Origin of the sequence: Actinomadura sediminis (assembly GCF_042675525.1) — a bacterium.
In the GTDB taxonomy this organism is placed as follows: domain Bacteria; phylum Actinomycetota; class Actinomycetes; order Streptosporangiales; family Streptosporangiaceae; genus Spirillospora; species Spirillospora sediminis.
On record NZ_JBHTJA010000019.1, the window covers coordinates 1 to 55,535 of the forward strand.

Annotated in this window: 51 protein-coding genes, 1 tRNA gene and 2 pseudogenes (1 of these 54 running past the window's edge); 28 read left to right on the forward strand and 26 right to left on the reverse strand. The window is 73.6% G+C overall.

All coding sequences use genetic code 11. The features are described from left to right. The 5 genes and pseudogenes from ACFQ11_RS12750 to ACFQ11_RS12770 all read left to right on the forward strand — a co-directional run. Positions 1-182 (forward strand): annotated as a pseudogene (locus tag ACFQ11_RS12750) (hypothetical protein); the annotation flags it as partial. A 49-nt stretch (positions 183-231) separates the two neighbouring features. Then, positions 232-308: transfer RNA gene (locus ACFQ11_RS12755), tRNA-Ala, on the forward strand. A gap of 186 nt (positions 309-494) precedes the next feature. Continuing rightward, positions 495-2,642: an acyl-CoA dehydrogenase gene (locus ACFQ11_RS12760; RefSeq protein WP_378298487.1), complete on the forward strand. Its 2,148-nt coding sequence runs from the start codon at positions 495-497 to the stop codon at positions 2,640-2,642. 107 nt (positions 2,643-2,749) lie between these two features. Beyond that, complete coding sequence (locus ACFQ11_RS12765) at positions 2,750-3,244, forward strand: DUF892 family protein (RefSeq protein ID WP_378298488.1); 495 nt, start codon at positions 2,750-2,752, stop codon at positions 3,242-3,244. 198 nt (positions 3,245-3,442) lie between these two features. After that, entirely contained in the window at positions 3,443-4,288 is an 846-nt protein-coding gene (locus ACFQ11_RS12770) for a hypothetical protein (RefSeq protein WP_378298489.1), read from the forward strand. Positions 4,289-4,315: 27 nt separating this feature from the next. Here the strand turns inward: ACFQ11_RS12770 and ACFQ11_RS12775 are convergent, their stop codons facing one another. Then, a complete protein-coding gene (locus ACFQ11_RS12775; protein WP_378298490.1) occupies positions 4,316-5,536 on the reverse strand; it encodes a serpin family protein in 1,221 nt (406 codons plus the stop codon). A gap of 67 nt (positions 5,537-5,603) precedes the next feature. Then, positions 5,604-5,957: a DoxX family protein gene (locus ACFQ11_RS12780; RefSeq protein WP_378298491.1), complete on the reverse strand. Its 354-nt coding sequence runs from the start codon at positions 5,955-5,957 to the stop codon at positions 5,604-5,606. 61 nt (positions 5,958-6,018) lie between these two features. Here ACFQ11_RS12780 and ACFQ11_RS12785 point away from each other — a divergent pair, with 61 nt between their 5' ends. Next, positions 6,019-6,924 (forward strand): LysR family transcriptional regulator, encoded by a 906-nt coding sequence (locus tag ACFQ11_RS12785; RefSeq protein ID WP_378298492.1) that lies wholly within the window; start codon positions 6,019-6,021, stop codon positions 6,922-6,924. Between the two features lie 57 nt (positions 6,925-6,981). On the opposite strand, the gene ACFQ11_RS12790 is transcribed toward ACFQ11_RS12785, so the two are convergent. Further along, positions 6,982-8,745 (reverse strand): GMC family oxidoreductase N-terminal domain-containing protein, encoded by a 1,764-nt coding sequence (locus tag ACFQ11_RS12790; protein ID WP_378298493.1) that lies wholly within the window; start codon positions 8,743-8,745, stop codon positions 6,982-6,984. Then, positions 8,745-9,608 (reverse strand): hypothetical protein, encoded by an 864-nt coding sequence (locus ACFQ11_RS12795; protein WP_378298494.1) that lies wholly within the window; start codon positions 9,606-9,608, stop codon positions 8,745-8,747. Before ACFQ11_RS12795 ends, ACFQ11_RS12790 begins: the two co-directional genes overlap by 1 nt. Before the next feature lie 252 nt (positions 9,609-9,860). Between ACFQ11_RS12795 and ACFQ11_RS12800 the strand changes: the two genes are divergently transcribed. From ACFQ11_RS12800 to ACFQ11_RS12810, 3 genes are all read left to right on the forward strand, one after another. Further along, positions 9,861-10,523, forward strand: a complete 663-nt coding sequence (locus ACFQ11_RS12800) for a GNAT family N-acetyltransferase (protein ID WP_378298495.1) — start codon at positions 9,861-9,863, stop codon at positions 10,521-10,523. Positions 10,524-10,596: 73 nt separating this feature from the next. After that, on the forward strand, positions 10,597-10,965 hold the full coding sequence (locus ACFQ11_RS12805; protein ID WP_378298496.1) for an ArsR/SmtB family transcription factor: 369 nt from the start codon (positions 10,597-10,599) through the stop codon (positions 10,963-10,965). Continuing rightward, entirely contained in the window at positions 10,962-11,459 is a 498-nt protein-coding gene (locus ACFQ11_RS12810) for an SRPBCC family protein (RefSeq protein ID WP_378298497.1), read from the forward strand. Before ACFQ11_RS12805 ends, ACFQ11_RS12810 begins: the two co-directional genes overlap by 4 nt. 118 nt (positions 11,460-11,577) lie before the next feature. Here ACFQ11_RS12810 and ACFQ11_RS12815 read toward each other — a convergent pair whose 3' ends face one another. After that, a complete protein-coding gene (locus ACFQ11_RS12815; RefSeq protein ID WP_378298498.1) occupies positions 11,578-12,519 on the reverse strand; it encodes an alpha/beta hydrolase in 942 nt (313 codons plus the stop codon). 74 nt (positions 12,520-12,593) lie between these two features. Between ACFQ11_RS12815 and ACFQ11_RS12820 the strand changes: the two genes are divergently transcribed. Continuing rightward, complete coding sequence (locus ACFQ11_RS12820) at positions 12,594-13,163, forward strand: TetR/AcrR family transcriptional regulator (protein ID WP_378298499.1); 570 nt, start codon at positions 12,594-12,596, stop codon at positions 13,161-13,163. A 14-nt stretch (positions 13,164-13,177) separates the two neighbouring features. Here ACFQ11_RS12820 and ACFQ11_RS12825 read toward each other — a convergent pair whose 3' ends face one another. The 4 genes from ACFQ11_RS12825 to ACFQ11_RS12840 form a co-directional block, all read right to left on the reverse strand. Then, positions 13,178-13,960 carry an SDR family NAD(P)-dependent oxidoreductase gene (locus ACFQ11_RS12825; protein ID WP_378298500.1) on the reverse strand — a complete coding sequence of 261 codons (783 nt, stop codon included), beginning with the start codon at positions 13,958-13,960 and terminating at the stop codon, positions 13,178-13,180. A gap of 89 nt (positions 13,961-14,049) precedes the next feature. Next, entirely contained in the window at positions 14,050-14,325 is a 276-nt protein-coding gene (locus ACFQ11_RS12830; protein ID WP_378298501.1) for a DUF397 domain-containing protein, read from the reverse strand. Positions 14,326-14,327: 2 nt separating this feature from the next. Beyond that, entirely contained in the window at positions 14,328-14,621 is a 294-nt protein-coding gene (locus ACFQ11_RS12835) for a DUF397 domain-containing protein (RefSeq protein ID WP_378298502.1), read from the reverse strand. Beyond that, the gene (locus tag ACFQ11_RS12840) at positions 14,618-15,415 is read right to left on the reverse strand and encodes a helix-turn-helix domain-containing protein (RefSeq protein ID WP_378298503.1); all 798 of its coding nucleotides are present in this window, start codon (positions 15,413-15,415) and stop codon (positions 14,618-14,620) included. Before ACFQ11_RS12840 ends, ACFQ11_RS12835 begins: the two co-directional genes overlap by 4 nt. A 242-nt stretch (positions 15,416-15,657) precedes the next feature. On the opposite strand from ACFQ11_RS12840, the gene ACFQ11_RS12845 reads away from it, so the two are divergent. Both ACFQ11_RS12845 and ACFQ11_RS12850 read left to right on the forward strand, forming a co-directional pair. Next, positions 15,658-16,050 (forward strand): ATP-binding protein, encoded by a 393-nt coding sequence (locus tag ACFQ11_RS12845; protein ID WP_378298504.1) that lies wholly within the window; start codon positions 15,658-15,660, stop codon positions 16,048-16,050. Beyond that, positions 16,047-16,385 carry a hypothetical protein gene (locus ACFQ11_RS12850; protein ID WP_378298505.1) on the forward strand — a complete coding sequence of 113 codons (339 nt, stop codon included), beginning with the start codon at positions 16,047-16,049 and terminating at the stop codon, positions 16,383-16,385. Before ACFQ11_RS12845 ends, ACFQ11_RS12850 begins: the two co-directional genes overlap by 4 nt. Before the next feature lie 17 nt (positions 16,386-16,402). On the opposite strand, the gene ACFQ11_RS12855 is transcribed toward ACFQ11_RS12850, so the two are convergent. From ACFQ11_RS12855 to ACFQ11_RS12865, 3 genes are read right to left on the reverse strand one after another with little or no spacing between them, the layout of a single operon-like run. Next, positions 16,403-16,795, reverse strand: a complete 393-nt coding sequence (locus tag ACFQ11_RS12855) for a VOC family protein (protein ID WP_378298506.1) — start codon at positions 16,793-16,795, stop codon at positions 16,403-16,405. Beyond that, on the reverse strand, positions 16,792-17,151 hold the full coding sequence (locus tag ACFQ11_RS12860; protein WP_378298507.1) for an ArsR/SmtB family transcription factor: 360 nt from the start codon (positions 17,149-17,151) through the stop codon (positions 16,792-16,794). Before ACFQ11_RS12860 ends, ACFQ11_RS12855 begins: the two co-directional genes overlap by 4 nt. Beyond that, a complete protein-coding gene (locus ACFQ11_RS12865; protein ID WP_378298508.1) occupies positions 17,138-17,569 on the reverse strand; it encodes an SRPBCC domain-containing protein in 432 nt (143 codons plus the stop codon). Before ACFQ11_RS12865 ends, ACFQ11_RS12860 begins: the two co-directional genes overlap by 14 nt. Positions 17,570-17,702: 133 nt before the next feature. On the opposite strand from ACFQ11_RS12865, the gene ACFQ11_RS12870 reads away from it, so the two are divergent. Further along, on the forward strand, positions 17,703-18,164 hold the full coding sequence (locus ACFQ11_RS12870) for a VOC family protein (protein ID WP_378298509.1): 462 nt from the start codon (positions 17,703-17,705) through the stop codon (positions 18,162-18,164). A 105-nt stretch (positions 18,165-18,269) separates the two neighbouring features. Here ACFQ11_RS12870 and ACFQ11_RS12875 read toward each other — a convergent pair whose 3' ends face one another. Continuing rightward, the gene (locus ACFQ11_RS12875) at positions 18,270-18,716 is read right to left on the reverse strand and encodes a DoxX family protein (RefSeq protein WP_378298510.1); all 447 of its coding nucleotides are present in this window, start codon (positions 18,714-18,716) and stop codon (positions 18,270-18,272) included. A gap of 98 nt (positions 18,717-18,814) precedes the next feature. On the opposite strand from ACFQ11_RS12875, the gene ACFQ11_RS12880 reads away from it, so the two are divergent. After that, positions 18,815-19,303, forward strand: coding sequence for a MarR family winged helix-turn-helix transcriptional regulator (locus tag ACFQ11_RS12880; RefSeq protein ID WP_378298511.1), 489 nt, complete (start codon positions 18,815-18,817; stop codon positions 19,301-19,303). A 193-nt stretch (positions 19,304-19,496) separates the two neighbouring features. Here ACFQ11_RS12880 and ACFQ11_RS12885 read toward each other — a convergent pair whose 3' ends face one another. Then, positions 19,497-20,216: a MerR family transcriptional regulator gene (locus ACFQ11_RS12885; RefSeq protein WP_378298512.1), complete on the reverse strand. Its 720-nt coding sequence runs from the start codon at positions 20,214-20,216 to the stop codon at positions 19,497-19,499. Positions 20,217-20,278: 62 nt separating this feature from the next. On the opposite strand from ACFQ11_RS12885, the gene ACFQ11_RS12890 reads away from it, so the two are divergent. The 3 genes and pseudogenes from ACFQ11_RS12890 to ACFQ11_RS12900 form a co-directional block, all read left to right on the forward strand. After that, positions 20,279-20,746 (forward strand): DUF6194 family protein, encoded by a 468-nt coding sequence (locus ACFQ11_RS12890; RefSeq protein ID WP_378298513.1) that lies wholly within the window; start codon positions 20,279-20,281, stop codon positions 20,744-20,746. A 12-nt stretch (positions 20,747-20,758) separates the two neighbouring features. Then, positions 20,759-21,517: a MerR family transcriptional regulator gene (locus ACFQ11_RS12895; protein ID WP_378298514.1), complete on the forward strand. Its 759-nt coding sequence runs from the start codon at positions 20,759-20,761 to the stop codon at positions 21,515-21,517. A 29-nt stretch (positions 21,518-21,546) separates the two neighbouring features. After that, positions 21,547-22,275: pseudogene (locus ACFQ11_RS12900) on the forward strand (SAM-dependent methyltransferase); the annotation flags it as partial. Here the strand turns inward: ACFQ11_RS12900 and ACFQ11_RS12905 are convergent. From ACFQ11_RS12905 to ACFQ11_RS12915, 3 genes are all read right to left on the reverse strand, one after another. Further along, the gene (locus ACFQ11_RS12905; protein WP_378298515.1) at positions 22,212-27,143 is read right to left on the reverse strand and encodes a DNA repair ATPase; all 4,932 of its coding nucleotides are present in this window, start codon (positions 27,141-27,143) and stop codon (positions 22,212-22,214) included. The pseudogene ACFQ11_RS12900 and the gene ACFQ11_RS12905 overlap by 64 nt on opposite strands. Before the next feature lie 85 nt (positions 27,144-27,228). Continuing rightward, positions 27,229-29,256, reverse strand: a complete 2,028-nt coding sequence (locus tag ACFQ11_RS12910; protein WP_378298516.1) for a flotillin family protein — start codon at positions 29,254-29,256, stop codon at positions 27,229-27,231. A gap of 43 nt (positions 29,257-29,299) precedes the next feature. Then, entirely contained in the window at positions 29,300-29,938 is a 639-nt protein-coding gene (locus ACFQ11_RS12915) for a hypothetical protein (RefSeq protein WP_378298517.1), read from the reverse strand. A 402-nt stretch (positions 29,939-30,340) separates the two neighbouring features. Between ACFQ11_RS12915 and ACFQ11_RS12920 the strand changes: the two genes are divergently transcribed. The 6 genes from ACFQ11_RS12920 (at position 30,341) to ACFQ11_RS12945 (ending at position 35,394) form a co-directional block, all read left to right on the forward strand. Continuing rightward, complete coding sequence (locus ACFQ11_RS12920) at positions 30,341-31,354, forward strand: sulfotransferase family protein (protein WP_378298518.1); 1,014 nt, start codon at positions 30,341-30,343, stop codon at positions 31,352-31,354. Positions 31,355-31,424: 70 nt separating this feature from the next. Beyond that, on the forward strand, positions 31,425-32,102 hold the full coding sequence (locus tag ACFQ11_RS12925; RefSeq protein WP_378298519.1) for a TetR/AcrR family transcriptional regulator: 678 nt from the start codon (positions 31,425-31,427) through the stop codon (positions 32,100-32,102). 333 nt (positions 32,103-32,435) lie between these two features. Further along, positions 32,436-33,125, forward strand: coding sequence for a hypothetical protein (locus tag ACFQ11_RS12930; protein ID WP_378298520.1), 690 nt, complete (start codon positions 32,436-32,438; stop codon positions 33,123-33,125). A gap of 184 nt (positions 33,126-33,309) precedes the next feature. Then, positions 33,310-34,047, forward strand: a complete 738-nt coding sequence (locus tag ACFQ11_RS12935) for a hypothetical protein (protein ID WP_378298521.1) — start codon at positions 33,310-33,312, stop codon at positions 34,045-34,047. A 34-nt stretch (positions 34,048-34,081) separates the two neighbouring features. Continuing rightward, positions 34,082-34,882 (forward strand): hypothetical protein, encoded by an 801-nt coding sequence (locus tag ACFQ11_RS12940; RefSeq protein WP_378298522.1) that lies wholly within the window; start codon positions 34,082-34,084, stop codon positions 34,880-34,882. 68 nt (positions 34,883-34,950) lie between these two features. After that, positions 34,951-35,394 carry an HIT family protein gene (locus ACFQ11_RS12945; protein WP_378298523.1) on the forward strand — a complete coding sequence of 148 codons (444 nt, stop codon included), beginning with the start codon at positions 34,951-34,953 and terminating at the stop codon, positions 35,392-35,394. Here ACFQ11_RS12945 and ACFQ11_RS12950 read toward each other — a convergent pair. The 5 genes from ACFQ11_RS12950 to ACFQ11_RS12970 form a co-directional block, all read right to left on the reverse strand. Continuing rightward, positions 35,391-36,464: an acetate/propionate family kinase gene (locus ACFQ11_RS12950; RefSeq protein WP_378298568.1), complete on the reverse strand. Its 1,074-nt coding sequence runs from the start codon at positions 36,462-36,464 to the stop codon at positions 35,391-35,393. The two genes, ACFQ11_RS12945 and ACFQ11_RS12950, sit on opposite strands and share 4 nt — an antisense overlap. After that, positions 36,464-38,809 (reverse strand): phosphoketolase family protein, encoded by a 2,346-nt coding sequence (locus ACFQ11_RS12955; protein WP_378298524.1) that lies wholly within the window; start codon positions 38,807-38,809, stop codon positions 36,464-36,466. Before ACFQ11_RS12955 ends, ACFQ11_RS12950 begins: the two co-directional genes overlap by 1 nt. Before the next feature lie 78 nt (positions 38,810-38,887). Then, positions 38,888-41,563, reverse strand: a complete 2,676-nt coding sequence (locus ACFQ11_RS12960) for an AAA family ATPase (RefSeq protein ID WP_378298525.1) — start codon at positions 41,561-41,563, stop codon at positions 38,888-38,890. A 154-nt stretch (positions 41,564-41,717) separates the two neighbouring features. Continuing rightward, positions 41,718-42,614: a serine hydrolase gene (locus tag ACFQ11_RS12965; RefSeq protein WP_378298526.1), complete on the reverse strand. Its 897-nt coding sequence runs from the start codon at positions 42,612-42,614 to the stop codon at positions 41,718-41,720. Continuing rightward, the gene (locus ACFQ11_RS12970) at positions 42,611-43,591 is read right to left on the reverse strand and encodes a LysR family transcriptional regulator (RefSeq protein WP_378298527.1); all 981 of its coding nucleotides are present in this window, start codon (positions 43,589-43,591) and stop codon (positions 42,611-42,613) included. The genes ACFQ11_RS12965 and ACFQ11_RS12970 overlap by 4 nt, the downstream gene beginning before the upstream one ends. 135 nt (positions 43,592-43,726) lie before the next feature. Here ACFQ11_RS12970 and ACFQ11_RS12975 point away from each other — a divergent pair, with 135 nt between their 5' ends. Continuing rightward, on the forward strand, positions 43,727-45,394 hold the full coding sequence (locus ACFQ11_RS12975) for a penicillin-binding transpeptidase domain-containing protein (RefSeq protein ID WP_378298528.1): 1,668 nt from the start codon (positions 43,727-43,729) through the stop codon (positions 45,392-45,394). A gap of 5 nt (positions 45,395-45,399) precedes the next feature. On the opposite strand, the gene bla is transcribed toward ACFQ11_RS12975, so the two are convergent. Then, positions 45,400-46,377 carry a class A beta-lactamase gene (bla, locus tag ACFQ11_RS12980; RefSeq protein ID WP_378298529.1) on the reverse strand — a complete coding sequence of 326 codons (978 nt, stop codon included), beginning with the start codon at positions 46,375-46,377 and terminating at the stop codon, positions 45,400-45,402. 74 nt (positions 46,378-46,451) lie between these two features. Continuing rightward, positions 46,452-47,465, reverse strand: coding sequence for a LacI family DNA-binding transcriptional regulator (locus ACFQ11_RS12985; protein WP_378298530.1), 1,014 nt, complete (start codon positions 47,463-47,465; stop codon positions 46,452-46,454). A 179-nt stretch (positions 47,466-47,644) separates the two neighbouring features. Here ACFQ11_RS12985 and ACFQ11_RS12990 point away from each other — a divergent pair, with 179 nt between their 5' ends. Further along, on the forward strand, positions 47,645-48,847 hold the full coding sequence (locus ACFQ11_RS12990) for an MFS transporter (RefSeq protein WP_378298531.1): 1,203 nt from the start codon (positions 47,645-47,647) through the stop codon (positions 48,845-48,847). Here ACFQ11_RS12990 and ACFQ11_RS12995 read toward each other — a convergent pair. Then, positions 48,844-50,703 (reverse strand): dolichyl-phosphate-mannose--protein mannosyltransferase, encoded by a 1,860-nt coding sequence (locus ACFQ11_RS12995; RefSeq protein WP_378298532.1) that lies wholly within the window; start codon positions 50,701-50,703, stop codon positions 48,844-48,846. The two genes, ACFQ11_RS12990 and ACFQ11_RS12995, sit on opposite strands and share 4 nt — an antisense overlap. Positions 50,704-50,830: 127 nt before the next feature. On the opposite strand from ACFQ11_RS12995, the gene rsmI reads away from it, so the two are divergent. Both rsmI and ACFQ11_RS13005 read left to right on the forward strand, forming a co-directional pair. Further along, entirely contained in the window at positions 50,831-51,676 is an 846-nt protein-coding gene (gene rsmI / locus ACFQ11_RS13000; RefSeq protein WP_378298533.1) for a 16S rRNA (cytidine(1402)-2'-O)-methyltransferase, read from the forward strand. A gap of 94 nt (positions 51,677-51,770) precedes the next feature. Continuing rightward, complete coding sequence (locus ACFQ11_RS13005; RefSeq protein ID WP_378298534.1) at positions 51,771-52,118, forward strand: hypothetical protein; 348 nt, start codon at positions 51,771-51,773, stop codon at positions 52,116-52,118. A gap of 152 nt (positions 52,119-52,270) precedes the next feature. On the opposite strand, the gene ACFQ11_RS13010 is transcribed toward ACFQ11_RS13005, so the two are convergent. Then, positions 52,271-54,043, reverse strand: a complete 1,773-nt coding sequence (locus tag ACFQ11_RS13010; RefSeq protein WP_378298535.1) for a hypothetical protein — start codon at positions 54,041-54,043, stop codon at positions 52,271-52,273. A 312-nt stretch (positions 54,044-54,355) separates the two neighbouring features. Here ACFQ11_RS13010 and ACFQ11_RS13015 point away from each other — a divergent pair, with 312 nt between their 5' ends. Next, positions 54,356-55,535, forward strand: the 5' portion of a protein-coding gene (locus ACFQ11_RS13015) for a glycosyltransferase family 2 protein (protein ID WP_378298536.1). Its footprint extends 149 nt past the window's final position; the window shows 1,180 of its 1,329 coding nt (coding positions 1-1,180); it begins with the start codon at positions 54,356-54,358; the stop codon falls past the right edge of the window.

The following is a 55,535-nucleotide window of genomic DNA, read 5'->3' on the forward strand; positions in this document are numbered from 1 at the left end:
CCCCCCGCCGCGAAGCCGCGGCCCGCGCCCGCGCCGCCGCCCGCCGCGCCGCCGAGGCCGCCGCCGAGACCGTCCCCGAGCCGGAGCCGGCCCCCGCCGAACCCGCGGAGATCATCGAGCTCCCGACCCACGAAGAGGTCTTCGACCAGTACGCCGACGACCGCCGCGCCGTCGGCGAGTGACGGGATGGCGCGAACACCCTCCAGAGTTTGCTAATCTAACGGAGTCCTTGGGGCTGTGGCGCAGTCCGGTAGCGCACCTCGTTCGCATCGAGGGGGTCAGGGGTTCAAATCCCCTCAGCTCCACCAAGGAACACCAGGTCGAGGCCGGTCAGGGAGAAATCCCGGACCGGCCTCTTCTCGTTCGCCCGGAAAACGTCGCGGGCGGCTTGCGGTTCGTGCTCGGGGGCCTCACCGAATCTGATTCGGGAAAGGTCTTCACTCTCCGGGACGGCGGCGCGATCATGGGGTGACCGTCGAGCGTTGGGAGGGGCCATGGCGATCGCCATCGGCGAGGAGCACCGCGAACTGGCCGGGACGGCACGGGCGTTCCTGAACGATCAGGGCGCGCGTGCCGCGAACCGCGCGCTGCTGGAGGCCGAGGAGGAGACGCCGCCCGCGTTCTGGGACGGCTTCGCCGGGCTCGGCCTGCTCGGGGTGCATCTGCCGGAGGAGCACGGCGGCGGCGGGGCGGGGTTCCCGGAGCTGGTCGTGGTCGTGGAGGAACTCGGCCGGGCCCTGGCGCCGGGGCCGATGGTGCCCACGATGGCGGCGTCCGCCGTGATCGCCGCGCGCGGTACCGGCGAGGTTCGCGCCCGCCTGCTCCCCGGCCTGGCGTCCGGACGGACGGTCGCGGCGCTCGGCATCGGCGGCGCGGTCACGACGGCCGGCGGGACGGCGACCGGCGACGCCGGGGTCGTCCTCGGCGGGGGGCTCGCGGGGCTGCTGGTGCTCCCCGCGGGCGACGACATGATCGTCGTCCGGGCGGACGCGCCGGGCGTCGAGGTGGAGGTGCCGCCGAACCTCGACCCGTCCCGCCGCTCGGCCCGCGTCAGGCTCGACGGCGCGGAGGTGGTGGACGTCCTGCCGGCGGCGCGCGCGCACGCCGTGGCCGTCCTGCGGACGCTCGCGGGCGCGGAGGCCGTCGGCGGGGCCCTGGAGTGCGTCGAGCGGGCGGTCGAGTACGCGAAGGTCCGGGAGCAGTTCGGGCGGACGATCGGGACGTTCCAGGCGGTCAAGCACCACTGCGCGGACATGCTCGTCGCGGCGGAGCTCGGCACGGCGGCGGTGTGGGACGCGGCGCGCGCGGCGTCCGGCCCCGCGGACGAGTTCGCGTACGCGGCGGCCGTCGCCGGCGCCCTCGCGCCGCCCGCGTTCACGAAGAACGCGGGACTGAACACGCAGGTGCACGGCGGGATCGGGTTCACCTGGGAGCACGACGCGCACCTGCTGCTGCGGCGCGCGGCGACGGTCGAGGCGATCGTCGACCCGCGGGACGCGGCGCGCGACGTCGCCCGGCTGAGCGTCGCGGGCGTCGTCCGGACCACGGTCCTCGACCTGCCGCCGGAGGCGGAGGCCCGGCGGGCGGAGGTGCGCGCCCTCGCGCGGGAGATCGCGGCGCTGCCGGAGGACGAGCAGCGCGTGCGGCTGATCGACACCGGGTACGTGCAGCCGCACTGGCCGCGCCCGTGGGGCCTGGAGGCGTCCGCCGGGCTGCAACTGGTGATCGACGAGGAGTTCCGCGCGGCGAAGGTGAAGCGCCCCTCGTACGGGATCACGAGCTGGAACATCCTGACGCTGATCCAGCACGGCACCCAGGACCAGATCGACCGGTGGGTGCGCGCCGCGCTGCTGGGCGACGAGGTGTGGTGCCAGCTCTTCAGCGAACCGGACGCGGGGTCGGACGCGGCGGCCGTCAAGACCCGGGCGGTGAAGGTCGAGGGCGGCTGGAAGGTCAACGGGCAGAAGGTGTGGACGAGCGGCGCGCACTACAGCCGCCGCGGCCTCGCGACCGTCCGCACCGACCCGGACGCGGCCAAGCACGCGGGCGTCACGATGATGGTGATCGACATGAAGGCGCCCGGTGTGGAGGTGCGGCCGCTGCGGCAGGCGACGGGCGGCTCGGAGTTCAACGAGGTGTTCTTCTCGGACGTGTTCGTCCCGGACGAGGACGTGGTCGGCGCGCCGAACGAGGGGTGGAAGGTCGCGCGGGCGACGCTCGGCAACGAGCGGGTCAGCATCGGCGGCGGCGTCGGCGCGCCGTTCGGCTCGGACGTCGTGCGGCTGCACGCCGAGCATCCGGACGCCGTCCCGGCGGACCGGGTCGGCGCGCACGCGGCGGAGGAGCGGGCGCTGAAGCTGCTTAACCTGCGCAGCGCCGAGCGGGCCGTCGCGGGCGGCGAGCCGGGCCCGGAGGGCAACATCACGAAGCTGGTCCTGGCCGAGCACGGGCACGCCGCGGCGGCGCTGCTCGCCGAGTTCGCCGGGCCGCAGACGGCGTTCGGCGACGGCCTCGGCGCGATGGCGGGGCTGCTGCGGCTGGGGTCGCGGGCGATGTCGATCGCGGGCGGCACGTCGGAGATCACCCGCAACCAGATCGCCGAGCGCATCCTCGGCCTGCCCCGCGACCCGCTGATCAAGTAGCCGCGCCCGGCCCGCCGTGCACCGGCGGGCCGGGGCGCCGGGCCCGGTTTCGCCGGGTTTCCGCAGGGCAGGGGGCCTGTGAGAGCCGAACGAGTGGACGGCGCCCCATGACGACGATCGAGAAGAAACTGATCGACTACCTCAAGGACGCGCACGCGCTGCAGCAGCACGTGCAGGGCGTGCTGAGCGAGCTGCTCACCACGGCGGCCGACGAACCGGACCTGTGCCGCCGCCTGGGCGGATACGCGCGCCGCAACCGGGAGAACACCCGCGCGATCGAGGACCGGCTCCGCGCGCACGACGCCTCGCCCTCGATCGTCCGGGACGCCGAGATGCTGTGGGGCGCGATCGCCGACGTGCTGAAGTCGCGCCGCAACCACGTGGGCCGGCACGTCCGGGACGGTTACGTGGCGGCCCACCTGCAGATCGCCGAGGCGGAGATGCTCCGCCGCATCGCGGACCGCGCCGGTGACGCGGAGACGGCGGAGGTGGCGGCGGCGGTGTGCGACGACGCCCGGGAGATCTCCGCCGCGATCTCCGACAACTGGGACGCGGCCGTCGAGCTCTCCCTCCGCCGCCACGGCGTCCACCCGCACCGCTGACGCGTCCGGCGGGACGGTCCCGCGGGACGGGCGCCCGCGTCGCGGGCGCGGTCGCCTCCGTGGCCCGGGCGGGTTCGCGCCCCGGTCGTCCCGGCCGGGCGGGGAGCGCGTGCCCGCTTCGCCGTTCGTGGGTGGCCGCTGTCGGCCGGGGCGGCTGCGGAGGCGCTTTCGGTGGTTCCGTGTGTGATACTCCGGCGGATGAGTGATCGTTCCTACGCGAGTACGCCGAAGGGCATCACGTTCCCCGGAGCCGTTCCGGTCACGCGCGGCCGCGTCCTCGGAAGCGTCCTGCTGCTGGGCGCCCTCTTCTTCGCGGTGCGGGCGGCCGGCGGGGTGCCGGGCGGCGACCCGCGCGCGGTCGCGGCGGCGGGCGGGACGGCGCTGTCGCTGCTGCTGACCGGGCTGGCCGTGCACGGGTGGCGGGCGGACCTCTGCATCCGGGCGGCGTGGGTGTTCCCCGCGACGCTGCTGCTCTCCGGCGTCGCGATGGTCGTGGACACCGGCCGCCGGGGCGCGGGTTACGGCGGAGCGTACGCCGAGCTCCTCGGCCCCCTCCTGGTCGCCGGAGGTCTCGCCGGTGCCGTCCTCTACCGGTGCACGCTCGCGCGCATGCACGCGCCGTCCGGCGGGGACGCGCGGACGGGCGGCGGGTTCCCCGAGCCGTGGATGCGGGCCCTCGGGGTCGTGCTGCTGCTGGGCGCGTGCCACTTCGCCGTGCAGCTCGCCGCCGCGGTGCCGGACGGCGACTGGCGCCGGCTCGTGGCGGCCGTCGGCTACGGCGCGGCACTGCTCCTCGGCGGCCTCGGCCTGAACGGATGGTGGGTCGGCCTGAGCATCCGGCTGGTCTGGCTGTTCCCGGCGACGATGGCGGTCCTGGGCCTGTCGATGATCATGGAGCCGGACTACGGGGACCCCACCTGGAGCGGTGCCGCCGCGATCGGCACGGCCGTCGTGCAGTTCGGCATCGGGATGGTGCTCGCGGGCGTCGTCGGGGGCGTCCTGTACACGTCCGCGGTGACCCGGAGGGTGCCCGGCCACCGCTAGGCGGCACCCCGCGGGGCGTGCCCGCGGTCACCAGAAGCCGGGGCCGGACGAGGCGTCCTCGGGCCATTCCTCCGGTTCGGCGACCCAGCCCGCGACCAGGACGAGCCCGGTGGGGCGGTGCCGGGCGAGGAAGCCGAACGGGCGGTCGAACACGGCGGAGAGCACGGGGGCCTCGTCCTGCGGCGGCGCGGAACCGGCCGCGACGCCGAAGGCGGTGACGGCCGCGGCCTTGAACCCCTCCGCGGTGAAGGCCGCGTTGACGTCCTGCGCGCCCTGCCCGATCTTGAGCGGCGTCCGGCTGATCCGGGGGAAGTGCCCGCGCGGGTCGTCGGTGGAGACCGTCGCCAGCCCGAACAGGGCGGGGTCGGCCAGCAGGTCGTGCTCGGCGGTGACGTCGAACCGGACGGTCGTGGTGCGCAGCGTCGGCGCGGGGGTGAAGGACGGGACGGTCGTCAGCGTCACGCCCGGCGCCGTGCGGGCGACCGGTTCCGCGAGCAGTTCGGCGCCCCGCCGCAGCGGGTGCCCGCCGTCGAGGGCGTCCACCCCGGCCGCGAGGACGTCGCCCGCCGGGCGGTCGGGCGCGCCGAGGAGCAGGTGCACGTCGACGTCGTCGAGGCCCGCGACGGTGAGGACGGTGAGCGGCCCGCCGGGCGTCTCGGCGAGGGCGAGCGGGTCGAGGTCGGCGCCGCTGGAGTTCAGGCCCGCGAGGCCCCGCGGCCGTCCGGTCCAGGGGCCGCTGCGCGGCCGGAACGGGAAGTCCTGGAAGGGGGTGCGCCAGCGGGTGTCGACGCTCAGCGCCGTCGCGAGGACGAGGAGGGTGTCGGGCTCGAGCGCCACGGGCATCCGGGTGAGCCGCCCGCGCGTGTTCCGTTCGACCCACGCGTCCAGCCGGGGCCGGTCGGCGTCCGGGTCGCCGCTCAGTTCGCCGCGCGACCCGCCCGGCGCGGCGTCGAGCCACCACGGCTCCAGCGGCAGCCCGGCCCGGTGCCAGACGCCGAACGCGCCGTCGACGGCGGTGCCGCGCGCGAGGATCTCCAGCACCTCGCGCGCGCCGCGGTCGGCGTCGGCGGGGTCGCGGCCGACGGCGTCCCGCAGTTCGGCGCGTCCGGGCCCGTCGGCCGCGGCGGCCAGCAGCGCGAGGAGCGGCCAGAGCCCCGCCCCCGACAGCGCGGTCGTCTCCCCGGTGCAGGCGTGCCGCGCCCACCGTGCCGTCAGCTCGTTGGAGGCCCGTACGGCTCCGTCGATCACGTGCTCGTCTCCCGTCCGCGCGAAAAGGCCGATGCTAGTGCGCCGCCCGCCGCCGCCTCGAGCGGTTTCAGCGCGCGGCGGCCAGCACCAGAGACGCTACGGCGAGCGCCAGGTATCCACCGGGGAACGCGAGGTTGTGGAAAACCCGGGCGCGGACGTGCGCGGCGACGGCGCCCGCGAAGAACAGGACGAGGCCCGCCGCGGCGGCGACCCCGATGTACGGGACGCCCGCGAGGCCGAGCAGCAGCCCGGCGGCGCCGGCCGCCTTGAGCGCGCCGAGATGCGGCAGCCACGACGGGGCGAGCCCGACCTCGGCGGAATTGGCCAGCACGAACCGGGCCTTCAGGAAATCGGCGACGGCGATCCCGGCGTTGGCCGCGATCGTGGCGACGGTGACGGCGACATAGGTGGCGAACAGCATGGGTCCAGGCTCGCGGGGGCCCGTTCCGGGCGTCCAATACACGCGTCCATAACCTGGCGGCATGGACGTCGACACCCGGCTGCTGCGCTACTTCGTCGCGGTGGCGGAGGAGGGCAACCTGACCCGCGCGGCCGAGCGGCTGTTCGTCTCGCAGCCGGCGCTGACCAAGCAGATCCGGCAGCTCGAGAACCGGCTCGGGGTGCGGCTGTTCACCCGGTCCCGGTCCGGGATGGCGCTCACCGAGCCGGGCCGGGCCCTCGCCGACCGCGCGCCCGCCCTGCTGGACGGCTGGGACGGCGCGTGGCGCGCGGCGACGGCCGCGTCCCGCCGCGCGGCGTGCGTCCTGCACGTCGGCTACCTGGCGAGCGCGGCGAACGAGGCGACGCCGCGCATCGTCGCGGCGTTCGCGCGGCGCCGTCCGGGGTGGCGGGTCGAGATGCGGCAGGCGCCCTGGTCGGCGCCGGCCGCGGGCCTGGACGACGGGGCCGTGGACGTCGCGCTCGTCCGGCTCCCGTTCCCCGGGCAGGACGGCTTCCGCGTGGAGGTCCTGCTGACCGAGCCGCGCTGTGTCGCGCTCCCCGCCGCGCACCCCCTCGCCGCCCGCGACGCCATCGCGTTCCGGGAGCTGTGGGACGAGCCGTTCGTCGCGGCCCCACCGGAGACCGGCCCCTGGCGGGACCACTGGCTCGGCACCGCCGAACGGGACGGCCGGGAACCGCGCGTCGGCGCCGTCACCGAGCAGCCGGACGACTGGCTGAGCGCCATCGCGAACGGGCTCGGCGTCGCCCTCGCGCCCGCGTCGGCCGCGCGCTTCTACGCGCGTCCCGGCGTCGTCTACCGGCCGGTCGACGGCGTCGCGCCGAGCCGGGTCGCCGTCGCGTGGCCCCCGGCCGCCGACGCGAACCCGGTCGTCGGGGACTTCGTCGCGTCCTGCCTGGCCGAGGTCCCGGCCGGGGACGGCCGCTGACCGGCACGCGCGGCCCGCCCGCCACGGGACGGCGCCGCGCGCGGCCGGTGGCGCAGATCAGAGGGCGCGGGTGACGCGGGGGTCGGTGGACGGGACGGGATCCTCGCGGCCCACCCACGGGTCGCCGCCGAAATGCGCGGTGAAGATCTTCTCGGCGGTGCGGGTGGCGAGGGCCTGCACGGTGAGGGTGGGGTTGGGGCCGCCGAGGCTGTTCGCGAGGGCCGAGGAGTCGGCGATGTACAGGCCCCGCACCCAGCGGCTCTGGGCGTCTGCGTCCAGTACGGAGTCGCGGGCGTCGTGCCCCATGCGCATCGTCGAGTGGACGTGCAGGAGCAGCGGCGACCAGTCCATCCGGTAGACGGTGCGGGCGCCCGCGCGGCGCAGCAGTTCCGCCGCGCGGCGCGCGAGGAACTCCCGGTGGGCACGGGTGCGGCGGCTCCGGGTGCGGCCGTCGAGCCGCACCTTGGCGACGGCCCCGTGCTCGTCGGCGACGGGCAGGCCGGACAGGACGACCCGGTTGTCCGGCTCCACGTCGTCGGCCGTCAGCACGAGGACGTTGACGAGACGGTCGATGCCGTTGAGCATCGCGTCCTTCAGTTCGGCGCCGAGGACGCGGCCGGTCCGTCCGTCCCAGGGCCCGGTCATGCCGCGCCCGTTCGCGTACTCGCCGCGGACGCCGCTGCCGGACATCGCGAACGCGAACGCCTGGGTGGCGGGCGGGACGCCGATCTGCTCCAGGGCGCCGTTCCCCGGGTACTCGCACCGCATGTTGGAGCACGGCCCCTTGGACGAGCCGGTGTCCTCGTCGAACAGGCCGGTGACGAGGTCGAGGAAATGGTCGGTGTAGCCGCGGCCAACCCACCCGTTGGGGTTCGGCAGCCCGCTGTTCAGCCACAGGCGCGGGGTCTCGGTGGTGCCGCCCGCGAGGACGACGACGCGGGCGTCCTCGCGGTGCCGTTCGCCGGTCGTCCCGGTCCGCCAGGTCACCCCGGCCGCGACCGTGCCGCCGTCGCGGCGCGCCGTGTGCACCCGCACGGCGAAGGCGTCCGGGAGCAGGGTGACCGCGCGGCCCTCCGGCGCCCACGCGGGGGCGGTGAGCGCCATCGGGACGTAGCTGTTGTCGGTGGAGCGCTTGGCGAACAGGTTGCGCGGCGCCCTGATCGGCTCCATGCATCCCTGCTGGCAGAAGCCGCAGAACGTGCAGCCCCGCGCCTCCGGGTGGTGCAGCCGGGCCGGATCGGTGGTGCGCCCGGCCGTCCCCTGCGGCTGCAGGATGGCGTTCTCCTGCGGGCGGTAGGCGGGGCCGGCCGTGTCCTTGGTGGTCTGGTACGGGATGCCCATCCGCTCGGCGCCGCGCAGGAACACCTGCTCCTTGGTGCCGACGGGCGCGGTCTGCACCGGCAGCGTCGCTTCGACCCACCGGTAGTACGGGACGAGTTCCTCGTAGGCGAACGGGAACGCGTGCGCGGTGTCGTAGGCGTCGCGGTCGGGGCCGTCGTACCCGGCGAACACTCCCCGGTAGGCGCGCGGGGAGTTGCCGTAGTAGTGCTGGGTCGTCCCGCCGACCCCGGACGCCTGCAGGACGAACGAGTTCTGCGGCTCCTCGCGCAGCCACGCGGGCCGGTCGCGGTCGGCGGGGCCGAACCGCAGGAACCCGGTGAGGGGGTTGTTGGCGTCGTTCTCGTAGTGCGTCCACGTCCCGCGCGGATCGGTGTGGTGGGGCCCGGCCTCCAGCAGCAGGACGTCGAGGCCGCGCGCGGCGAGCTCCTTGGCGACGACCGGGCCGCCGCCGCCCGCGCCGACGACGATCACATCGCGCATCAGCCCGTCGCCTCCGTCCGTCCCCGGTAGTAGCCCTTGAACTCGTCCCATCCGTCCGCCGAGGGGGTGTAGCCGGACGCGCGCCAGCCCGCGGGGCGCCCGGTCAGGCGCCGGGTGCGCCGGTCGAACACGCCCCACTCGCTGTAGCCGCCGAGCGCCGCCAGGACCAGCAGGCCGTTGGCCAGGAACTTCAGCAGCCCGGAGACCGACCGGTGGTACGGCGGCGGCAGGTGCCGGTCGAGCAGCGCGACGAGATCGGAGTCGGGCCCTTCGAGCAGCCGGAACACCTCCGCCTTGCCCGCGTGGGACAGGCGGGCGAAGGGCGACGCGAACGGCCCCAGGAGGGTGCCCGGATCGACCCGCACCGCCTGGAGGTTCAGCAGCAGTGCCACCACGGGGGCCAGCGGCACCGTCGCGTCGTTGCGCAGCAGCAGGCCGAGGCCGCGGTCGACCCGCGCGGCGCCCGCCTCGGGTTCGTCCGGGGGGCGGGGGAGCCGCAGCCCGCCCGCCCCTTGCGCCAGGGCCCGCAGCAGCGGCCCGGCGATCTGGTCCGGGAACGGGACGAACCGGTTGAGCATCTCGACGAGGAAGCCGGGCAGCCGCGCCTCGACGCCGCCGGGCTCGGCGCGGGGCGTGCCCTGGGCGCGGGAGTACGGATCGGGCCCCGGCATCACGAAGACGGCCAGGCCGCTCATCGTGTCGTGCGCGAGACGGTCCAGCGCGGCGGCGACGGGGCCCGTGTCGGCGGCCCGGACGGGACGGGCGGCGGCGGGTGGCGCGAGGAGCGCGGGGGCGGCGGCGAACGCGCCGGTGAGCCCGGTCGCTCGCAGGAAGGCGCGGCGTTCCGGTGAGGGCATCGCCATGGGGGCCTCCTTCCAGGCGGGGGGTTCCGGAGACAACGCGGTTCCTGCTCCGGCCCGGGCCCGCGAAACTCGACGCCGGAAGCCGGATGTGGCCCGCTCCGCCGCGTTTGACCAGCGGGTTTGTCATCGGATTGACAGTCCGTCCAAGAGGTCGGCGGCCCCGCACCGGCCGGATGCGCCGCCACGGCCAATCACCGGCCGCCCGCCGCGTATAGGGTCTCGCCGAGACCTCCGGGCTGGAGAGGCCGGCCGATGTGGAATCCGGATCAGGGCATCGCCGACTGCGGTCCCCGCATGCACGTGATCGAGACCTCGCGGCTGCTGTTCCGGACGCCGGTCGCGCGGGAGATCGCGGCCGTCGCCGCCACCGGCGGTGACGCGGCGGCCCAGCGATGGCTGGGGTGGCCCGCGGGGGAGCCGCCGTCCGAGCGGAGGCGGCGGCTGCTGCTGAGGAGGCGCGCCCGGCCGCGCGTGACGATCGACGAGTTCACGCCGTACGCGCCCCTGATGCTGGCGGCCATCGACGTGGAGCACCGCAGGTTCGCCGGTGCCTGCACGGTCGCCCCGGTCGGCCCCGGCACCTGCGAGATCGGCGGTTTCCTGAGCCCCGCCCACCGCGGCCGGGGGCTCGGGGCGGAGCTCTTCACGGCCGCCCGCCGGTTCGCGCACGGGCACCTCGGGTTCGGCGAGGTCCGGGCGGGCGCCGAGGCGGGGAACACCGCCTCCGTCCGCTCCTTGCGGAACGCCGGGTTCGTGCCCGCCGAGGGGCCGGGGGAGCATCGCCTCCCCGACGGACGGGTGATCGCCGCGCGCTGGTTCCGCCACGTGGAACCCGACGCCCGGACCTGCCCGGCCGCCGAGACCGCGCCGTCCCTCCCGTACGGGCCTTACGGGGACGTCGCCGCCGGGCGGTGACCCCGCGGGCCGCGCCCCGATTCGTCCGGCGCGACCACTGGACAAATGCGTAACACGATGGTTACGTATTCTCATGGACGTCTTCGATGCGGTGGCCGATCCCGTGCGTCGGCGCATCGTGCTGTTGCTCGGCGACGGGCCGCGGACCGCGGGCGCGCTCGCCGCGGCGTTCCCGGAGATCAGCCGCCCGGCGGTGAGCCGCCACCTGCGGGTGCTGCGCGAGGCGGGCCTGATCACCGCCGAGCTCGTCGGCCGCGAGCGCCACTACCGCGCCGACCACGGGCCGCTGCGGGAGATCGACGCGTGGCTGGACGCCGTCCGCAGGCAGGTCTGGGAGCAGCGGCTCGACGCGTTGGAGACCGAGGTCCACCGGGCGCGGCGCGACCGCCGCGCCCGGCCGCCGGCGGGCGAAGCGCCCGCGGACACGAGGAGCACAGGATGAGACCCACGCCCACCGGACGCCTCGTCGCCGCGGCGACCGGCACCGACCTGGAGATGACCCGCACGTTCAAGGCGCCGATCGAGGACGTCTGGGCGAGCATCACCGAGCCCGACCGGACGGCCCGGTGGTTCGCGCACTGGCGCGGCGACGGCCGTCCGGGCGCGACCGTCCGGCTCACGCTCGTCCACGAGGAGGGCAGCCCCGAGAGCGACCTGACGATCATCGCGTGCGAACCGCCGCACCGGCTGGAGGTCGAGACGGTCGACGAGTACGGCCGCTGGCACCTGGAGGCCCGCCTCGCCGAGGCGGACGGGGTGACGACGCTGACGTTCCTGCACCATCTCGAACCCGACACCGAGGTCGCGTCGACCGGCCCCGGCTGGGAGTACTACCTCGACCGCCTGGCCGCCTCCGTCGCCGGGACGCCCGCACCGTCCTTCGACGACTACTACCCGGCCCAGCGCGAGTACTACGAGGGCCTGACCGCCGGCTAGGACCGGCCGGGGACGCGGTCCGTCCAGGGCCGCACCGCCCGCGCGGCGGCCTCCGTGCCGCCGCGCGGGCGTCGTTCACCTGGACGTGCCCCGGGCGTCACCGGCCCGGCCCGTCCCATCAGGCGGTGAGGGCGTCCCGGAGGAACTCGAAGATCTCCGTCCGGGCGGCCTCGGCCTGGGGCACCATGCCCGGCATGCTGAGGAACGCGTGCCCCGTACCGGAATACTCGGACAGCCGTGCGGGCGTCCCGGCGGCCCGCAGCCGCTCGGCGTAGCGGCGTCCGTGGTCGGCCAGCGGGTCGTGGGTCGGCACCACCACCAGCGCCGGGGCCAGGCCGCCCAGGTCGCCGGCGTGCAGCGGAGACAGGGCACGGGCGTCGGTCCCCGGCGGGACGGCGAGCCGCGCGAACAGCCGCAGTTGCGGCACGGTGAGGGTCGGGGTGTCGGCGTGCGCGGTCACCGAGGCGTGTTCGAGCATCGACCCGGTCACGTCGGTGACGGGGTTGACCAGCACCTGCGCCCGCAGGGACAGGCCGTCCGCTCCGGCGCCGATCGCGGCCAGGGCGCCGATCAGGCCGCCGCAGCTCTCGCCGAAGACGGCGGCCCGCCCGGGGTCGACGCCCCACGACGCGGCGTCCCGCAGCACGTGCCGGAGCACGTCCCGGCCGTCGTCGACCGCCGCCGCGAGGGGCGTGTCCGGGGCGAGCAGGCGGTGCTCGACCGACACGACGACCGCGGGCAGCCGCGCGGCGAGGTGGGCGTTGACCCAGTCGCTCTGCACCGCCGTGCCCACGAAGCCGCCCCCGTGCACGTGGAGGACGAGCGGCAGGTCGTCCCGCCCGGACGACGGCCGGTACACCCGCACCGGGACCTCGCGGCCGGGCAGCGCCACCGTCCGCCAGCGGATCGAGGCGCCGGGATCCGGTTCCCCGGTGATCGCCCGCGCCGCCTCCGACGCCCGGACACGGTTCTCCGCGTCGCGGTAGGCGGCCAGCTCGCCGTCCGTGATCGTCTCCCAGTCCGGCTCCGGCGGCCGTCCCGCGAATGCGACGTCGCTCATGTCGTCCCCTCGCCCCCTATTTCGCTACCTGAGGTTTCGAAACCTACGGTAGCGCAAGTGGGTATCGTGTGGCCATGCCCTCGACCGGATCACCCAGACCGCCCGGCCGCCCGCGCGCCGGCGTCCACGACGCGGTCTTCGCCGCCACGCTCAGGACGGTCCACGAGCTCGGCTACGCGCGCGCCACCGTCGAGCGCATCGCCGCCGCCGCCGGGGTCGCCAAGACGACCGTCTACCGCCGCTGGCCGTCCAAGGGCGAGCTGATCGTGGACTGTCTCCTGGACGCGTTCGGCCCCGTGCCGCTGGAGGGGCCCGGACGCGCGCGGATCATGGCGTCGGCCGTCCACTGGGTCGCGGGAAAGATCGGCGAACCCGGCGTCGGCGACGCGTTCGCGGGCGTGTTCAGCGACGCCGTCAGCGACCCGGCCCTGCGCAGGATCCTGGCCGAACGGCTCCAGGAGCCCTACCGCATCGCGCTCCAGGACGCGCTGGGCGAACCGGAGCACCGCGTCCTGTTCTTCATCGACACCGTGGTCGGGACCCTGCTGCACCGGATGGGCATGACCGGCGAGCCGATGGCGGCCGACGACGTCGCCCTCCTGGCGGACATGGTCGTCGCGTACTTCGCCGACGACCCGGCCTGACCGTCCGGCGGACGTCAGAGGGCGTGGCCGCCCGCCACCTGGAGGACCTGGCCGGTGATCCAGCGGGCCTGGTGGGACGCCAGGAACACCACGGCGTCGGCGATGTCGTCGGGCTCCCCGACCCGGCCCATCGGGACGATCGCCGTGGCATCGGCGAGGACGTCCGGCCCCATCCAGCCCGTCTGCACCGGACCCGGCGCGACGGCGTTCACCCGCACGCCACGGGCCGCCAGGTCGAGCGCGCTCGACCGGGTCAACGCCTCCAGCGCCGCCTTCGACGTCCCGTACCCGGTCTGCCCGGGGAACGCCCGCGCGGCGTCGGTGGAGATGTTGACGACGCACAACGGGTCGTCCCCGCGACGCAGACGGACGGCCTCGGACGTGAGGAGCGCCGGTGCGATCGCGTTCACCCGGTAGTGCCGTTCGAGGGAGCCGTGGGTGAGGGCGTCGATCCCGTCGAGCGTCTCGCAGTGCGCCGCGTTGTTGACCAGGACGTTGATCGGCCCAGCCCGGCGCGTCACCGCCTCCGCGAGCGCCCGGGGCGCGTCCGGCTCGGACAGGTCCGCGCCGACCGCGAGGGACCCGCCGCCCAGCTCCGCCGCGAGCCCTTCGGCGACGTCCGCGCCCGGCGTGACGTGCGCCCACTCCGTGCCGCCCGGCGCGGCGGCGTCCCGGGCGAGGTAGTGGACGGCGACCCGCGCGCCCTGTGCCGCGAACGCCCGGCAGATCGCGGCGCCGATCCCTCCCGCTCCTCCGGTGACCAGCACGTTCCGGCCCGCGAGTCGAGTGTCGATCACTGTTCCTCCAGCGGCGTTGGGACGACGGGACACGACGAGCCCCCGGCCGGTGGTGCACGGGTCCCCGGCCGGGGGCTCGTCGGGGCGTGTCAGGACAACGGGCGCCCGTCCAGCTTGATGTCCCGGACGAACGCCCGCCAGGCGGCCCGGTCGAGCGCGAGCACGGGCCCGTCAGGGTCCTTGCTGTCGCGAATCCCGATCACCGGGGCGAGGTCGGCGACTTCAACGCAGTCCCCGCCATGGTGGTCGCTGTGGCTGGCCTTACGCCAGTGGACATCGGCCACGGGTGTGAGGTCGGCGATCTCGACGCAGTTGCCGCCAGCGTGGTCGCTGTGGCTGCTCTTGCGCCAATGAACCTGTTGCACGGTCAACTCCGGTCGTGCACGCCGGTCTTGATGGCGTCGGCGAGCGCGCGCCAGGCGGTTCGGTTGAGCGCGAGATGGGGGCCGTCAGGGTTCTTGCTGTCTCGGATGCCGATCACGGGTGTGAGGTCGGCGACTTCAACGCAGTCCCCGCCGCTGTGGCCGCTGTGGCCGCTGTGGCTGGTCTTGCGCCAGTGGACGTCGATCATGGGTGTGAGGTCGGCGACTTCAACACATTCACCACCACTGTGGCCACTGTGACTGCTCTTGCGCCAGTTGAGGATGGGCTTGTCCTTCATAGGCTCTCCATCACCTCGATTAGCAAGGCTCGCGATGCACTGAATGGGAGCGCGAAGCCTCTCAGTGTGTCATATCTTACGACGTACTCCAGAACCCTCGCCGGATGTTCGATGAGCATACCTGTTCCGGCTGATTCGGTGTAGGCGATGTTGGTGCCGTTGTCGAAGCCCAGCAGCGTAAAGCTGCCTTCCAGGCCAGGATGATAGGCGACGCTGCGTGGTATGACGTCGAGCATGACATCGGGGTGCTCGCTCGCCTTTAGGAGTGAAGCGAGTTGCTCTCGCATAACGTCAGCCCCACCTGTGGGGCGGCGCAGGACGTTCTCCTCGACAGTTAGCCATACCTTGGGTCGGTTTGCGCCGGTGAGGATGCTCTGGCGCTCCATGCGCTCGGCGACGAAACCTGCCGCGTCGCCGTCTTCCGTCGCGCCCATTACCGTGGCTGCGTAGCCTTCGGTCTGAAAAAGGCCAGTCAGGAGTAGTGCCGAGTAGATGCGGATAGATGTGGCGTGTTTCTCGCGTTCCGCGTACTCGGGGAATCCCGGAGGGGGGAGGACCCTGCGGTCAGCCTTCTTCGCGTGCGTCCAGATGCGATGGAACAGCCCGTCGGTCTTGAAGTAGGTGTCGAGGTCGTGGGCGCTCTGCTCCGAGATCTTTCGGCCGCTCTCCATCGTGCTGACCCACTGTGACGTGCAGCCGAGCGCGTCCGCGAGCTCCTTGGCGGTGAGCTTAGCCTCGTCGCGCCTGCGTCGCAGTTCGGTGCCGAAGAACTCGCGCGCTGAATTCTCGCCCATGAGGTTACCTCCGGAGGGGTTAACCAGTTCCCTGGTTTCAAGATCTTTTCGCCGCTTGGTGGGGGATGGCGAGCGGTCACTTTCGAAGAGTAATCACATCTGTGAGGGTGATCACAACACTTCCGGCAGAAAAGTTGGACGCGAGGTTCCATTCGATGAGAAACACGATCAACTCTCCAAATTCACCACAACCACGAGAAACGTCCGACGTGTCCGAATGGTGCGAAGTCCACACCGAACGCGTGGGGACTCGCACGAAACCCCTGGACGTTCGCGAAGTGCGGGCGCGGGTGCGGCGGACGCTCGCGGGGGCGCTGGGTGGACGCACCGATGGGTTCGACCTCGACGACATCGACCTCATGGTGTGCGAGATCGCGACGAACGCGGTGCGGCACACGGCGAGCGGGGAGGCCGGCGGGGGCGTTCGGGTCACGGTGATGGCGTCGTCCACGCGGCTCCGCGTGGAGGTGCAGGACGACGGGGGTGCGGCGCACACCCCGGGGATTCCGTCGCGGACGTTCGAGTGGGCGGAGTCGGGGCGCGGCCTGATGGTCGTGGACGGGCTCGCCCACGAGTGGGGTGCGGCCGTGGATCGGGACGGGCGCGGCACGGTGTGGTTCGAGGTGGTGCGTTGAGACGGCCGCTGCAAGCGTGGTTCGGCCTGTCGGGCAGGTTGGGCCGGTCGGGCAGGTTGGGCCTGTCGGGCAGGTTGGGCGGGTCGGGCCGGTCGGAGGTCGTCCTCCTCACGGCGGATCGGCGGCTGCGGGCCGTCGCGGAGGAGGTCGAGACCTGGCGGGTGCTCGCGGACATGGAGGCCGCGCGGTCGCGGGTCCGGCTCCGGGAGGGGCGTGTCTGGGACGCGGGGATGTGCGCGGGCCGGGCGGCCGCGTTCCGTGCGGCGGCCGATCAGGTGGAGGACGCGCTGACCGGCTCGGGCGAGTCGCGAGAACCGGTCCGGCGTGGCCGCTGACCGGCGCCGGACGGGCCTCAGTCGTCGTCGGGCAGGCGGAGGATGTGGGGTATGCCCACGGGGTTGCTGATCCAGTGGGCGTTCATCCCGGACGGGAGCGGTTCCAGTTCGTCCTGGACGGCGACGCCGTGCGCGGCCAGGTGCGCGGTCGCGCGGTCGACGTCGTCGGTGAACAGCTCCAGCCACAGGTCGGCGTGCGCGTAGTTGTCGACGCGGTCGAACCACAGCGTCACGGGGCCGAACCGTACCGAGGCGCTCTGCGCCACGCCCTCCGCCACGCCTCCCGCGTCGCCGCTCTCGTGGGTCACCTCCATGCCGAGGACGTCGCGGTAGAAGGCGACGGTGCGGTCGAACTGCGCCTTGGGCAGCTTCATGGCGATGTTGTGGCCGCCGCTGAAGGTCGGGGTCATGACTTTCCCTCCTGTGTCCGGTCGAGGTGGTCGCGCAGGGCGTCCAGGTGGCCGTCCCAGTCACGCGCGAGCGCGGCGAGGAACGACTGCGCTATGGCCACCGGTCCGGTCTGGAGGCGGTAGCGGATCCTGCGCCGCTCACCGGCTTCGGCCCGGACCAGGCCCGCGTCGGCCAGCAGGCCGAGGTGTTTGGCGATCGCCTGCCGGGAGATGGGCAGCCGGTCGGCCAGGTCGGTCGCGGTGGCCGGTCCGCGGGCCGCGAGTTCGGCGAGCACGCTGCGGCGGGTCGGGTCGGCCAGCGCGGTGAACACCGCCTGGGCGATCAGTTCGGTGTCGGGACGGTCAGGCGGCGGCATCGAGGTACTCGGCCAGCTCGGCGAGCTCCGTCCGCCACCCCTGGACGTTGCTCTCGTAGGCCCCCGCCGACTCGTCGGGCAATTGGGCGAAGCCGGTCTCGACGACCGTGAGCCGGGTGCCCGTGGGGGTCGGCTCCAGGGTGAACTCCACGCGCGTCCGGCGCGGGTCGCTCGGCGGCAGCCCCTCGATCGCCCAGGTGTAGGCGAACCGGCGGGGCGGTTCGACGACCTGGATCCACAGCGTCTGCTCCTCCTCGCCCCACCGCACCCGCGCCCGGCCGCCGGGGTGCAGGCCGTCGACCTCGGCGCCGGAACCGAACCAGCCGCCGAGACCTTCGGCCGTGGTCAGGGCAGCCCACACCTTCTCGGGCGGGTGGTGCAGGTCGAGCACGCGCTCGATGCGGTCCGGCACTGGCACGGAACCCCCTCTATAGCAACCATCTGGTTGCAATATAGGTCGCCCGGGGTGCCGTGGCAAGACCGGGTGCGTGCGGGACGGCCCGCGAAGGCGTTTGACCTTCCCGTTACGTCAACTTCTAGCGTTCGGCGCCATGAGCACACCCGAGATCGACCGCACCATTTACCCCATGCCGATGTTCGCGACGTTCCAGGTCACGGACCTGGCCGCCGCCGAGGCGTTCTACAACGCGGCGGGCTTCGTCTCCCTCGCCACCGTTCCCGGGCTGGACGGCGATCCGGTGGTGGTGCACCTGCGGCGGATGAAGTACCAGGACATCCTGATCGTGCCCGGCGAGCCGCGGCGCGGCAGCGCGACCGTCGGCTTCCAGGCGGGCGGGCAGGACCTCGCGGAACTCGCGGCCGCGCTCCGGGCGGCGCTGCCGGACGGGGCGCGCGTCGAGGGGCCCGCCGACACCCCGTGGTTCACGTCCGATCTGACGATCGACGACCCGGACGGGAACCGGATCATCCTCACGGCGCTGCGCGAAGCGGAGAGGGAGGCCGCCTTCGCATGGTCGAAGGAGTTCGGGGGCGACTTCATCGTCCCGGACTAGGCGGTCGCGCTCTGGGCGCATGCCTCGCGGGCCCCGCGTCAGGGGGCCGGCGGGCTCGTCCGGTCGCCGGAAGGCCTCGGGTTCCGGCGACCGGACGGCGCCCGTTCAGCCGAGGGCGTGCCGGGAGCGGCGGGCCCGGTCGCGCCGGTCCGCCAGCAGGGCGTCGAGGCTGTAGCGGCCGGGGCCGGAGGCGAACAGGGCGGCCAGGACGACCGCCAGCATCAAGGGGTAGCCGAACCCCTCGAGGCCCTCGCCTCGGTGGACGATCAGGACCGCGCCCAGCATGACCACCAGCAGACCGGCGGCCCAGACCCGGGTCAGCGCCCCGAGCGCGAGCAGGGTCCCGCCGATCACCTGGACGAACGCGGTGTACGGGGCGCTGAGGTCCGACAGCGGGATCCCGGCCTCGCCGTGCATGCGCGCGGCCTCGCCGATCCCGAGCCGGAAGTCGCCCAGGCCCGCGTTGATGAAGATCACCCCCAGCATGACGCGGACGGCGAGGGTGCCGCCCTCGGTGACGGCCGGGGACGAGACGGTGAGCTTGTCGATCATGGTTGTCCTCCTGTCGCGGTGCGGACGGCATGACCGTAAGCGGTGGCACTTAAAAACAGTAGAAAGGCGCAACGGTTTCCGTCCGCTACGATATGGCGATGAAGAGATCGCCGGGGCGGCCTCCGTCGCTGCTCGCGCTGCCGTCCTACCTGGCCTCGCAGGTGTCCCGGTTCGGCCGGTGGCATCTGGAGAGCGCGCTGGCCGGCGGGGGGCTGGCGCTGGTCCACCACGCGATCCTGGCGGCGCTCGACGACTTCGGCCCCCTGTCGCAGCAGGAGGTGGCCGACGCCCTCGCGCTCGACAAGAGCCATCTCGTCGCCCGGATCGACCACCTGGAGAAGGCCGGTCTCGTCCGCCGCGGACCGGATCCCGCCGACCGGCGCCGCCACCGGCTCACCCTCACCGGCGAGGGCGAGCGGACGGTCGAACGGTTCCGGCCGATCGCGCAGGAGTCGCAGCGGGAGTTCCTCGCGGTGCTGTCGCCGGAGGAGCGGCGGACGCTGGTGTCCCTGCTGGAGAAGGTGCTGCGCGCCAACGACGCGGCCGGGAACCCGTCCGCGTCCGTCGAGCCGCCGCAGCTCCCCTGAACCGGTGCTCCCTTGAGTGAAAGGCGGCCGGGACGCCCGTTCCCGGCGGCGTTGCGGGGCCGCAGGGACGCCCGCCGACGTGTTCGTCCTGGAAGGCGGCGCCCGGGAGCGCACCGGGTCGCTGCCGCGCCCCCGCCACCGGCGCGCCGCCCGCCGCGTCGAGGGCGGACCGTCCGCCGGGGAGCGCGTCCGGTCAGGGATCGCGCGGCCGGCCCGTCCCCGCCGGGAGCGCGGCGAGCGCGGCGGCGGCTTCGAGGAGGGCGGCCGAGCGGGCGTCGATGCTCGCGTCCCGGTCGGCGAGCGCGGCCGTCACCTCGTCCCACCGCCGCGCGCGCCGCAGCTCCGGCATCAGCGCGCGCAGCGCGGCGATCCGGTACCCGGCCGAGCGGAGCTGGTGGACGATCCGGGCGGTGCGGACGTCGCCGGGCGAGTACCGGCGCGCGGCGCCGGGCGTCCGGCGGGGCACGACGAGCCCCTCGGCGTCCCAGTGCCGCAGGGTCGAGGGGCGCACGCCGAGCGCGTCCGCGAGTTCGGCGACGCCCATCGCGTCGGACGGCCGGACGTCCCCGAGGGGTTCGGCGGCGATCGCCTCGGCGGCGGTCCTGGCCTCGGCGACCCGCAGGCGTTCGGTGTGGAGGCGGGCGTGCGCGGCGTCCAGCAGGGCGAGCAGCTCCGCGGGCGACGCGTGCGCGGCGCGCATGATCCGCTTGGCCTCGACGGGCCCGGTGCCCGCCGCGAGCGCCCGGTAGGCCAGCGCGGAGCGCACGTGGACCTCGCCGTAGACCCGGTGACCCGACGGCGTGCGGCCGGCCGCGGGCAGCACCCCGTCGCGTTCGAGGTTGCGGACCTGCTGGACGGAGCACCCGGCGCGCCGCGCGACGTCCACCGTACGAAGCGAGTTGCGACTTTTCACCGACTCACCTGGGCCTTCAGGGGTAGAAGTCTCCACAAGCACTTGAATGTAACGCTGGAAGCATGGGCATCGACGAGATCATCGAGTACATCGAGAAGTTCGAGGGCGTGCTGTCCCTCAAGCCGGGGCCCGGCGACGGGACGCCCGAGGTCGCGTGGGGCGACGCGTTCTTCTACTACTCGCCCGAGGGAGTCGTCCCGACGACGACGCAGCCGTTCGCGACGATCGTCACCAAGGACTACCCGGAGGACGAGGCGTCGCGGCTGAACCGTCCGGGCGCCTTCCGGGTGAACATCGCCGCCGGGAAGGACGCGTTCGCCGCGTGGACGGGCCGCGCACCGCGCGACCCGCGCCCCGGCGGCGAGGACCCGAGCGCGGCGGACGCCGTGATCGCGCACCCCGTCTACGGCGAACTCGGCTGGCTCGCCGTCGTGAACCCCGGGCCGCGGACGGACGGCGCGGTGCGGGAGCTGCTCGGCACGGCCCACGACCTGGCCCGGGAGCGGTACCGGCGGCGGGCGGCGACGTGACATCGTGACCCCGTGGAGTGGACGATTCAGCAGGTAGCGGCCAGGGCGGGCGTCACGAGCCGGACGTTGCGCCACTACGACGACATCGGGTTGCTGCGCCCGTCGCGGCTGGGGGAGAACGGGTACCGGTACTACGACGCGGACGCGCTCGCCCGGCTGCAGGCCGTCCTGCTGCTGCGGGACCTCGGCCTGAGCCTGCCGGTGATCGCGGACGTCCTGGACCGGCGGGCCGACGAGGAGGCGGCGCTCCGCGACCACATCGGGCTGCTGGAGGACGAGCGGGCCCGGCTGGAGCGGCGGATCGCGGCGGTGCGGCACACCCTCGACGCCCGGACGAGCGGCCGCGACCCGTCGATGGAGATGATGCTCGACGGGTTCAACGACCCGTACCGGGACGAGGTCGTCGCGCGGTGGGGCGAGCGGGCGTTCCGGGAGAGCAACGACTGGTGGCACGGGAAGACGCTGCGGGAACGGGTCGCGTGGAAACGCGACACCGACGCGCTCGTCACGGCGTGGGTCGAGGCGTGGCGGGACGGCGCGGACCCGGGGTCGGCGCGGGCGCAGGAGGTCGCGGCCCGGCACGTCGCGTGGCTGCGCGCGATCCCCGGGACGCCGACGGCCGACGGGGACCGGGAGCGCGCCGCGGCGATGGTGCGCTGCGTCGGCGGCACCTACGTCGAGAACCCGGAGTTCGCGGCGGCGTACGGTGGTGTCGACGGCGCCGCGTTCGTCCGCGACGCCCTCCACGAGTACGTCCGTGTCTCGATGTGACCGTGCGGAGCGGAGGAAGGAGCCGGAACATGGGGTCTCATCCCGAGGTCGACACGACGGTGCCGCACTCGGCGCGGATCTGGAACTACCTCCTGGGCGGGAAGGACAACTACCCCGTCGACCGGGAGGCGGGCGACCGGATCTTCGCGACGTTCCCCGGCATGGTCGACATGGCGCGGCATTCGCGGCACATGCTCACGCGGGTGGTGCGGTACCTGGCGGGCGAGGCGGGGATCCGGCAGTTCCTCGACATCGGCACCGGGCTGCCCTGCATGGACAACACCCACGAGGTCGCCCAGCGGCTCGCGCCGTCGTCCCGGATCGTCTACGTCGACAACGATCCGCTGGTGCTCGTCCACGCCAAGACGCTGCTGAGGAGCAGCCCGGAGGGGGCGACCGACTACATCGAGGCGGACGTCCGCGACCCCGCCGCCATCCTCGCCGCGGCCGCCCGGACCCTCGACTTCGACCGGCCCGTCGCCCTCATGCTGATGGGCATTCTCGGCCTCATCGAGGACTACGACGAGGCGCGGTCGGTCGTGCGGCGGCTGACGGCGGCGCTGCCGCCGGGCAGCTACCTGGCGGCCTATGACGGCAGCACCGCCGACCCCGCGTACGTCGAGTCCCTGGAGCGGCACAACAGCCGCAGCCGCGGCGTCCCCTACACGCCGCGCACCCCCGAGCAGATCGCGGGCTACTTCGAGGGGCTGGAGCCGGTGGAGCCCGGCGTGGTCCCGGTGACGCGGTGGCGTCCCGAGCCCGGCCCGTGGCCTGAGCCGCCGGAGGTGTCCTGCGCCGGGGGAGTGGCGCGCAAGCCGTAGCCGTCCGGGCGGCCCGGCCGCAGGGCCTTGACCTGGTCGGCGAGGTGCAGGAGAGCGCCGACCGTCGGGTCCTCGGAGTCGAGGGTGCGGGACCGGCGGTACGCCTCCTTGACCTCCGCCCAGCGTGCGGCCTCCGCGGGGGTGAGGGTGCCCCGCAGTTCGGCGAGCTTCAGCAGGTTCGCCTCCGCGTCGGACGTGAGCGTCTGCGCCTCGGCCCGGTAGTGGTCGTCGATCGCGGCGTCCAGTTCGGCTTCGTTCATCACCGGGACGATGCGTTCGGCGAGCTTGTTCATGTCGCGGTACGAGCCCTGGAGCCGGAACGGGGGCTCGGTGCGGGACGCGTCGTCCTGCGCCGCCGACGCGATGTACGCGCGGTTCACCGCCAGGACGACGCGCTGCGCGGCCGCGAGGAGCCGCAGGACCGCGAGGACCTGGTCGAGTTCGGCCTGCGAGTACGGGTGCGAGAGCCGGTCGGGACGCGCCGCGGGGTCGCCGGCCGCGAGCCGCACGAGCAGCTCGACGTCGGCGCGGCCGTGCGCCGTCAGCGGCGCGAGGACGGGGTTCGAGGTGAGCGCGTTCTCGATGTAGCTGAGCGCGAACAGGTCGTCCTTCCCGGACAGGACGTCGCCGAGGTTCCACACGTCGGCGCGGTTGGCGAGCATGTCGGGGATGCGGAACCGGGTGCCCGACTCGGTGTAGGGGTTCCCGGCCATGCAGATCGCGAACCGCTTGCCGCGCAGGTCGTGGCCCTCGACGCGGCGCTGGGCGTCGCAGAGCGGGATGAACTTCTGCAGGAACTCGGGCGAGGTGTGCTGGACGTCGTCCAGGTAGAGCAGCACGTTGTCGCCCATGCCGAACGCGAAGTGGATCCTCTCGAGCTCGCGGCGGGCGGCGGCGTTCGGCGCCTGCGCGGGATCGAGCGAGGTGACGTCGTGGCCGAGCGCCGGGCCGTCGACCTTGACGAGGGCGAGGCCGAGCCGGTCGGCGACGTACTCCATGAGCGTCGTCTTGCCGTAGCCGGGCGGGGAGATCAGCAGCAGCAGCCCCATCCGGTCGGTGCGCTCGCCGTCCCCGGCGGCGCCGAGCTGCTTGGCGAGGTTGTCGCCGATCAGCGGCAGGTACACCTCGTCGACGAGGCCGTTGCGGACGAACGCGCTCATCGTGCGCGGCCGCAGTTCGGCGACGCCGAGCCGCCTCTCCTCCGCGGCCAGCAGCTCGGCCCGGCGCCGCTGGTGCTCCCGGAACGCCGGGACGCGCCGCGTGCGGAACCGGTGCGCGCGGGTGAGGATCTCGTCGAGCCGCAGGTCGAGGCGGCGGCCGGTGATGCGCGGGTGCGCGCCCACGAGGTCCTCGACGGCGGCGGTGAGCGCCGCCGGCGAGTCGTAGGACGGGACGTCGCAGAGCAGCGCCGCGACGGCCTCCGGCAGGTCGGGGTCGTCGCCGGGGACGGACGCGCCGAGCCACGCGGCGGCGACCTGCACGCGGGCGCGCAGGTCGTCGAGGGCGGCCAGGTCGGCGTCGAGCGCGGCGCGGTGCGTCTCGCCGAACGCCTTGAGCAGCTCCCGGGCGCCCGGGCTCGTGACGAAGCCGTCCGGGGCCGTCGCCAGTTCCTCCACCAGGTACTCGGCGGCGAGCGGATCGTCGGGCAGCCCGAGCCGCCCGGCGAACTCCGCGACGGCCGGCGCCAGCTCGTCCACGAGGCCGGTGACGGTGTCGCGGCCGAACGCGTCGCGCGCGCGGACCAGCGAGCGCGCGCGGGTCGCCCAGCCGGACGCGTCCGGGGTGTGCGCCCAGAACAGGCGGGCGTTCGCGCGGGCGCGGGACGGGTAGCGCAGCAGGCCCGCGTCGGCGTGCAGGCGCAGCAGCGCGGCGAGGATCGCGGCGGCGTCGTGGTCGTGGACGCCGCGCTCGTAGCCCTCGTCGTAGCGGTCGGCGGCGGCCGCCCGGACGAGGTCGAGGAGCCCGCCGGACGCGGCCGCCGCGCGCAGCTCGGCGGCGTCCCTCTCGGCGAGCAGGGACGTCGCCAGGTACTCGGCCCGGTACATGCCGGGCGTTTCGGAGACGAGCGTCTGGCCGCGCAGTTCGGGATCCGCGAGCACCGGGTCGTCGACCGGGCGGCGGTAACCGGTCCCGGTGATCGCGTACGCGAGGCCGCCGTCGTGCGGGACGAGCGTCAGCTCGATCGGGCGCGTGTTGACGGCGAACCGGTGGCGGCCGAGCCGGATCGTGTCGCCGTCGTACAGGTCGAGGCGGTCGCGCAGCGCCCGCCCGGCCTCCTGGCGGGACGACCTGACGCGCCCCTCGATCTCCTCCGCGCGCACCGCGTCGTCCAGCTCGCGCAGCTCGTCGGCGATCGCCCGGAGGCGCGCGACCATCGGGTCGGCCGCGAAGTACGCGCCGACCTCGTCCGGCGACGGCAGCGTCGCGGCGCGGCGGCGGACCCCCGCGAGGATCCGGTCGGCGGACGAGACGAGCCGGTCGGTGCGGCGCGCACGCTCGTCCAGGAGCACCTGCTTGCGGGACGAGAACGCCTCGTAGACCTCGGTGCGCTTCGTCTCCAGGTCGGCGAGGAAGTCGTCGAGGTCGGCGAAGCGCGCCTGCAGGGACTCCAGGCGCAGCAGCAGCCTGCCGAGCTGGTCGTCGCAGGACTCGGGCGTCGACGCGGCGGACAGCGCGCTCGCGACCGTCTGGTCGAGGAGCGCCAGCTCGGCGGCGAACGCGGCGCGGCCCTCGCGGGCCAGCAGGTCGCGGCGTCGGCCGTCCAGCACGGCGCGGGCCCGGTTCAGCCCGCCGAGGACCTCGCCGACCCGCTCCAGGATCGCGGTGCGGGCGGTCGCGTCGGCGACGTCGAGGTCGCCGACGACCTCCGTGACGACGTCGAGGCCCTCGTGCTGCGCGTCCAGCAGGTCGGCGAGCGGCGCGGCCTCCGCGGCGGTCGCGATGCCGCCCGCGGCCGCGGCGATCCGCTCCACCTCCGCGTGGTAGCCGGTGAACGCGTCCTCCCGCCGGAGGAACGCGACGGCGCCGCGCCCGGTCTCGTGCAGCCCGCCGGACGCCGCCGCGGCGAGCTCGTCGATCCGCCCGGCGTCGGCGTACCGGAGTTCGCGCAGCGACTCCAGGCGGCCCTGCACGCGCCGCAGCTCGGCGAGCCGCGCCACCCAGCCGTCCGCCGTCGCGGGCGGTTCGGCCTCCACCCGGCGCAGCAGCGCCCGCACCCGGTCGTCCGCCTCGGCGACGGCGGCGTCGGCCTCCGCCGTCAGCGCCCGCACGTTCTCGTACTCGTCCAGCACCTGGACGGCCGCCGCGCGGACGTCCGCGAGCGGATCGGCGAGCGCGTCCAGGTCGGGGTCGGCGAACCAGTGGTGCAGGTCGGCGGCCCGGGTGCAGGCCGCGATGAGCGCCTCGAACACCGCGGCGGACGGGGACATCTCGCCCACCATCCGCACCACCGTGAGGCACTCGGAGATCCCCCGCACCAGATCGGCGTTCCCGACGCGCTCCAGCGGGCCCGTCCCGACGGGCTGCGCCGCGGCGTGGTCGTCGGAGACGAGCGGCGTCCGCCACACCTGCACCGGGTGGACGCGCGCCGGTTCGCCGGACGCCGCCCGCAGCACCACCAGCGTCCCGTCGTCGAACAGCGCGTACCCGCGGCAGCCGATCGGCGTCGCCACCTCCTTGCGGATCACGTTGTACGGCAGCAGCAGCGTGCGGCCGTCGGCGCGCGAATGGAACGCGTAGACGACGTCCTCGCCGTTCGGGGAGACGATCGTCCGCTCGTACTCCAGGCCCGCCACGTCGGTGTCGAACGTCTTGACGGTGCCGGTGTCGAGCAGGAAACCGCCCGGGAACACCACGCCGTCGTCGCCGGGCAGGCGGCGGCACGCCCGCTCCAGCCCGTCGAGCCGGACGGTGTCGTGCGTGCGGGTGTTGAACACCAGGTGCCGCCACGCCGTCTCGTTGTACGGGCGGACCCGCAGCAGGACCAGCGCGCCGACGCGGGCGTGCAGGACGTCCGCGTCCGCGAGGCTCTGCAGCGGCTCGTCCACCGGCTCGGCGAACACCTCGGCGCCGTCGGGCGTCGCGACGGTGAGGGAGCCGCCGACCGTCGACACGTGCAGCGCGTCCCGGATCGCGATGTGCGGGCGCCGTCCCCCCGGGACGTGGTCGTCACGGGTCGCCTCGATCCAGTCGATCTCCTTCGACGGGTCGTGCGCGGGCGGGGACCGGTCGTCGCGCTCGCCGTGGTTGTCCTCGTAGGCGACCGCGCCGTCCGGGGCGACCCGCCAGCGCAGGACGCGCAGGTCGGACAGCCGCGGCCCCGTCTGGAACACCGCGAGGAGACGGCCGTCGAGGAGCCGCAGCCGCAGCAGCCGCGCCTGCCGGTAGTACCGGTACATGTCGGCGAAGTCGCGGCGGAATCGCGGATCGTCGAGCAGCCCCGGGGCGGCGCCGGACTCGGCGAACCCCGGGGCCGCGCCGCCGTCACCGCCGTGCACGACGGTGTGCAGGGAGAAGACGTCCTCGGGTTCGGTCCCGCCCCGCACCCCGGGCGCGGGCGCGCCGCCGAGCAGCAGCGTCCCGCCGAGCGCGACGACGTCGCGCGGCACCCGGGCGGCGGGCGTGCGGATCCGCTCGGTGCCCGCGAGCCGCAGGCCGCCCCCGCCGAAGACCTCCAGCCGCCGGGCGTTCAGCGCCTCCGCGCGCCGCGCCAGCTCGCCCGCGTGCTCGGCGAGCCGGGCGCGCAGCACCTCGTACGTCCCGTGGTCGATCGTCGTTCCGCCGGTCGCGGTCTCGTCCTCGCTCACGCGTCCCCTTCCCCTCGTCGAGTGCGGCGGGCCCGCCCCGGGCCCCTGTACCGGGGCGGGCCCGCCGTGACCGTCGGCCCGGCCGTCAGGCCGGGACCGTCAGGTCCGTTCCGTTCGCGCTCGGCGCCGCCAGCGGTGCGTCCGCGACGCCGAGGCGGCGCGCCGCGTCGAGCAGGTCGGTCAGCCCGGCGGCCTGCGGGCCGCCCGCCGCGATCAGCCGCATGAGCAGCGCCGACAGCGTCACGTCGCGGACGCCGTCCGCGCCGAGCGACCCCAGGACCCGGGCGAGGTCGTCGACCGGGCTGCCCGTCCCGTCGAGCCACGGGCCGGCGACCGACCGCGCCACCTCGGAGTTCGCCACGAAGCCGTCCACGCTCTTGCCCAGCGCGATCGACCCGACGACCCGGTCGAAGAAGGCGGTCTCGCCGCCGACGATGCTGATGTCGGCGCCCTCCAGCCCGGTCGCGAGCACCGCGGCCTGCGCCTCGGCGACCTGCCGCTGCACGTCCAGGCCGGCGAGCCGGACCTCCTTCTCGGTCTCCAGCCGCAGCCGGTACTCCTCGTGCTTGCGGGTGACGTCGTCGAGCGCCGCCATCGCGCCGGCCTTCTCGGTGAGGCCCTCCGCCTCGGCCTTGAGGCTCTCCCGGATCCGCTCCGCCTCGACCGCCGCGCGCTCGCGGGCGACGACCGCCTCGGCGCGTCCCGCCTTCTCGATGACCTCGGCGTCGGCGTCGCGGACCCGCACCTCGGCGAGGCCCGCCGCGGCGGCCTCCGCCTGCAGCCCCTCGGCCAGCCGAATCTTCGCGCGGGCGTCCAGCTCGGCGGTCTGCTGCCGCGTCTCGGCCAGCACCAGCTCCTCGCGGGCCCGGTGCTGCGCCGCCGCCTCCGCGGCCTCGGCCGCCTTGATGTCCTTGACGAGGTTCTCCTGCGCCTCGGCCTCCGCCCGGATGACGATCGCCTGCCGCGCCCGCTCGGCCTCCTCGACCGCGCGCAGCCGCTTGATCTCCTCCTCCTGCTCGGCGACCGTCCGCTCGACCGCGATCCGCTCCCGCACCACGTTCGCGATCTCCCGCTTCTCGCCCTCGACCTCCTTGTCGGCGGCGATGCGGGTCAGCTCGGTCTCGCGCTCGCGGGCGATGACCTCCAGCAGCCGGTCCTTCTCGATCCGCTCGCTCTCGATCGCGAGCACCCGCTCCTTGTTCTTCGCGGCGACCGCGACCTCCCGGTCCCGGTTCTCGTGCTGGACGCCGAGCTGCTCGTCGGTCCGGATGTGCGCGGTCTGCGCCCGCAGCCGCTCCTCGGCCTTGACCCGCTCGATCTCCGCCTGCTCCCGCGCCCGGACGGTCTCGATCTCGCGCTCCTGCCGCAGCTCGGCGTCCGTCCGGCGGCGCTCCAGCTCCAGGATCGCCTCGCGCGCCTCCACGTTCTGGCGGGTGATCTCCTTCTCCTCGTGGCGGGCGTGCTCGTTGGTGCGGACGTGCTCGATCGCCGTCAGCTCGGTGATCTTGCGGATGCCCTGGGCGTCCAGGATGTTCGACTTGTCCAGCGACAGGAGCGGCGTCTGCTCCAGGTAGTCGATGGCGGCGTCCTCGAGGCTGTAGCCGTTCAGGTCGGTGCCGATCACCTGGATGATGTGGTCGCGGAACTCGTTGCGGCGAACGTAGAGGTCGGCGAAGTCGAGGTGCTTGCCGACGGTCTTCAGCGCCTCGGAGAACTTCGCGGCGAACAGCTCCTGCAGCGTCTCCTGGCTGCTCGCCCGTTCCGTCCCGATCGCCTGCGCGACCTTGATGACGTCCTCGACCGTCTTGTTCACGCGGACGAAGAACGTGATGCGGATGTCCGCGCGGATGTTGTCCTTGCAGATCAGGCCGTCCCGCCCGGTCCGCTCGATCTCGATGGTCTTCACCGAGATGTCCATCAGTTCTGCCTTGTGCAGGACCGGGAGAACGACCGCGCCGGTGAACGTGACGTCCACCTTGCGCAGCTTGGAAATGATCAGTGCGCGGCCCTGGTCGACCTTGCGGAACAGCCGGGTGACCAGGAACAGCACGGCGAGTGCGATGAGCAGGAGCAGCGCGATGAGCGCGCCCGCCCCGATCGTGATGGCATCCATCAGGGATCCCTCTCGGGTGGGGGAAATGAGGGTGCGGGGGATTTCAGAGGGCCGGTGGATCGAGCACGGAATCGTGCGGCATGACCCAGAAGAACTGTCCGGCAGCGTCGTAATCGAAGATCAGCGCGGTGCTTCCCGCGGTGAGCGCGGTGCTTTCCGCGGGCCCCGCCACGGGCACGTCCGCGGCGGGCCGCCGCACCTGGACGAGCGCGGTGGAGCCGTCGGGCGCCGTCACCTCCGCCTGCCCGAAGTCCGGGCCCACGCGTCCCGTCCGGATGACGCATGGCAGGCCGACGAACTCGCGCAGCGACGTCCCCGGAGCGTCCCGGAACAGCCGGCGCAGCGGCAGGACGGCCGCGCGCGCGGCGACCCAGCCGACCGCGAGGGACGCGGGCAGCACCAGCGCCCGCAGGGCCGTGGCCTCGGACGACGCCGCACCGGCCAGGCTCGTGAACCAGGTGAAGGCGATCAGCAGGGACAGCGCCACGGTGGCCGGCACCCCGCCGAGGCCCGCCGCGGCGAGCAGCCCGCCGTCCCCGCCGTCCCCGTCGCCGTCGCCGTCGAGGACGTCGAGGTCCAGGCCGCCCGCCAGTACCAGCGCCCAGTAGCCGGCGACGACGAGCAGCGCGAAGCTGAACAGCGCCGTCGGGAAACCGAGCGCGACATCAAAGAATTCGCCCATGAGAAAGCACGCTTCCGCCTTGAGACATAGGTGGACCGTCGGAGCGCCCGAATGGACGTCCGGTCAGGTGAACACGAATGCGGGGTTAGCGGCTCAGCTATCCGGGAACGCGGTGGCGAGTGCGGCGACGCACAGGCCGGCGAAGTCGGCCGGCGGCGGGGCTGCGCACATGAAAAAGTGCCGGGTCATATGTCTCCTGATCGCAAGACCGTCATCGTCTCGCCGACCAGGCTTCCCGGCACACCAATAGTTAGATTAGCGCATTAGTTACCGCGAGGCAAGAAATAAATACGTCCGGTCACGCAGCGTGCGGCGGTCCTCGCGCTCGGTCGAGGAGACTTTCAGGCAACTTTGAGGTTCGTTGGACCTCCGGCTCAGGTCCGCGGCGTAACTTGGCCGGGCATGACGACTCCGTCCCACCGGCCGATCTTCATCGTCGGATGCCCGCGTTCGGGCACGACGCTGCTGCAGCAGATGCTGCACTGCCACCGGCGGATCGCGCTGCCCTCCGAGACGAGGTTCGTCCACGTCGCCTACGACGCCCGACATGACTTCGGCGACCTCGAACGGGAGGAGAACCGCCGGGCGCTCGGCGCGTGGATCGCCAAGGGGAGGACGACGAAGTTCAAGGCGCTGAAGCTCGACCCGGACGCGACGATCGAGGAGATCGCCGCCGCGCCGCCCACGCTCGGGTCGGCGATCGCGACGGTGTTCCGCGCGTACGCCCGCGAGCACGGCAAGCCGCGCTGGGGCGACAAGCGGCCGAGCTACATCCGCCGGGTCGACGCCCTGCGGCGGATGTTCCCCGACGCGCAGTTCGTCCATCTCATCCGCGACGGCCGGGACGCCGTCAGCTCCCTGAACCGGATGCCGTGGTACGACGGCGACCTGTTCTCGGCCACGCTGACCTGGCGGGACGCCGTCGACATCGGCCGCCGGCTCGGCGCCCGGCTCGGCCCGGACACCTTCTACGAGTTCCGGTACGAGGACCTCGTCGAGGACCCCGAGCGGGAACTGACGCGGCTGTGCGCGTTCCTCGGCGAGGAGTACGACCCGGCGATGGCCGAGCCGCAGCACCACGCGCGCGAGACCGTCCCGCGCGAGCGCAGGTGGCACCTGCGCACCCACGAGGCGCCGAACCCGGCGGTGGTCGGCGCGTGGGCGACGCGGCTGGAGGACTGGGAGGCCGACCTGGTCGAGCACGTCCTCGCCTCGCGGCTCCAGCGGCACGGGTACGGGCTGTCCGGCCGGTCGCGGCCGGCCGCCGCCCACATCACGCGGTTCCACCGGCAGGCCGCGTACCGGTGGCGCGCCCGCCGCACGACCGCCGTGAGGGAGGCGGTGCTGCGCGCCCGCGAGCCGAACCCGGTTGTGTCGATGCTGAGCGGCCCCGCCGTCGACTCCGTGCAGTCGTGACAAGGCCCACTTCGGGGGGTGCGCCGTAGAATCGGCCGTCAGGAGCGTTACCGAACGCGATGGGCGGATCATGGGACACGGCGATCGGGGGGACCGGGGCGGCCCGGCGCGCGCGACGGCGGGCGGTGAGGCGGCGAAGCTGCCGTCCGGCCGGCACCGGTTGTCCCGCGATTACGTCGCCAGCAACCAGCGCGCCCGCATTCTGCGCGCGGTGACCGAGATCGTCGGCGGCAAGGGCTACGCGCAGCTCACGATCGACGCCATCGTCGGCGCGTCCGCGATCTCCAAGAAGACGTTCTACGAGCACTTCCGGAACAAGGAGGAGGCGTTCTTCGCCGCGTTCGACTCGATCGCGGCGCGGATGCTCGCGGCCTTCGACGACGCCGCGGCGGGACGGCGGGAGCCGGACGCCCGGCTGCGCGCGGGCCTCGGCGCGCTGCTGGAGCTCCTCGCCGCCGAGCCGCTGGCCGCCCGCATGGGCGTGGTCGAGGTGCTGGCGGCCGGGCCGGAGGCGGTGGCCCGCAGGGACCGGATCAAGCAGCACTTCAGCACGATCGTGGTCGAGCACCTGCTGGCGATGTACCCCGACTTCCCCGAGCCGGAGCTGGCCGCCGAGGTCATCGTCGGCGGCGTCCACGAGGTGCTCTACAGCCGGATCAGCCGCGGCGAGGCGCACGCGCTGCCCGCCGTGCGGCGCGGGCTCGTCCGCATGTACGCGATCCCGGCGCTCCCGCGGACACCCCACTGACCACATGGTCATCATGGGACGCGCCGGAGGGCGCACGGGTTCGTGGCCGCATGCGGACATCCCTCCGCGTCCGCAAAGCGCCACGCACCGTGCGTCATCGCCGGTGACCTGAGTCACAACTACCGGGATGTTCTTGCCATCGGTGACTGGCTCATCGCTCAGCGATGGTGGGCGAGGGTCCTAAACGGCCGCCGTCGCCCCGTTTTTAAAGCGTTTCCGAAAACGGCCCAGCCGCCGTCCGGGTACGCACGCGTTCTTGAGAAACGGCGCAGTTTATGTTTCGGTGCGTGAACCGCAGGGATTCGTCCCCACCCCCACCGAAAGGACCGGATCATGCGGAAGCTGACCAGAGTCGCCCTGCCCCTTCTCGGCGCCGGCGCCCTCGTCCTCGGCGGTGCCACCGCCGCCGGCGCCACGACCATCGAGTCGGGCGGTGCCCCCTTCAGCGGCACCGTCGTCGGCACGAACCTGTCCAACGTCACCCTGACGGGGGTCAGCTCGCTCGGGCTGATCCAGACCACCTGCACCAGCGCGGAGCTCCAGGCGTCCGTCGACTCCGACGGCACCAACGGCTCCCTCGACGCCGCCGACATGCCCACCGCGGGCAACCCGGACTGCACCAACAACAAGGGCGGCACCACCCAGATCGAGGCCTTCGGCCTGCCCTACACCGGTGGCGGAGCCACCTACGACTCGGCCCACACCAACAACCGGGACGGGTACATCTACATCAACTCGCCCAACCCGGCCGTCAACATCGAGGCGACGCTGAACCTCACGTCGCTCGGACGGGTGGAGACCTGCAGCTACGGCCTCACCGGCACGAAGCAGCTGCAGATCGACCTGTACAACCACAACAACCCGAACAAGCCGGTTCCGGGCAACCCGCACTCGCAGGGCCGGCTGGCCGGCCAGCAGCTCCAGCTCATCAACGGCACCAGCGGCTGCCCGAGCTCGGCCTCCGCATCGGCGACCTTCCAGATCGTCACCACGTCCGGCGCGGACGTGACCATCGCCCCCTGATCCCGATCCGCACCGCGCGGGCAGCGTGACCCGCGTCCGATCCTGATGCGGCCGGCCCGGAGTCATCCCACCCCGCCCCGGGCCGGCCGCCCCCGCATCCGGCGAACCCGCTCCGCGCCGATTCTCCCTGACCCCCTCCACCCCCCTGGAGATCGCTGTGAGATCACCCTTCCGGCTGCGCCGCGTGGCCGCTGTCGCCGCCGTCGCCCTCGGCGCCGTCCTGACCGGCACCGCCCTCGCCGCGCCCGCCGCCGCCGAGGAGATCCCCGAGTTCAGCCACGAGGACTGCCCCGAACTGCCCGCCGGCGCCGAGCCCGGGTACTGGCTCTGCAACGCCGTGGTCGTCAGCGGCGGCGAGTTCTCGTTCGGCAGCTTCGAACAGAACATCGAGACACCGATGAGGCTCGTCTACGCGAACGGGTTCGACGCGGACACCTTCGAGGAGACGGCCATCCTCGCGAGCTTCGAGTCCGAGTGGATGCAGGTACGGGAAGGGATCTTCGGGGACCGGTTCCTCTCCGCGGTCTACGCCAAGCCCGAGGCCGTCGACCTCGATCTCGTCAACGGCAACGTCCAGCTCGACCTGAAGGTCAGGCTCGGCAACCCGTTCCTCGGGTGGAACTGCACGATCGGCACCAACAGCAACCCGATCGAACTGAACCTGACCGTCGGGACGACGAACCCGCCGCCGCCCAACGAGCCGATCAGCGGCAGCCCGCCCGTGGACGTCTCCACCGACCCGTGGGTCGTCAAGACCACACTGGTCGACAACGCGTTCTCCGTCCCCGGCGCGGACAACTGCGGCATCGGCGACTCCGCGAACTGGATGGTGAACCTCATCGCGGGCCTGCCCTCGGCCGCCGGCAAGAACACCGCGATCTTCGAGCAGTACGTGGCGGCGAAGTCCTACACCGAGCTGTGAGCCCGCCCCCCGCCCGACCGAAGATGGAGAATAGATGAGACGAACGACAGCTCGCCGGGCCGCCGCGGCGGTCCTGGGGACCGTGGTCGGCATGGCCGGCCTCGCCGCGCAGGCGGCGCCCGCGGCGGCCGATGAGGAGATCCCGGAGTTCAGCTTCGAGGGGTGCCCGGAACTGCCCGCGAACGCGGACCCCAACCTGTGGCTGTGCACCGTCGCGAAGATCACGAGCGGGCGGCTGACGCTGGGCGGGATCGACCAGGAGATCCACCAGCCGATCACCATCGTCTACGCGAACGGGTACGACCCGGTCACCTTCGAGGAGACGGTGATCGTCGAGTCGCTGGAGAGCGAGCCCATCCGCGTCGAGGGCGGCATCCTCGGCATCCCCGGCTCGGACTTCCTGCCCATCATGCAGATCCACGCGCAGCCGCAGCTCGCGGGCGAACTGGAGCTCAGCCCCGAGCCCGACGTCCTCATGCGGCAGCGCATGAAGATCAGCGTGCGGAACCCGCTGCTGGGCGACTCCTGCACCATCGGCACGGACGAGGACCCGATCACCCTCGACCTGGGACTCGGGCCCACGAACCCGCCGCCGCCCAACGAGCCGATCACCGGCAGCCCGCCCACCGACGTGTCGACCGACCCGTGGGTCGTCAAGACGACCTTCGTCGACAACGCGTTCGCGGTGCCGAAGTCGGCGAACTGCGGCCCGTTCGGCTGGTTCAACGGGATCGTCGACTGGCAGTCGGGCCTCCCGTCCCCGGCCGGCAGCAACACGGCGATCTTCACCACCTACTCGGCGTCGAAGGGCTACGCCCAGCTCGGTAACGCCTGAGCCGGCGACGTGGGACGGCCGGTGCCGGGAGCGGGCGCGACCCGGCACCGGCCGTCCAGGTTCTTCCCGTGAACTGCCTGACATGTGACCACAACGCCCAGCGCTTCGCACTGCCCCCGCGCGAGCACGCCGCGTCCGACGACCACTGGCGCGTAGCCCATGCGTTCGGGACGGGCACCCCCGGCTGGCTCGTGCTCGTCCCGCTCCGGCACGTGACGGCGATCGCCGACCTCACCGACGCCGAAGCCGCCCTCCTCGGGACATGGCAGGTCCGGCTGTCCCGCGCGCTGCACGCGGTCACGGGCTGCGCGAAGACGTACGTCGCCCAGTTCGCGGAGGCCGAAGGGTACGCGCACGTCCACTTCCACGTGATCCCGCGCATGCCCGACCACCCCGAGGAACTGCGCGGCCCCCGCGTGTTCGGGCGTCTCGGGCTTCCGGACGGGGACGACCTCACCCCGGCGCACCGGGACGAACTCGCCGTGCGCGTGCGGCGGGAGCTGACCCGCTAACGCGGGGCGAGGACCCGCCGGACGTCCGCGGCGATCTCCAGGTCCTCCCGGGCGGCCACCACCAGCGTCCGGACGGACGCGCCGTCGGCGGTGACGTCGGAGTCCCCGCGGGCGCCGGCGTTGCGGTCGGGGTCGACGGCGACACCGAGGAACGCCAGGTCGGAGGCCAGGCGGAGCCGGATCGACGGGTCGTGCTCGCCGACGCCGCCGGTGAACACCAGGACGTCCAGGCCGCCGAGCGTCGCGGCCATCGCCGCGGCGCAGGCGCGGAGCCGGTGGTGGTACACGTCGAGCGCGGCGAGGGCGGGCACGTCGCGGTCCTCGGCGAGCCGGCGGAGCTCGCGCATGTCGCCCGTCCCGGCGAGGCCCCGCAGGCCCGAGTCCCGTTCGAGGCCGTCGCCGACCTCGTCCAGGGTGAGGCCGTGCTTCATCAGCCACAGCGGGATGCCCGGGTCGATGCTGCCCGCGCGGGACGCCATGACGAGCCCCTCCAGCGGCGTGAACCCCATCGTGGTGTCGACCGAGCGGCCGCCCGCGACGGCGGCGAGCGACGCCCCGGACCCGAGATGGCACACGACCATGCGCAGCACCGCCGGGTCGGCGCCGAGCAGCTCCCCGGCGCGGCGGACGGCGTAGGCGAACGAGAGCCCGTGGAAGCCGAAGCGCCGCAGGCCGAACCGGTCGCGCCAGTGGCGGGGGAGCGCGTACGTGGCGGCCTCGTCCGGGAGGGTGGCGTGGAACGCGGTGTCGAAGCACGCCACGGCGGGCACGCCGGGAAGCGTCCCGGTGATCTCGGCGAGGGCGTGCAGGGACGCGGGCTGGTGCAGCGGCGCCAGATCGGCCAGCTCGCGCAGCCGCTCGGTGACGGGCCCGTCGACCAGGACGGGCCCGGTGAAGTCGGCGCCCCCGTGGACGAACCGGACCCCCGCGGCGTCCGGGCGCGGCAGCTCCGCCAGGAGGTCGGCCAGTTCCTCCCGCGCGCCGGACTCCTCGGCGACGAGCGCGTCATCGTCGTCGAGCACGCTCAGCTTCAGGCTGCTCGACCCGGGGTTGACCGTCAGCACGCGCATCAGTACGACCACGTCCATTCGCGGATCTCGGCGGCGTCCTCACCGTGCTCGCGGGTGTGCGCGCGCAACGCCAGGCGCTTGTCCGCCATCCGCTGCCGCACGTGCGCGACCCGGCCGCCCAGCGACGGCACCCGGTCGATGACGTCCATGACCAGGTGGAACCGGTCGAGGTCGTTCAGCATCACCATGTCGAACGGCGTCGTGGTGGTGCCCTCCTCCTTATAGCCCCGGACGTGCAGGTTCGGGTGCCCGTGCCGCCGGTAGGCGAGCCGGTGGATCAGGTACGGGTACCCGTGGAACGCGAAGATGATCGGCTTGTCGGTGGTGAACAGCGCGTCGAACTCGGCGTCCGGCATCCCGTGCGGGTGCTCGCTCGGCGGCAGCAGCCGCATCAGGTCGACCACGTTCACCACGCGGACCCGCAGCTCGGGGAACGTCTGCCGCAGCTCGTCCACGGCCGCGAGCGTCTCCAGCGTCGGCACGTCCCCGGCGCACGCCATGACGACGTCCGGGTCGGCGCCGCCGTCGCTGGACGCCCACTCCCAGATGCCGATGCCGCGCGCCGCGTGCGCCACGGCCTCGTCCATCGTCAGCCAGTTCAGTGCGGGCTGCTTCCCGGCGACGACCACGTTGACGTAGTCGCGGGACCGCAGGCAGTGGTCGCCGACCGACAGCAGCGTGTTCGCGTCCGGCGGCAGGTACACGCGGACGATCTCCGGCTTCTTGTTCATGACGACGTCGAGGAAACCGGGGTCCTGATGGGTGAAGCCGTTGTGGTCCTGCCGCCACACGTGGGACGACAGCAGGTAGTTCAGCGACGCGATCGGCCGCCGCCACGGCAGGTGCCGCGTCACCTTCAGCCACTTCGCGTGCTGGTTGAACATGGCGTCCACGATGTGGATGAACGCCTCGTAGGAGTTGAACAGGCCGTGCCGGCCGGTCAGGAGGTAGCCCTCCAGCCAGCCCTGGCACAGGTGCTCGCTCAGCACCTCCATCACCCGGCCGTGCGCCGCCTGGTGCTCGTCGGTCGCGAGGCGCTCGCCGCGGAACACCCGGTCGGTCGCCTCGAACACGTCCCCGAGCCGGTTCGACGCCGTCTCGTCCGGCCCCATGATCCGGAAGTTCGTCGGGTTCGCGCGGATCACGTCGCGCAGGAACGTCCCGAGGACGCGCGTGGGCTCGGCGGTCGTCGTGCCCGGCCTGCCGATCTGCACCGCGTAGTCGCGGAAGTCGGGCAGGACGAGCGGCCTGAGCAGCAGGCCGCCGTTGGCGTGCGGGTTCGCGCTCATCCTGCGGTCGCCCGCGGGCGCCAGCTCGCGCAGCTCCGCGACCGGACGGCCGTCGTCGTCGAACAGCTCCTCCGGACGGTACGAGCGCAGCCACCGTTCGAGCTGCTCCAGGTGCGCCGGGTCGTCGCACATACCCGCGAGCGGCACCTGATGCGAGCGCCACGTGCCCTCGACCGGTTTCCCGTCGACCTCCTTCGGGCCCGTCCACCCCTTGGGCGACCGCAGCACGATCAGCGGCCACCGCCGCCGCTCCGTCGCGCCGTCCTCCCGCGCCGCGCGCTGGATGTCGGCGATCTCGTCGAGCGCCTGGTCGAGCGCCGCGGCCATCTTCCGGTGCATGGACGCGGGCTCGTCCCCGGCGACCAGCAGCGGATGGTACCCGTACCCGTCGAGGAGCTGGACGAGCTCCTCGTCGGGTATCCGCGCCAGCACCGCCGGGTTCGCGATCTTGTACCCGTTCAGGTGCAGGATCGGCAGCACCGCCCCGTCCCGCACCGGGTCGAGGAACTTGTTCGAATGCCAGCTCGCCGCGAGCGGCCCCGTCTCGGCCTCGCCGTCCCCGACGATGCACGCCACGATCAGGTCCGGGTTGTCGAACGCGGCGCCGAACGCGTGCGCGAGCGAGTACCCGAGCTCCCCGCCCTCGTGGATCGAGCCGGGCGTCTCCGGCGCCACATGGCTCGGCACGCCGCCCGGGAAGGAGAACTGCCGGAACAGCCGCCGCATCCCGCGCTCGTCGAACGACACGTCCGGGTACACCTCGCTGTAGGTGCCCTCCAGCCACGCGTTCGCGACCGCCGCAGGCCCCCCGTGCCCGGGGCCCATCACGTACATCATGTCGAGGTCGCGGTCCCGGATCACCCGGTTGAGGTGCGCGTAGCAGAAGTTCAGCCCCGGTGTCGTCCCCCAGTGCCCGAGGAGCCGCGGCTTGATGTGCCGCCGCCGCAGCGGCTCCCGCAGCAGCGGATTGTCCAGCAGATAGATCTGACCGGCCGACAGGTAGTTCGCGGCTCGCCAGTAAGCGTCGAGCCGCCCGAGATCGTCATGATGTGCCATATCCCCACGGCACGTCCCCCGAGAGCCCGCCTTCAATCCCCGGCCCCCGCCGACCAGGGAACACGCTCTCCCGCGGGCTCACAGGTAAAGGCCGTAGAACTCTTCGGGGTGCTCGAGGAGGGGCGGGAGGTCGTCGGACGTGAGGGTGACCAGTTCGTCCCGGGACGGGGTGGTGGTGGGGGTGTCGCCGTCGCCGAGGGCGGCGGTGGCGATCCGGTCGGCCTGGTTGGCGACCGCGACGTCGAGGAGGTTGCGCATGAGGCGGCCGTTGCCGAAGGACGGTCCGCGCGGTGCGCGCCGCAGCATCGTGCGGAGGACGTCCTTGGTGCCGGGGGCGAGCCGGAAGCCGTCGGCCTCGGCGAGCTGCCCGAACACGGCGATGAGCTCGTCGTCGCTGTAGTCGGGGAAGTGGATCTGCTTGGGGAAGCGGGAGTCCAGGCCGGGGTTCGCGGCGAGGAACTCGGCCATCTCCTGCTGGTATCCGGCCACGACGACGACGAGGTCGTCGCGGTGGTCCTCCATCAGCTTCACCAGTTCGGCGATGGCCTCGTGCCCGTAGTCGCCCTTCAGCGGCGACTGGGTCAGCGTGTACGCCTCGTCGATGAACAGGACGCCGCCGATCGCGCGTTCCACGAGCCGGCGGGTGCGCGGCGCCGTCTGCCCGATGTACTCGCCGACGAGGTGGGCGCGGGACGCCTCCACCAGGTGCCCCGACGACAGGACGCCGAGCCGCTTGTAGATGCGGCCGAGCAGCCGCGCCACCATCGTCTTGCCGGTGCCGGGGTTGCCGGTGAACACCATGTGCCGCGTCGGGGGCGTGACCCGCAGGCCCGACTCGCTGCGCATCCGCGCCGCCTCGGTGCCCGCGACGAGCAGCGCGATCTCGTGCTTCACCGTGTCGAGGCCGGTGAGGTCGCGCAGTTCGGCGAGCGGGTCGCCGGTGGTGCGGGACGCGTCCAGGCTCGCCGGGACGTCGCTCTTGCGGACGACGAGCTCGGCGCCGGCGGAGCGGGCGCGGACCGCCGCGACCACCTCGGCCGCGAGGTGCTGCGCCAGCCGCGCGTTGCGCAGCGACTGCATCGGCGGCGCGGCGGCGAGCAGCTCGCCCGCCGCGTCGGCGGCCTGCCGGGTGGCGCGGGCGCCGTGCGGGACGAGCGCGCGGCGGAACAGTTCGGCGTGGCCCGCGGCGGTGAACGGGCGGGTGCGCGCGATGCGGAAACCGAGGGGCAGCGCCGGGTTGATCTCCCGGATGCGCTCGTCGCCGCCCGCGTCGCACAGCGCGACCAGGTTCAGCTCGGGGTGGACGGCCAGGAGCCGGTGGAGTTCGGCGGACAGCGCCTCGCCGTTGCCGGGGTCGGTGAGGATCTCGTCCAGGCCCTCGATGATCAGCAGCCGGTCGGCGGCGCACTCGCGGGCGTCCGCGTGCAGCCGGGCGACCGCGTCGGCGAGACGCTGCCCGGCGAACAGGTTGTCGGTCAGCCACAGCGGGTCGCGGCCCAGCGCGAGCGCCCGGCCGAGCTCCTGCGCGGCGTCCCGCTTGCCGGTGCCGTCCGGGCCCGCCAGCAGCAGCCGGACGGGCGCGGTGCCGCGCGACAGCTCCTCGAGCGCGGCCGTCACCTCGGGCTGCTCGACGAGCGTCGAGACGAGGTCCGCGCGCCGGGGACGGGCGGCCTCGCCGGGCCGCGCGAACTCCTTCAGCGTCTCGGTCAGCGGGTTGACGATGCGGCGGCGCGGCGCGAACAGGCGCCGCAGGTCCGTCTGGAACTGCCCGACCGGGATCCACTCCGCCTTCGGGAACCACGGGTCGCCAGGGAGCCCCTGCACGATCGCGATGAACCGCATCGACATGTCGAGCCAGGCGCGGCAGGCGTCCGCGGCGCCCGCGACGAGCGCCTGCGCGAGCCACGCCCGCGTCCGCTCCTGCCACGCGCCGGGCTTGAACCCGCGCCGCTCGCCGGGGAACCGGCCGAGGATCTCGTGGTACCGGTCCTCGCCGAGCGCGGCGGCGAGCTCCGCCGGGACGTGCTCCATGCTGCCCTGGAGCAGGAGGTGGACGAGGTGCACCTCGGGCGTCTCGTCCCGCGGGGCCGCCGCGAGGAGCGTGCGGTGGGCGGCCAGCAGCCCGGAGCACACCCAGTCGAGGTAGCCGACGGGGCCCTGCAGTTCGGGCACGGCCCGCAGGATCGACTCGTCCGCGTGCCGGTGCCACAGCTCCCGCAGCTCCATCTTCGGCAGGTTCACGTCGCACTGCGGCGGGTCGTCGTACAGCCGCAGCAGGGCCCGGCGGCGCTCCTCCAGCGGCTCGATGCCCTCCAGGACGGCCAGGCAGTCGCGCGCGAGCTCGATCGCGAGCTTGCGGTCGGGCGCCTCGATCAGCCAGTCCACCGGCGGGCGCCACCGGCCGCCGGGCGCGTCCCAGCGGGCCATCCGGTTGCTGAGCGGGCCGGGGTTCACCAGGTGCCGGTGCAGCAGCCGCTCCGGGAGCTGCGACCGGGACCCGGCCTTGATCGCCCCGCCGCCCGGCAGGAACGCCAGGATCCCGAAGATCTCCGCGGTGACCAGCGACGCGGGGAGCGTCAGCAGCTTGTGCTCGTCGGTGGTCAGGTCGGCGGCGCGCGGGTCGGCGGCGAGCGCGTCGATGCGGCCCGCGATCTCCTCGAACAGCCCGTCGGGCACCCGCCACGGACCGTGCGCGTAGACGTCGAGAACCGGCTCGTCGGTGAGCAGTAGCTCGAGATGCTCCGGCAGCCGCAACACAGTCTCCCCAAGAGTGATCAAAGCAGAGGTACAGCCTATGTTCAGTGAGAGGGTGCTGGATTAGCGGCCGAACCGATGAACGGTATAGGGACGGCCACGTTCGGTCAGGCGCACGGAACGTCCCCGCCCCCGCCGGTCGGCCCCCCGCCGGTCAGGCGTCCGGGCGGCCGCGGAGGTGCTCGACCGCGATCCGGGCGGCCGTGCCGATCACGGCGTCGCCCTGCGGGTGGACGGCCAGCGGGACGGGCGTCCGGGTGAACACCGCGACCGCGTACCGGCCGCCGTCCGGGTACTCCACGACCCCCACCTCGTTGCGGACGGTCGGGAGCGTCCCGGTCTTGCCGCTGACGACCACGTCCTCGAACGGGAAGCCGGACGAGAGGCGGTGCGGCCACACCTGGAGCGCGAACATCCGGCGCATGGCGGCGCATTCGGCGGGCGGCGCCGCCTCGTCCCGCCAGATGAGCGACAGCAGCCGGGTCATCTCCCGGGGAGTGCTGCGGCTGGTGCGCAGCGGGTCCAGCGGGCGGACGCGCGCGGGCACGCCGGGCTCCTCGAGCCGCGCGTACACCTCGCCGAACGTGGACGCGCCCGTGTCGGCGAACAGCAGGTCGAGCATCTCGCGGCCGCTGCCGGACACGAACGTCCCGGGGAGGCCGAGCTCGGCGGCCGCGGCGTTCACCGCGTCCAGCCCGACCCGGTCGAGCAGGAAGTCCGCCGCCGCGTTGTCGCTCACCGTGATCATGAGGGTGGCGAGGTCGCGCAGCGACATCCGCACGTCGTCGAGCAGCGCGGACACGCCGGTGGGGCCGGATGTGCGGTCCGCGGCCCGCAGCACGGCCGGCTCGGTCGGGTCGAGCGTCCCGGCCGCGACGCGCCGGTGGAACGCCACCAGCAGCGGCACCTTGAACACCGACGCCAGCACCACGGGTTCGCTCGCGCGGACGCCGATGTCGCGTCCGGTGTCGACGTCGACGGCGTGGCAGTGCCCGGTCACCCCCGCCTCGCGGAACGCCGCCTCGATCCGCGCGGTCGCGTCGCCGGTCACGCCAGGAACCCCGAGGACGGGCGCAGCACGCGGCGGGCGGGGGCGGGCACGGCGTCCAGCGGCGCCATCCCGGCCTCGCGGCGCAGCACCGCGGTGGCGACGGCGGTGAAGTCGGCGATCGCCCGGGCGTGCTCGGGGTCGGCGGTGCGCCGCCACGCGCAGGACGTCCGCCAGGTCAGCGGCTCGCCGTGCAGCGGCCGCCACACCGCGCCGCCGCCCGCGCCGCCGCCGGGGTCGGCGGTGCGGGGGACGAGCGCGACGGCCGTCCCGGCGAGGACGAGCCCGAGCGCGAACTGCGGGTGCCGGGCCTCGTGGACGGCGGGCGGCGCGTACCCGTGCCGGCGGCAGCCGGCGAGGAGGTCGTCGTGGGCGCCGGGCGCCTCGTCGCGCGGGAACGTGACGAGGTCGTGGCCGGCGAGGTCGGACAGGTGCACCTCGGCGGCGTCCGCGAGGCCGGCGCCGGCCGGCAGCAGCACCCCGACGGGCTGGCCGAGCAGCGGGCCGAGTTCCAGGTCGCGGGCGTCGCAGGGGTGCCGGACGACGCCCGCGTCGAGCGTCCCGTCGGCGAGCGCGCCGATCTGCTCGGCGGTGGAGATCTCCCGCAGTTCCAGGCGCAGGTCGGGGCGGCGCTCCCGGAAGGCGGCGATCAGCGCGGCGACGGGCGGGCCGCCGAGGTCGCTGGGCAGCCCGGCCCGGACGGTGCCGATCTCCCCGAGCCGCGCCCGTTCGGCGAGGTCGTAGACGCGTTCCACGCGGGAGAGGATGTCACGGGCGTCGTCCAGCAGGAGCCGCCCGGCCGCCGTGAGCTCCACCTTCCGGCTCGTCCGGTCGAACAGCCGCACTCCGAGTTCCTTCTCCAGCCGCTGGATCCGCTGGCTCAGCGGCGGCTGCGCCATGCCGAGCCGCTCCGCGGCGTGACCGAAGTGCAGTTCCTCGGCGACGATGACGAAGCAGTGCAAATGCCCCACGACGTTCACGACCGGCAACGATATCAGTCCGTATATCTCTGTGACATCGATATCAATCTTGGACTTTCCGCTGGTCGGCTGCTGTCCTTGGGGCGTTCACGAGCGGCGACGGCATACATTCGTCGCCAGGGAAGGAGAGTGACGATGCGCCGAACCCGAGTCTTGGCCGCGGCCGTGGTCGCGGTCGTGGTGGTGCTCGCGGGGGCGGGTGCGGTGTGGTTCCTCCGCGACGGAGACGACCCCGAGGCCGCCGCCGAGGACTTCCTCGCCGCCTGGAGCGGCGGCGACCACGCGGCGATGAAGGCGCTCACCTATCGGCCCCCCGCCGACTTCACCGAACGCCTCACCCGGATGCACGACGACCTGGGGGTCGCGAAGCAGAGCTACACGGTCGAGTCCGTCGGCGAACCGGACGACGGCGCCGCCGGGGGCTCGTACAAGGCCGAGCTCACCCTGTCCGGCGGCCGCGTCTGGTCCTACACCGGGCCGCTCCCCCTCACCGAGCAGGACGGCGAGTGGCTCGTCCGCTGGTCGCCGAAGCTCCTGCATCCCGAACTCGAGGACGGGCAGAGCCTCCGCGCCGCCCGCGCGTTCCCGCGCCGCGCCGACGTCCTCGCCGCGGACGGCAGCAGCCTCACCACCTCCCGGTCCGGGTCGGCGCGTCAGCTCGCCGGGACGGTCGGCGCCGCGTCCGCCGACGCCGCGAAGGAGATGGGCGCCCCCTACCGGGAGGGCGACTCGATCGGGACGAGCGGCCTGCAGAGGCAGTACGAGAAGCGGCTCGCCGGCACTCCCGCGCTCGCCGTGCAGATCGTCGAGGGCGGCGGCCGGGACGGCGCCGAGGCGAAGGTCGTCAAGACGCTGGAGCGGTTCGGCGGCGAGGACGGGCGGCCGCTGAAGACGACGATCGACCCGGTGATGCAGGCGTCCGCGAGCGAGGCGCTGTCGGGCGTGTCCAAGCCCGCGTCGATGGTCGCGCTGCGCCCGTCCACCGGGGAGATCCTCGCCGTCGCGAACAAGCCCGGCGGCTACAACCGCGCGCTGATGGGCACCTACCCGCCGGGCTCCACGTTCAAGGTCGTCACCGCCGCCGCGCTCGTCGCGGACGGGGTGTCCGCCGACTCCCGCGTCGCCTGCCCGGCCACCACCAACGTCGGGGGCCGCGAGTTCCACAACTACCAGTACGAGGACTTCGGGACGGTGCCGTTCCGCGAGGCGTTCGCGCACTCGTGCAACACGACGTTCGCGCGGCTCGCCGTCGACGAGCTGGGGGAGAAGCGGCTCACGGACGTCGCCGAGCAGTTCGGCTTCAACGCGCCGATCATCGCCGGGCTCCCGGCCGTCCGCGCGTCCTTCCCGAAGAACGCGGACGACACCGCGTTCGCGTCCGCGTCCTTCGGGCAGGGCAAGGTGCTGACCAGCCCCCTCAACATGGCGAGCGTCGCCGCCGCGGCCGCCGACGGCACGTGGCGGTCGCCCCGCCTGGTCGACGCGGAACTGGCGCCGCAGGCCCTGGACGCCGGCGGCAAGAAGCCCGAGGAGCCGCACGAGCTGGAGCCCGCGGTGAAGAAGGCCCTGCACACGCTGATGCCGGCGGTCGTCAGCGAGGGCACCGCGTCCGGCGTCGACTTCCCGGCCGGGACGGCGGGCAAGACGGGCACCGCCGAGTACGGTTCCGGCGAGAACCCGCCCGCCCACGCCTGGTTCATCGGCTACCGCGAGGACGTCGCGTTCGCGGTGGTGGTCGAGGGCGGCGGCGAGGGCGCCCAGGCCGCCGCCCCCGTCGCGGCGAAGTTCCTGAAGGGCCTGTAGCCCTTCTAGACCTTCTCGCCGAGGCCGCGCGCGAGGATCGCCGCGGTCTCGGCGACCGCCGCGTCGTCGGCCTCCGCGTCCTTCTTCTTCGCGGTCGTCAGGATCACCATGACCAGCGGGGCGCCGTCCGGGTCGGGCCACGCGACCGCGATGTCGTTGGCGTTGCCGTAGACGCCGCCGCTGCCGGTCTTGTCGCCGATCGTCCAGGAGTCGGGCAGCCCGGCGCGGATCCGCTTGTCACCGGTCGTGTTGGCCTTCATCCATTCGATGAGCCGCGCGCGGTCCGCCGGGACGAGCACGTCCCCGACCGTCAGCGCCCGCAGGTTCGCGGCCCACGTGCGCGGGACGGTCGTGTCGCGCCTCTCGCCCGGCTTCCATTCGTTCAGATCGGTCTCCCAGCGGTCGGCGCGGCTGACGTCGTCGCCGAGGGACCGGAAGAAGCGGGTGAGGCCGGCCGGGCCGCCGAGCTGCTTCATCACCAGGTTCCCGGCGGTGTTGTCGCTGCGCGTGATCGCCGCGTGGCACAGCGCCGAGACGGTCATGCCCGTGTCGACGTGGTCCTTCGTGACGGGCGACCACTCGACGAGGTCGCCCGAGGTGTAGTGGATGACGCGCTCCATCAGTCCCGGATCGGACGTCCGGGCCTTTTGCAGCGCCGCCCCGCAGGCGATCGCCTTGAACGTGGACGTGTACGGGAAGCGCTCGTCGGCGCGGTGGGACACGAACCGGCCCGTCTCGGGGTCGATCGCGTAGGCGCCGATGCGGAGGTTCCGCTTCGCCTCCAGCCGGTGGAGCCGCCTGCCCACCTCTGCCTGGGACGGCGCCGCCTGCGGTGTCGTGACCGTGGAGACGCCGCTCTGCCGGGTCGCCGCCTGCCCGGCCGGTCCGGCGGCCGCGCCGCAGCCGGCGCCCGCCGTCAGGACGGCGAGGGACAGGGCGGCCGCGCCGGTCGCGCTCCGGAATCGGAATGTCGAAATTCGCATGCGCAGAGAAGATCAAAGGAATGGTGGTCGTGTCCAATATTGATATTGGACGAAAAGCGATATGTATTCGGATATCACGCCTGGTGGGGTGGGGCGGTGGAGCCCCGGACGACCAGCCTGCCCGGGAGAACGCGCGGGTGCGGGCGTGTCCCCGCGAGAAGCTCCAGCAGCGCCGTCATGCCCTGCGCGCCCAGCTCCTCCGCGGGCAGCCGGACGGTCGTCAGCTCCGGCTCCAGCGCCGTCGCGAGCAGCACGTCGTCGAATCCCGTCACCGACAGCTCGTCCGGGATCGCCAGCCCCCGCGCCCGCGCCGCCTTGTACGCGCCCGCCGCGATGAGGTCGTCGTCGCACACCAGCACGCTCGGCCGGTCCCGCCGGGCCAGCAGCCGCCCCGCCGCGTCCTTCGCCGACGCCACGTCGATCTCGCACCGCTCCCGCAGCAGCGAGCCCCCCGGCACGTCCCGGACGACGTCCGCGAGGGCCTGCGCGCGCGCGTGGAACGTCCACTGGTCGAGGCCCGCGGCCACGTGCCCGAACCGGCGGTGCCCGAGCGCCGCCAGGTGCCGCGCGATCGCCCGCATGCCGTCCGCGACCCCGAAGTCGACCGTCGGGACGTCGCCTTGCGGACCGCTGTCGAGCATCACCGCCGGGGTGCCCGCGAACCCGGCGAGCGCCTCGTCGCCGAACCGGGCCGCCTCCAGCGACGACGCGAGGATCCCGTCGATCGTCTCGTGCGGCGCGGCGAACGGCCCCTCGGGCGCGGCGCCCTCGCCCGGCCACGTCGACACCACGACCCCGAACCCGTGGCTCGTCGCGACCCGCGCCGCGCCCGTGTAGACGGGGCCGAAGAACGGCGCCGTCAGCGTCGGCACCATCAGCAGGACGGTACGGGTCGTCCCCAGCCGCAGGTTCCGGGCGGCCGGATTGGGCCGGTATCCGAGCCGTTCGGCGGCCTCCTGCACGCCGCGCGCGGTCGCGGGGGAGACCCGCCCGGCCCACTTCCCGCCCATCACCAGCGAGACGGTGGACTGCGAAACGCCGGCCTCCTGAGCCACGTCCTTGCTGGTGGGACGGCTGGTCGCCGGCACTGGGCCTCCCTCGTCGCGCGCGAGCGGAACGAGAGAACAGACTACGGCCTGCGTTATGGATCTTCGGGCGGCGGCGGGGCGACGGGATCCGAACCCGGCGGAGACTAGAGACGGCGTCCCCTTTGGTGGTACGTATGACTCCGGCGGGTACTACGTATGACGGGGTGACGGGGGCGCGAATGCGCGGCTATGTCCAGTTCCTGCGGCGGCGCCACGCGGCGCGGCTGCTCGGGGGCACGCTGCTGGGACGGTTGCCGAACGGCATGGGGATGCTGGCGGTGGTGCTGCACGTACGGGCCGACGACGGCGGCTACCCGCTCGCGGGGACGCTCTCGGCCCTCCTCGGGCTCGCGACCGCCGCGGGCCAGCCCGTCCTCGGGCGCGCCATGGACCGCTACGGGCAGGGCCGGGTGCTGCTGCCCGCCGCCTGCCTGTCCGCCGCCGGGTTCGCGCTGCTCGCGCTCGTCGGCGCCGACCCGCTGCCGTTGTCGATCGCGGCGGTCGTCCTCGCCGGGTTCGCGACCCCGCCGCTGGAGGCCGGGCTGCGCGCGCTCTGGCCGGACGTCCTGGACGGCCCGGAGCAGGTCGACGCCGCCTACGCGCTCGACGCGGCGGCGCAGGAGATCCTCTTCACCGTCGGGCCGCTGCTCGTCGTCGCGGCGGCCGCGCTCAACACCGAGTCCGCGCTCGTCCTGACGGGCGCGCTCGGCATCGCCGGGACGCTCGTCGTCGCGCTCTCCGGCCCCTCGCGCCGGTGGCGCGGCGAACCCCGCGCCGCCGACTGGGCCGGGCCGCTGCGCTCGCCCGGACTCCGCGTCCTGCTGGTCTCGCTCGCCTGCGCGGGCATCGCCCTCGGCGTCTACGCGGTCGCCGTCGTCGCGTACGCCGAACGGCACGGCAGCGACGCCGCGTCCGGGCTCCTGCTCGCCTGCATGGCGGGCGGCGCGCTGCTCGGCGGGCTCGTCTACGGCGCCCGGCGGTGGGCGGGCGAGCCGCACCGCAGGCTGCCGTGGCTGCTCGCCGCGCTCGCGATCGGGTACGCGCCGCTCGTCCTCGCGCCCGCCGCGCCGGCCATGGCGGTGCTGGCGTTCCTCAGCGGCATCTTCCTCGCACCCGTGCTGGCCTGCAGCTTCTCGCTCGTCGACCGGCTCGCGCCGGCGGGCACCGTCACCGAGGCGTTCGCGTGGGTCGTCGCCGCCGTCGGCGCGGGCGGCGCGCTCGGCTCGGCGGTCTCCGGCTTCGGCCAGGACCTCGCCGGGGTCCCCGGCGCGTTCGCGGGCGCCGGGATCGGCGGCGCGCTCGCCCTCGCGATCTGCCTGCTGGGCGTCCGGACGCTGCGGCCCGCGGACGTCCCCGCGGTCCCGGAGCCCGTCGCGGGCTAGACCCAGCTGCTGAACCAGATACGGGCGTGCCAGTCCTCGTACGGGATCGTCTCGGCGGACAGGATCGGATAGAAGTACGCGAAGTTCGCCAGCACCACGAGGATGAACGCGCCCGCGGCGGCCGCGCCGACCACCCGCCGCGGCCCCGCCACCGCCGGACGCTCGTCCGGGACGGACGCGTGCACGCCGCCCTTGTGGAGATCGGCGCTGTGGAGATCGGCGCTGTGCAGATCGGCGCTGTGCGGATCGACGTCCTGCGGGGCGGCGCCCTGCGGGGCGGCGCCCTGCGGATCGGCCCCGTGCGGGTCGTGCGCGTGCGGATCGTGCCCGTGTGGATCGATCTCGTGCGGGCGGGCCGCGTACGAGTCGTCCTCGTACGAGCCTTCCCCGTACGCTGCCGACGCGTACGCGACGTCGGCGTACGGTCCGCCGGAGGCGCCCGGCGGTCTCGCCGGGCCGATCAGGTAGCCCAGGACCAGGACGACCGCCAGCACCATGAACGGAACCAGCGGCGTCGCGTAGAACAGGAACATCGTCCGGTCGGAGAGCGCCGACGGGAACCAGGAGACCCACCCGGCGAGGAACCCGACCACGATCGCCCCGGCCCGCCAGTCCCGCAGGATGAGCCACACGAACACCAGCGCGACGAGCGCGGCGAGCGCGCCCCACCACAGCGCGGGCGTCCCGATCCCGAGGATCTCGCGGGAGCAGCGCTCGCCGACCCCGCACGCGTTCTGCGGCTCGGTGTAGAAGAACGCCACCGGGCGCTTCAGGATCGGCCAGCCCCACGGCCACGACTGGTACGGGTGCTCGGCGCTCAGCCCGGTGTGGAACTCGAAGATCTCCGAGTGGTAGTGCCACAGGTCCGGTATCGCCTCGAAGGGGCGCAGCAGGACGTTCGAGGCGACCTCGCCGCGTCCCCAGCCGCCCGGCCGGAAGATCCACCCCCACCACGTCGCCAGGTAGGTCACCAGGCCGACCAAGACGAGCTGCGCGAACGCCGGCGCGGCCTCCAGCAGCAGCGCCCCCGCCATCGGCCTCTGGACCCCTGCCTTGCGGCGGGCGCCGTAGTCCCACAGCACGACCATGATCCCGAAGAAGGCGATGTAGAACAGGCCCGTCCACTTCACCGCGACCGCCAGGCCCAGGCAGATCCCCGCGCCGAACCGCCACGCGTGCAGCAGGGACGGCCCGTACGGAGACGGATACCCCTGCTGCATCTTCTCCGCGAGCAGGCGCCGCGACCGGTCGCGGTCGTTCACCAGGCACGCGAACCCGGCGAGGATCCAGAACATCACGAAGACGTCCAGCAGCGCGGCGCGGCTCGTCACGAAGTGCAGGCCGTCCACCGCGAGCAGGAGCCCGGCGGCGCAGCCCAGCAGTGTCGACCCGGTCATCCGGCGCGCCACCCGGCACAGGATCAGCACCGACAGCGTGCCGAGCAGTGCGGGCATGAACCGCCAGCCGACCGGTGTCGCGCCGAACATCCACTCGCCGATCGCGATCATCCACTTGCCGAACGGTGGGTGCGCGACGAACGCGGGGCCGTTCGCCCAGATGTCGGCGTCCGGATCGACGATGAGCAGCTTGTCGGCGTCCTCGACGGTGTTGTGCTCCCAGCCGAACTTCAGCAGGGCGAGCGCGTCCTTGGCGTAGTACGTCTCGTCGAAGACGATCGCGTCGGGCTGGCCGAGCCGGTAGAAGCGCAGGACCCCCGCGAACGCGGTGATCAGCAGCGGGCCGACCCAGCTCAGCGGCGCGCTGCCCGGGATCGCCGGGGCGAGCCACTCCCGCAGGGAGTACGTCCGCCGCCGGACCGCGCGGGCCGGGGCGGGCCGCAGTTCCGTCGTCGCCATGGCGACCATCGTACGGGCGCCCGTGATCGGCTCGGCCGAGGCGACCGGACGCCCCGAGACGCCTCGAGACGCCCCGTGACGACCCGCGACGGGGCCGATGGGACGCGGCCGGTGGGACAATGGGGCCGTGACGGGAACCCTGCTGCTCGCCGCCGCGCCGATCGGACGGCCCGAGGACGCCTCGTCCCGGCTCCGTGCGGCGCTCGCCGACGCGCCCGTGGTCGCCGCCGAGGACACCCGGCGCCTGCGCCGCCTCGCGAGCGACCTCGGCGTCGACGTGCGCGGGCGCGTCGTGTCGTACTTCGACCAGAACGAGAAGGCGCGCGCGGACGAGCTGCTCGCCGAGCTCCTCGCCGGACGGGACGTCCTGGTCATCACCGACGCGGGGATGCCGGGGGTGTCCGACCCCGGCTACCGGCTGGTCCGCGCGGCCGTCGCCGCGGACGTCCCGATGTCCGTGCTGCCCGGTCCGTCCGCCGTCACCACCGCCCTCGTCCTGTCCGGCCTGCCCACCGACCGGTTCTGCTTCGAGGGCTTCCCGCCGCGCAAGGACGGCGAGCGGGCCCGGCGGTTCGCCGCGCTCGCCGACGAGCCGCGCACGATGGTGTTCTTCGAGTCCACGCACCGGATCGCGGCGGCCCTCGACGCGATGGCCGCGGCGTTCGGCGCGGACCGTCCGGCCGCGGTGTGCCGGGAGCTCACCAAGACCTACGAGGAGGTCCGCCGCGGGCCCCTCGGCGAACTCGCCGGCTGGGCCCGGGACGGCGTCCGCGGCGAGATCACCGTCGTCGTCGGGGGAGCCCCCGAGCCCGCCGGGCTGACCGACCCCGGCGACCTGGCCGCCGCCGTCGCCGCCCGCGAGGCCACCGGGACGCGCCGCAACCGGGCGGTCGCGGAGATCGCGAAGGAGAACGGCGTCCCGCGGGCGGTCGTGTACGACGCCGTCGTGCGGGCCCGCGGCGGCCGGGCCTGAACGCGGACGGCAGGTAATCGCCACCTACTGGAACGCCCCAGAATTGGATATTTCGGGCACGACATCCTAGGGGCGGCGTCCTGGGAGAGTCACCATGGAAATGGTGAAGCGTCGCCGCCCGGAGGGGGTGAAGGCCGTGCGAGACGCATGGTCGAGCCGCGAGGTGTGGACGTTCGCGTGCCTGTGCTGCGCGGCGACCTGGGACGAGCAGATCGTCATCCGCCACTTCGGCGACGGCCACGGCATCGAGCTCGTGACCTACGAGCGCGACGGCCAGCCGTGCACGACGCCGTGGGCCGGAGACCGCGCCTGCCCCGAGTGCCGGAGCCAGAACGTCAAGGCGCTCTCGGCCCCCCGCCCCCGGGCCGCCGAGGTCCCCAAGGCCCGCCCCGACGCGGACGTCGCGCTGGTCTACCACCTGCGCCGCATCCACGCCTGGTAAGGCCGGGGCCGTAGTCCAAACCCGTAGTGACGGGATTTGTGTGCCGGGAGCTGTAAGCGCCGGGACCTGTGGTGCCGGAACTTGTGGTGCCGGGACTTGTGGTGCCGGGACCTGCAAGTGCCGGGACCTGTAGTGCCGGGGCCCCCGGAGCCCTAGGCTCGCTCAGCCTGCTCCGGGCGGTCGGGCGCCGGCGTCCGGGACGCGCGGCGCGGGCCGAGGCCGCGCACGGCCCGGCGCACCTCCGGCGTGAACGCCATCCCGGCGGCGAGCGCGGCGAGCGGCACGGCGGGCAGGACGTACCGGTAGTCGAACTCGGCGGTCGCGGCGGGCGCCAGCAGCAGGCCGGTCGCGAGCGTCCACGGCAGGAACGCGCGCCCGCCGAGGCGCCGCCACAGCGGGACCAGCCCGGCGAGGCCGATCAGCAGGATGCCGCCGACCATCGTGCCGCGCAGGTAGAAGACGTCCTGGTAGGCGCGGATCGTCCCGGCGAACGGCTCGACCGCGTGGGTCTCGGCGTTGCCGTTCTCGTACTCCTTGGCCTCGGCGGCCGCGACCGAGTCGCCGTCCATCCGCCAGTTCGGCAGCGGGCGCGCGTTGCCGTCGCGGTCGTCCCAGAACTCGTACTGACCGTAGGTCGCCTGGTCGGGGAAGACGGTCCGGTCCCACTGGAACACGCGGAAGAAGTCGCCGAGGACGACCTTCGTGTAATCGAGCGGCTGGGCGAGGATGGCCCGCTTGGCGTAGTCGTTCGCCAGCTCGTTGTTCTCCGGGCTGAACCGCTGGCCGGGGTAGCGGTTCAGCGGCGAGGCCGTGTTCCAGATGCCGTCCTGCGACTTCGGCAGCCGGTTCTCCGGCTCCGTGCACAGCGGGTACTGGCGGACGGGCAGATCCGGGATCTCGTGGCAGTCGGCGAACTTGTAGACCCGCGCGTACAGGAAGATCCCGGTGCTCTCGGTCATCGCGAACTTGCCGGTCTCGGCCTTGTACCAGGTCATGTACGACAGGACGGGCAGCATGCAGGCGACCGCCGTGACCGCCATGACCTTCCAGCCGCTGCGCCGGATCAGCATGTACGTCAGCACGCCGATGAGGACCGGCATCCCGACCGTCCGCGTCAGCCAGGAGAACCCGACGATCAGCCCGACCGCCGCCGCGATCTTCCACGACGGGCGGTCCCGCCACAGCAGCAGCGTCACCGCCGACATCACCAGGAAGGAGAACATCGTGTCGGACAGCACGAGGTGCTCGAGCTGGATCTGGTACGCGTCGAGCAGGACGGGCGCCGCGGCGAGCGCCGCGCCCCAGCCGGGCAGCCCGAACCGGCGGTGCAGCAGGGCGTAGATCATCACGCCCATCGCCAGGCCCATCAGGTGCTGGACGGCCGACACCAGCGCGAAGCTGTGGAACGGCTTCAGCAGGATGAGCAGGAACCCGTAGCCGTCGGGCCGCAGCGGGTGCGGGTGCGGCTCCATCGCGACGTGCAGGTAGTCGAAGCTGTCGTTGAAGAACATCACCGGCCGGTAGCCGGCCATCGCCGTCAGGCGCAGCAGCGCCCCCATGACAATGATCACACTGAACACGGGGTGGCGGCGCACCATCGGCCACAGCCCGAAACCCCGTTTCGGACGCGCCGAATCATCGGCGCCGGGCGTGCCGGCGTTTTTTTCCGGCGATTTCTCGGCCTCGTCCAGGGTGGTTTCGCGAACGTCCTCCAGTTCGAGGACGGACGTCGCGCCCTTCGGCGTGTCGCCGCCCGGACCGGCCGCCGAACCCGCCCGCGCGACGCCCGGCGCGGCCCGCCGGCCGTCCGCCAGCCCGGCGCCGTTTCCGCCGGTCACGGACTCGCCCCCGCCCGCCTCGCGGTCGTGCTCGTCGCCCCGCACGGCATCGTCCCGTGCGGTGTCGCGCGGCGCTCGACCCGCCACTGGCGTACCTCCCCTTAGCCGTCGGGCACCCGCTCCGGTCGTACGGCCGTCTCCGCCGCGCGTCACAGCCGACACACCCTTTCCCGGCCGTCGTGCCCGTATGCTTGACGTCCTAGCCTGCCGCCCACGACCGTGGCGGAGGGGGTCGTTCGGTTGCGAACGCGCAACACGATACGGGTGGTCTTCGTGAGACCCGCCATCATGACCCGCCCCCGGGCAGGCATCATGCATGAACGCAAAGGCCGAGCGCGGGAAATCAAGAGGGTAGTCGAACGCACCGCAGACGGTCACTGGGGTAACGAAGGAGATCACGTGGAACTCTCCGTAGTGATGCCGTGCCTGAACGAAGCCGAGACCATCGAGACCTGCGTCCGCAAGACGGTCGGCTTCCTCGAGGAGAACGGCATCGACGGCGAGGTCGTCATCGCCGACAACGGCAGCACCGACGGCAGCCAGCAGCTCGCCCGGGACGCGGGGGCGCGCGTCGTCCCCGTCGCCGAGAAGGGGTACGGCAACGCGCTCATGGGCGGGATCGCCGCGGCGCGCGGCCGGTACGTCGCGATGGGCGACGCCGACGACTCCTACGACTTCACCACCCTCGGCCCGTTCCTGGACGAGCTGCGCGACGGCGCCGACCTCGTCATGGGCAACCGGTTCAAGGGCGGCATCGCCCCCGGCGCCATGCCCCCGCTGCACCGCTACCTCGGCAACCCGGTGCTGAGCTTCATCGGGCGGCTGTTCTTCCGCAGCAAGATCGGCGACTTCCACTGCGGGCTGCGCGCCTTCAACAAGGAATCGATCATGCGGCTCGGCCTGCAGACCGGCGGCATGGAGTTCGCCAGCGAGATGGTCGTCAAGGCGACCCTGCAGGGCTACGACATCCGCGAGGTGCCGACCACCCTGTCGCCGGACGGCCGGACCCGCGCCCCGCACCTCAACACCTGGCGCGACGGTTGGCGTCATCTGCGCTTCCTCACCCTCTACAGCCCCCGCTGGCTCTTCCTCATCCCCGGTCTCGTCTTTATGACGCTCGGACTGATCGCCGGGATCGCGCTCTCCACCGGTCCGGTGACGGTCGGCGACGTCGCCTTCGACGTCGACACCCTCGTCGGCGCGGGCGCCGCCATGGTGATCGGCTTCCAGGCGGTGGTGTTCGCGCTGCTCACGAAGGTCTACGCGATGCAGGAGGGCTTCCTGCCGGACGACCGGCGGGTCAAGCGCCTCATCAACTGGTGGAGCCTCGAACGCGGCCTGATGGTCAGCGGGCTGCTCGCCGTCGCCGGTCTCGCCGGCCTCGTCGCGTCGCTGCTGCACTGGCGCGTCAACGACTTCGGCGAACTCGACCCGCGCGAGTCGCTGCGCATCGTCGTCCCCGCCGCGACCGCGCTCGTCATGAGCCTGCAGGCGCTGTTCGGGACCGCGTTCATCAGCATCCTCGGCATCCGCCGCCGCCAGCACCCGCCGATGACGGACGCCGCCGCGGAGGCCGAGG

What these genes read in the sequence shown, in the direction of transcription:
- ACFQ11_RS12760 (WP_378298487.1), top strand. Translation starts at nt 495, where the DNA reads ATGGCGATCGCCATCGGCGAGGAGCACCGCGAACTGGCCGGGACGGCA.
- ACFQ11_RS12765 (WP_378298488.1), top strand. Translation starts at nt 2,750, where the DNA reads ATGACGACGATCGAGAAGAAACTGATCGACTACCTCAAGGACGCGCAC.
- ACFQ11_RS12770 (WP_378298489.1), top strand. Translation starts at nt 3,443, where the DNA reads ATGAGTGATCGTTCCTACGCGAGTACGCCGAAGGGCATCACGTTCCCC.
- ACFQ11_RS12780 (WP_378298491.1), bottom strand. Translation starts at nt 5,957, where the DNA reads ATGCTGTTCGCCACCTATGTCGCCGTCACCGTCGCCACGATCGCGGCC.
- ACFQ11_RS12785 (WP_378298492.1), top strand. Translation starts at nt 6,019, where the DNA reads ATGGACGTCGACACCCGGCTGCTGCGCTACTTCGTCGCGGTGGCGGAG.
- ACFQ11_RS12790 (WP_378298493.1), bottom strand. Translation starts at nt 8,745, where the DNA reads ATGCGCGATGTGATCGTCGTCGGCGCGGGCGGCGGCGGCCCGGTCGTC.
- ACFQ11_RS12795 (WP_378298494.1), bottom strand. Translation starts at nt 9,608, where the DNA reads ATGGCGATGCCCTCACCGGAACGCCGCGCCTTCCTGCGAGCGACCGGG.
- ACFQ11_RS12800 (WP_378298495.1), top strand. Translation starts at nt 9,861, where the DNA reads ATGTGGAATCCGGATCAGGGCATCGCCGACTGCGGTCCCCGCATGCAC.
- ACFQ11_RS12805 (WP_378298496.1), top strand. Translation starts at nt 10,597, where the DNA reads ATGGACGTCTTCGATGCGGTGGCCGATCCCGTGCGTCGGCGCATCGTG.
- ACFQ11_RS12810 (WP_378298497.1), top strand. Translation starts at nt 10,962, where the DNA reads ATGAGACCCACGCCCACCGGACGCCTCGTCGCCGCGGCGACCGGCACC.
- ACFQ11_RS12815 (WP_378298498.1), bottom strand. Translation starts at nt 12,519, where the DNA reads ATGAGCGACGTCGCATTCGCGGGACGGCCGCCGGAGCCGGACTGGGAG.
- ACFQ11_RS12820 (WP_378298499.1), top strand. Translation starts at nt 12,594, where the DNA reads ATGCCCTCGACCGGATCACCCAGACCGCCCGGCCGCCCGCGCGCCGGC.
- ACFQ11_RS12835 (WP_378298502.1), bottom strand. Translation starts at nt 14,621, where the DNA reads ATGAAGGACAAGCCCATCCTCAACTGGCGCAAGAGCAGTCACAGTGGC.
- ACFQ11_RS12840 (WP_378298503.1), bottom strand. Translation starts at nt 15,415, where the DNA reads ATGGGCGAGAATTCAGCGCGCGAGTTCTTCGGCACCGAACTGCGACGC.
- ACFQ11_RS12855 (WP_378298506.1), bottom strand. Translation starts at nt 16,795, where the DNA reads ATGACCCCGACCTTCAGCGGCGGCCACAACATCGCCATGAAGCTGCCC.
- ACFQ11_RS12860 (WP_378298507.1), bottom strand. Translation starts at nt 17,151, where the DNA reads ATGCCGCCGCCTGACCGTCCCGACACCGAACTGATCGCCCAGGCGGTG.
- ACFQ11_RS12870 (WP_378298509.1), top strand. Translation starts at nt 17,703, where the DNA reads ATGAGCACACCCGAGATCGACCGCACCATTTACCCCATGCCGATGTTC.
- ACFQ11_RS12875 (WP_378298510.1), bottom strand. Translation starts at nt 18,716, where the DNA reads ATGATCGACAAGCTCACCGTCTCGTCCCCGGCCGTCACCGAGGGCGGC.
- ACFQ11_RS12880 (WP_378298511.1), top strand. Translation starts at nt 18,815, where the DNA reads ATGAAGAGATCGCCGGGGCGGCCTCCGTCGCTGCTCGCGCTGCCGTCC.
- ACFQ11_RS12890 (WP_378298513.1), top strand. Translation starts at nt 20,279, where the DNA reads ATGGGCATCGACGAGATCATCGAGTACATCGAGAAGTTCGAGGGCGTG.
- ACFQ11_RS12910 (WP_378298516.1), bottom strand. Translation starts at nt 29,256, where the DNA reads ATGGATGCCATCACGATCGGGGCGGGCGCGCTCATCGCGCTGCTCCTG.
- ACFQ11_RS12915 (WP_378298517.1), bottom strand. Translation starts at nt 29,938, where the DNA reads ATGGGCGAATTCTTTGATGTCGCGCTCGGTTTCCCGACGGCGCTGTTC.
- ACFQ11_RS12920 (WP_378298518.1), top strand. Translation starts at nt 30,341, where the DNA reads ATGACGACTCCGTCCCACCGGCCGATCTTCATCGTCGGATGCCCGCGT.
- ACFQ11_RS12925 (WP_378298519.1), top strand. Translation starts at nt 31,425, where the DNA reads ATGGGACACGGCGATCGGGGGGACCGGGGCGGCCCGGCGCGCGCGACG.
- ACFQ11_RS12930 (WP_378298520.1), top strand. Translation starts at nt 32,436, where the DNA reads ATGCGGAAGCTGACCAGAGTCGCCCTGCCCCTTCTCGGCGCCGGCGCC.
- ACFQ11_RS12940 (WP_378298522.1), top strand. Translation starts at nt 34,082, where the DNA reads ATGAGACGAACGACAGCTCGCCGGGCCGCCGCGGCGGTCCTGGGGACC.
- ACFQ11_RS12950 (WP_378298568.1), bottom strand. Translation starts at nt 36,464, where the DNA reads ATGCGCGTGCTGACGGTCAACCCCGGGTCGAGCAGCCTGAAGCTGAGC.
- ACFQ11_RS12955 (WP_378298524.1), bottom strand. Translation starts at nt 38,809, where the DNA reads ATGGCACATCATGACGATCTCGGGCGGCTCGACGCTTACTGGCGAGCC.
- ACFQ11_RS12975 (WP_378298528.1), top strand. Translation starts at nt 43,727, where the DNA reads ATGCGCCGAACCCGAGTCTTGGCCGCGGCCGTGGTCGCGGTCGTGGTG.
- bla (WP_378298529.1), bottom strand. Translation starts at nt 46,377, where the DNA reads ATGCGAATTTCGACATTCCGATTCCGGAGCGCGACCGGCGCGGCCGCC.
- ACFQ11_RS12990 (WP_378298531.1), top strand. Translation starts at nt 47,645, where the DNA reads ATGCGCGGCTATGTCCAGTTCCTGCGGCGGCGCCACGCGGCGCGGCTG.
- ACFQ11_RS12995 (WP_378298532.1), bottom strand. Translation starts at nt 50,703, where the DNA reads ATGGCGACGACGGAACTGCGGCCCGCCCCGGCCCGCGCGGTCCGGCGG.
- ACFQ11_RS13005 (WP_378298534.1), top strand. Translation starts at nt 51,771, where the DNA reads ATGGAAATGGTGAAGCGTCGCCGCCCGGAGGGGGTGAAGGCCGTGCGA.